This window comes from Clostridium sp., from assembly GCF_036569345.1.
In the GTDB taxonomy this organism is placed as follows: Bacteria; Bacillota; Clostridia; order Clostridiales; family Clostridiaceae; genus Clostridium_AD.
Genome location: NZ_DATCQT010000018.1, coordinates 57,672 through 115,342 on the forward strand (window position 1 = coordinate 57,672; position 57,671 = coordinate 115,342).

Sequence of the window (57,671 nt, forward strand, 5' to 3'; positions counted from 1 at the left end):
TAAGATATTGAACCCTTAATACCTTAATATCATCTACTAATGTTTTTTCATTTAAATTGAAATCGTTTTTCAACATTTCAGCTAGGCTTACATTCATTAGTATTCCTCCTGATAAGACATTTTATAGTTTATCTATCTCGCGGATAAGTTCTTCCACTAAATTTTCTTCCTTAACGGTTTTAATTATTTCACCTTTTTTAAATATAAGGCCGACTCCTTTGCCTCCAGCAATGCCAATATCAGCTTCTCTTGCTTCACCGGGTCCATTTACAACGCAGCCCATTATTGCAATCTTTATATTTTTATTGTAATTTTTTAATCTTTCTTCTACTTCATTTGCAATTTTAATAAGATTTATTTGGGTTCTTCCACAGGTTGGGCATGATACGAATTTAATTCCATCATTTATATAATCTAGAGCTTTTAAAATTTCTATGCCAACTTTAACCTCGTCTATTACATCCCCAGTAAGTGATACCCTTATAGTATCTCCAATGCCCTGCGCTAAAAGCGCTCCAATACCTATACTTGATTTTATTGTTCCTCGCCATGTAGTTCCAGCCTCAGTAACACCAAGGTGCAACGGATAATTCACTTTATCTGATAATAATTTATAACTTTCAATCATCATAGGTACATCTGAGGATTTTATTGAAATAACTATATCATAAAAATCTAAATTTTCTAGTATTTTAACATGTCTTAATGCACTTTCAACTAACGCCTGTGCACATACATGACCATATTTTTGAAGAATGTCTTTTTCCAGTGATCCTGAATTCACACCGATTCTAATTGGTATACCCTTTTCCTTAGCTGCATCTGCAACTAATTTTATTTTATCAACGCTTCCAATATTGCCTGGATTAATTCTTAATTTAGATATTCCATTCTCAATAGATTTTAAAGCTAGCCTATAATCAAAATGAATATCAGCAACTATTGGTATGTGAATACTTTTCATGATATTTTTAATAGCCTCTGCTGCTTCCATATCTGGCACAGCGCATCGTACAATGTCACACCCTGCCTCTTCTAGAAGAAGAATTTGATTTACCGTAGCTTCTACATCTCTTGTATCTGTATTAGTCATTGATTGCACTGCTATCTCTGAATCTCCACCTATATATACATTTCCAATTTTAATTCTTTTCGTTTGTTTCTCGCGCTTAGACTTCATGTTCTTCATCTCCTAGAATTTCATTGGACTAACTATATCCTTAACGACTACTAACACCATTAATGCCATTAAAAACATAAATCCAATATAATTTACAAATCCAACTTTCTTATCATCTAATTTCTTACCTGATATTATTTCAAATAACAATATAAAAATCCATCCTCCATCTAGAGCTGGGAAAGGTATTATATTCAATATTCCTAATTGTACACTTAACATTGCTGTTAACATCATTAAATTTATTATTCCAGTTTGTGCAGCCATTGTTGAAATTCTAATTATGCTTATTGGTCCACCTACATCATTAATAGATTGTTGGCCCTTAAATAAGCTCCCCAAAAACCCGAAAATTAGTTTTGATGTACTAATAGTTTGATTAAATCCATAACTTACGACTTCACCAAAGTTCATTTTTTCTTGTTTACCACCAATTCCTATCATAAATCTATTTTCTTCCACATTTTTAATGGGCTTCAAGGAAAATGTTTTCACCTTTGAATTTCTCACTATTTCAATATTTATATTTTCACCTTCAGACATACCAATTTCATTTATAAATTGCTCCCATTTGTCTATACTAACTTTATTGACCTTAATAATCTTGTCTCCAACTTGCAATCCAGCCTTCATAGCTGCACCATTAGGAACTACTCCCCCTATTATTGGTACTATTTTCCCTGTCGCAGCGCCTATAATAGCAAATAAAACCACTGCTAATATTATATTCATAATTGCACCAGCAGAAACTATGCTTAATTTTTGAACTGCAGTTTTATTATTAAAAGCTCTTGGATCATTACTTCCTTCATCTTCACCTTCCATTTTAACATAACCACCAATGGGAAATGCCTTAATCAAATACTCTGTTTCTTTTCCTTTTATTCCAAAAAGTTTTGGACCCATTCCGAGTGAAAATTCATGTACTTTTACCCCATTTAGCTTAGCTAGCATAAAATGACCTAATTCATGTATTATAATCAAAAGACTAAATGCTAATATAGCCATAATAAAATATGGTATGTTTCCTAAAATACTTGTAATACTACCCACAACAATTCCCCTCTCTATTCTTTATCATAATTATTTCTTACGTATTCCCGTACCATAAGGTCAACTTTTAAAATTTCTTCAAGATTCGGATTAATATTATGTTCAAATTTATTCATGCATTTTTCTATAATGTCTTCTATCTGAAGATACTTAATTTTATAATCTAAAAATAGTTCAACAGCTACTTCATTAGCCGCATTCATAATAGCTGGCATATTTCCATCCATTTTGCCCGCTTTAAAGGCCAATTTAAGACATTTGAAAGTATCCATATCTGGTTTTTCAAAAGTTAAATTACCCATGTTATAAAAATCTAGTTTTGCAATGACAGTATTTTTTCTTTCAGGGTAGTTTATAGCGTATTGAATAGGTAGTCTCATATCAGTGGAACTCAATTGTGCTATTACACTTCCATCTTTGTACTCTACCATAGAATGTATTATACTTTGAGGATGAACTACCACTTGTATGTTCTCATAATCTACATCAAATAACCAGTGTGCCTCTATAACCTCAAGCCCCTTATTCATAAGTGTTGAAGAATCAATTGAAATCTTTCTGCCCATATTCCATTTAGGGTGTTTAAGAGCCTCTTCAGGTTTTATTTTTACCAATTCCTGTTTACTTTTGCCCCTAAATGGGCCACCTGATGCAGTTAATATTATTTTATTAACTGTTTCTAACCTATTGCCCTGTAGACATTGAAAAATAGCACCGTGCTCTGAATCAACCGGCAAAATGTTTACATTGTTTTTTTTAGCAGCATCAATAACTAATTTACCTGCTACAACTAGTGTTTCTTTATTTGCTAAAGCAATATCTTTTCCAGCGTTAATAGCTTTCATAGTGGGTACTAAACCAATCATCCCTACAACCGATGTTACTACAATGTCAACTTCTGGTAAAGTACTTATATAATTTAATCCATCCAACCCATGTAATATTATAGTTGATTTTTTATTTAACCTGCAATATTCTTTAAGCTTAAGTGATGCCACTTCATCCATCATCGCAACATATTTAGGTTTAAATTCCTCTATGATAGGTATAATTTTTTCAAAGTTAGTATTCGCAGAAATTCCAACGATAATAAAATTGTTAATATCTGATCTAATAACATCTAGCGTTTGAGTTCCAATGGATCCCGTAACGCCTAAAATAGTAAGCTTCTTCATGTAAATCTCTCCATTCATGTAAATCTGTTGTTTATACCTTATATATTAGTAAATTCTGTAATACTTCAAATTTTCCCCTGTTATGAATTATAGCCAAGAAATCAACGGAAATAAGATCAATACTGAGTTATACCACCACTATCATAGTTTATAATGTAGTAACCAAAATCTTGATGATCTTACCAATTAACATATAACAGACCCCATATTTTTAAAATAATTAATCCTTGTATAGCATATAATATAACATATTTATATACTAAAATAAAGCATTTAGTAATATTTTCTATTTTGTAAATAAATATCTGATTTGTAGTATTTACCGTTCATTTTCTATGAATTTTAGTATTTATTATATTGTATTCATTAAATATCAAAAATATTAATATAGAATATAATTGAATATTACAATAAAATGTTTTAGGCAATAAGAAAATCATATATTGTCTTAAATGCCAACTCCCTACGAATTGTTTCTTTGCATTTTGTTCAATATATGATTATCTTAAGAGTCAAAAGATAAGATTAAATTTATTCTGCCTTCAACAGGCCCCTAATTATAATCCTATCACGAATGTAATATAATAAAATGCTACAACAGACACAAATAGAATACTATCAAATCTGTCCAAAATGCCGCCGTGGCCTGGAATAAGACTGCTATAGTCCTTGGCCCCTACAAATCTTTTTATTGATGATGCTATTAAATCTCCAAATTGCCCAAAAACACCACAAAGTACACCAATTGCAGCGTAATGATATAGTTGAATGGTAACCCCACATTTCGAAATAGCATAGCCATAAATTATACATCCTATAGTGCTTCCTAGGAGTCCTCCTATTGAGCCCTCAATAGTTTTATTGGGACTAACTTTAGGGCATAGCTTATGTTTTCCGCCCCTACCTAAGAACCTTCCAGAATAGTAAGCTGAAGTGTCACAGCCCCAAGAACAAATAAATATAATCCATACTAGATATTGACCATATAATTTATTATTTATAAAAACTATAAAACTAAAAAATACTGCCACATACAAAAAACCAAAAATAGTGAGAGCAACATCTACAAAATTATAATTTGTATAGACCACAGGAATACATAATAATAAGAAAATAATTGCTATTAAAATATATATATTAAAGCTGGATATAAAATTATTGCTCATATTTAAGTAATAAACTATGCATAATATATATCCTACAAACCCAATTGGCTTATAATGTTTTTTTCTAGAAACTTTATAGAACTCATACATTCCCAAAAGTGAAAGTACCATTACACTATATTTTAAGTATACTCCACCTAAAAATAAAAATATTATAAACGGCGCTAGAACAAGTGCTCCTATATATCTATTATTCATAATTTCTCACCTATTTAACCTTTCCAAATCTTCTATCTCTTTTTTGATAATTAAGTATTGCAGCTCTCAGCTCTTCCTCATGAAAATCTGGCCAATTAATATCTGAAAACCAAAGTTCTGAGTATGCGCTCTGCCATAGTAAAAAATTACTTAATCTTAATTCCCCACTTGGTCTTATTATAAGGTCTGGATCTGGCATTCCGCTTGTATACATATATCTTGAAAGTAAATCTTCATTTATTTCATCTTTAGATATTTTTTCACTCATTAAATCTAGTGAAATCTCTTTTACAGCATCTAATATCTCGTTTCTTCCACCATAATTTAGAGCTAAATTTAAAATCAATCCTTTATTATTTTTTGTTTTTTCATAAGCATGATTTAATTCTGCTTTGCATATCAAAGGTAATTCTGATATGTTCCCAATGGAATTAATAACAACATTATTAGCGTTTAATTCCTCGAATTCATTTTTTAGGTACTCTACTAATAATTTCATTAAAGAATCAACCTCTTTTAAAGGTCTATTCCAATTTTCAGTTGAAAATGCATAAAGTGTTAAATATTCAACTCCTAAATTATTGCATTCTTTAACTATTTTTCTAATAGCCTCAACTCCAGCCTTATGCCCAAGTGCTCTCGGTAAATTACGTTTTTTAGCCCATCTACCATTTCCATCCATTATAATTGCAATATGCTTAGGTATTTTTGACATATCTAACTCTACTTTATTATTAGTATTTTTTTTCTTTTTCAAAAAAGCGAATAATTTTTTCAATAAAATTCCCTCCTTTTTAGTTGTTATAGTATAATTTTAAATAGAACCTGCATTTATGCAGGTTCTATTTAAAATTATATACTAAACTGACATTATTTCTTTTTCTTTATTATCTATTAATTGATCTACTTCTTTAATAAATTTATCTGTTTCTTTTTGAATGATATCTTCCGATTTTTTAACTTCATCTTCAGTAATTTCACTGTTTTTTTTCAAAGCCTTTATTTTATCATTTGCATCTCGCCTAATAGATCTAACAGCAACTTTAGCTTCTTCACCAGTTTTCTTAACAATTTTAAGTAAATTTTTTCTTGTTTCCTCAGTAAGTTCAGGAATAATTAATCTAATTGCGGATCCATCATTTGATGGGTTTAATCCTAAATCAGATTTCAATATAGCTTTTTCTATCTCTTTCATAGTTGCTTTATCCCATGGTTGAATTAGAAGTACCCTAGCTTCTGGTGATGATACGTTTGCTACTTGACTTACTGGAACAAGACTTCCATAAGACTCAACACGAATTCTATCTAGCATTGAAGCATTTGCCCTACCTGCTTTAAGACTTCCAAGCTCATGTTTTAAAACAGCAATAGATTTTTTCATTTTTTCATCAGCAAGACTAATAATTTGTTTAATCATAGAATTCCCTCCATTTTATACTGATTCCTTAGTACAATCAGATACTAAAGTACCAATTTTTTCTCCTAAAATTGCTTTTTTTATGTTTTCAGGATTATCTAATCCAAAAACTAATATTGGTATATTATTATCCATACATAATGATGTAGCTGTAGAATCCATAACTTGTAGCCCTTTTTCAAGAACATTAAGATAAGTAAGACTATCAAACTTCTTAGCATCATCATATAAATGTGGATCTTTATCGTAAACTCCATCAACTTTTTTAGCAAGTAGAATTACTTCAGCTTCTATTTCTGCCGCTCTAAGTGCTGCTGCTGTATCTGTTGAAAAATATGGATTTCCTGTGCCAGCTGCGAATATAACAACTCTGCCTTTTTCTAAATGCCTCATAGCTTTTCTTCTTATAAATGGTTCTGCTACTGCCTTCATTTCAATGGCAGTTTGCACCCTAGTATTTACACCTATATTCTCCAAAGAATCTTGAAGTGCTAATGCATTAATACATGTTGCCATCATTCCCATATAATCTGCAGTAGTCCTATCCATACCGTCCCCACTTCTACCACGCCATATATTCCCAGCACCAACAACTATTCCTATTTCAACACCTAATCTAACTAACTCTTTTATCTGAAGTGCTATAACATTAGTGATTTCAAAATCTATTCCAAAACCCTTTTCACCAGCTAAAGCTTCTCCAGAAATTTTAAGCATAATTCTTTTATATTTAGCAACCTCCATAAACATTATACCTCCTGATTTAAAGTATTACTATTTTAAAGTATTACTTTTTTTAAACATTACTTTTTTAAAACTTTGCTTATTTTAAAAAAGAGAACACTTAGTGTTCCCTTTAATTATTATTTACCTTCTACTTGTCTTTTAACTTCTTCAGCAAAATTTTCCACTTTCTTTTCTATGCCTTCTCCTCTTTCAAATCTAACAAATCTTGTTACCTTTATGTCAGCACCAAGTTTCTTAGATTCTTCTTGAAGATATTTTGTAATAGTATAGTCAGCATTTTTAACCCAAACTTGTTCAAGCAAACAAACTTCTTTATAATACTTATTTACTCTACCCATTACCATTTTTTCAACAATTTTTTCTGGTTTTCCTTCGTTTAAAGCCTGCACTCTATATATTTCTTTTTCTTTTTCTAAAGTTTCAGTATCAACACATGTGTTGTCTAAGAATAAAGGACTAGCAGCTGCAATTTGCATTGCAACATCTTTAGCAATCTTAGCTAACGCATCATCTTGTTTTTCACATGAAAGTTCTACTAAAACGCCTATTCTTCCACCACCATGAATATAGCTTTGAACTATACCATTTTCAATAGAAAACTTTTGAAATCTTCTTACAGACATATTCTCGCCTAGTTTTGCTATTAAAGCTGTAACTGCATCAGTAATAGTTATTGCTCCATCAGCTATGTATTTTTCAGAAGTTAATCCTTCAATAGTAGTTGAGTTAGTTTGTGCTGCTTGCATTGCTACATTTTTTGTTAAAGTAATAAACTCTTCATTATCAGCAACGAAGTCTGTTTCACAATTAACCTCTACAACAGATCCAACTTTCATATCTTCTGAAATATATGTGAATACTAATCCTTCTGCAGCTATTCTTCCAGCTTTTTTTGCAGCTGCTGCCAAACCTTTTTCTCTTAAAAGTTCAACTGCTTTGTCCAAGTTACCATCCGTTTCAGTTAGAGCTCTTTTGCAATCCATCATTCCAGCCCCAGTTTTTTCTCTTAACTCTTTAACCATGCTTGCACTAATCATTATTATTTCCTCCTATTCCTATCTAATTTAAAAGGTAAATGAAAGACTTAACCTCCACCTACCCCTCAACTGTTCTCTCAATAATTATCATATTAGATATATATAGTTACTATTATTCAGCTAATTGTTCGCCCTGTCTTCCTTCTATAATAGCATCAGCTAATCTTTCAGTTATTAATTTAACTGCTCTTATAGCATCATCGTTACCTGGAATTACATAATCAACTTCATCTGGATCACAGTTTGTGTCAACTATAGCAATTACAGGAATTCCAAGTATTTTAGCTTCAGATATTGCATTCTTTTCTTTTCTTGGATCTACTATAAATAAAGCTCCAATTTTGCTTGCATCCATACTTCTAATTCCGCCTAAGTTCTTTTCTAGTTTCTCTCTTTCATTTAAAAGGTGACTAACTTCTTTTTTAGGAAGAACTTCAAAAGTCCCATCTTCTTCCATTTTATATAATGTTTCTAATCTTGCTATTCTTGTTTTAATTGTTTTAAAGTTTGTTAACATTCCGCCTAACCATCTATTATTTACAAAATGCATACCGGCTCTTATAGATTCAAATTTAATAGCTTCTTGAGCTTGTTTTTTTGTTCCTACAAATAGAACATCCTTGCCTTCTTCAGATACAGATTTAATAAAATCATATGCCTCATCAATTTTTCTAACTGTTTTTTGTAAATCGATAATGTATATACCATTTCTTTCTGTAAATATGTATTGTGCCATTTTTGGATTCCATCTTCTAGTTTGATGACCGAAATGAACACCTGCTTCTAATAATTGCTTCATTGAAATAACTGCCATTAATAATAACCTCCTTGGTTTTTACCTCCATTACCATCATCTTATTGAAGCCCAATTTTTGGGACCCTTCCATAATTAAGTAATGTGTGTATTTTCTCACCTGTGTAGTATAGCACAAGGTACCGATGTATTCAACATAAATATTAATAAAATTAAAAATAAATTAAGACAGGACATTAATGTCCTGTCTTAATTTATTTTATTTTTTTCAGCTCGTCAATTAGTTTCTCATTTAATATTTTAATATGAGTGCCCTTCATTCCAAGGGATCTCGATTCTATTACTCCTGCACTCTCAAATTTTCTGAGTGCATTAACTATAACGGATCTAGTTATTCCAACTTTATCTGCTATTCTTGATGCTACGAGCAATCCTTCAATACCATCTAATTCATTAAAAATATGTTGTACAGCTTCGAGTTCTGAATAAGATAATGTTCCAATAGCAAGTTGCACTACTGCTTTTTTCCTTGCTTCTTCTTCTATTAGGTCATTTTTAGCTCTTAATATTTCAAGTCCAACAATAGTCGCACTATATTCAACTAATACTAAATCATCATCTGTAAATTCTTTATCAAATCTTGCAAGTAAAAGGGTACCTAGTCTTTCTCTATTTCCATTTATCGGAACTATAGTTGACATTTTATGCTCTATTGCACACTCTTTATTATCTTCGAATACACAAGCATTTTCATTTGTAAGATTAGATTTTGTTTCATTGATATTAAGCAAATTGTTATTGTAATTTTCTGGAAATCTCATGTTTTTTAAAATCTCATCTTTTACAATATCACATTCGAACCCACTTGATAAATTATAACCCAATATTTTTCCTTTTCTACTAACAATATATACATTACATTGTAATACATCACTTAGTAAATTACAAATATCATCAAAAACCACTGGTTCTGTTCCTGATTTCTGTAATATTTTATTTAACATTCTTGTTTTATCTAATAGTGACACGATATTCCTCCTCATTATATGTTATAAAATAGAACCTATATTAATTAAGCAATTTGAAATGCTGTTATCCTTTAAAATAGGTGCAATTCAAAATATTTCAAATTTTTAGAATTATTCTTTCCCAAATTAATAATATCACAACATTCATGCCATATCAACAGTATCCCCATAAATTTCGACATTATATTTATAAAATTTAGTGAATTTTTAGTTAAATACACTAATTTTACTTTTCTTCATTAATTGCTTCGTTATTTTCTTCCGCTTTATATTCTTTGTGTTTACATTCAACGTTCGAACATTCCATATAGTCACCTTTAGTTTTACTATACCTTTTAACCATATATGTATTACACTCTGGGCATTTTATTTCAGTAGGCTCATGCCAACTTACAAAATCACACTGTGGGTAATTACTGCATCCAAAAAATTTAGTACCCTTTTTACTTCTTCGTTCTAAAATTGTTCCACCACATTTAGGGCAAGGTACATCTAATTCTTTAGTAATTGCCTTAGTATTTTTACACTCTGGATATCCGGGACATGCCAGAAAATCACCAAATCTTCCATGTTTTATCACCATAAACTTACCACATTTATCACATACTACTTCTGTTACTTCATCTTCGATTGTTATTTTAGCTATATCTTTCTCAGCAATTTCAATATCTTCTTTCAAAGGGGTAAAAAAGTTATTAACTATATTCTGCCATTTTTCTTGTCCTTCTTCTATATAATCTAAATTATTCTCCATTTGCGCTGTAAATTCAATATCAACTATCTGTTTAAAATATTCGCTTAATATATTATTTACAATATTACCAAGTTCTGTTACTTCTAAGGCCTTTTGATCTTTTTCTACATATTTTCTATTGAGAAGAGTTGTTATAATTGGTGCATAAGTACTTGGTCTACCTATACCGTTTTCTTCTAATGTTTTTACAAGAGAAGCCTCAGAAAATTTAGCAGGTGGCTGAGTAAAATGCTGCTTTCCTTCTATTTTTTCACGCTTTAAAATATCACCTTCAAGAAGTTCTGGAAATTTCAAAGTATTTTCCTCGTCATCTATTTCTCCATCATAAATTTTTCTAAATCCATCGAAGGTTACTTTAGATCCGGAGGCTTTTAGAATATACTCTCCATTCTCAACATCTATAGATATAGTATCAAGCAAACAGGATTCCATCTGACTTGCTAAATATCTGTTCCAAATTAATGTGTATAGTTTATATTGTGGAGCTTTAAGAGTCTTTTTTGCTATTTCTGGTGTTATCTCAACATTTGATGGCCTAATAGCTTCATGCCCATCTTGGATGTTTTTTTTACTTTTAAATATTCTTGGGGTACTAGGATAGTATTTCTCCCCATATATACTCTGAATGAATTCTTTTGCACTTATTTGAGCTTCTTCCGCTATTCTGGTAGAATCAGTTCTCATATATGTAATTAACCCGACTGTTCCATGTCCTTCTATCTCCATGCCTTCATATAATTGTTGTGCTATAGACATAGTTCTCTTAGTTGCGAAATTAAGTTTTCTATAAGCATCTTGTTGAAGCGTGCTTGTTATGAATGGTGGTAGCGGATTTTTACTCTTAGAGGATTTCTTTATTTTGCTTACAATAAATTCTTTCTCATTAAGTAAATTAATAATATTATCACTTTCTTCTTTAGAATTCATTTCAATTTTAATTCCGCCCTTTGAAGTTAATTTTAGATTTAACTTCTGTGATTCTCCTTCTTTAAATAGTTCACATTCTATAGTCCAATATTCCTTAGTTATGAATTTTTCTATTTCCTTTTGTCTATCACAAATTATTTTAAGTGTAACTGATTGAACTCTTCCTGCACTAAGACCCCACTTTACCTTTCTCCAAAGTATAGGGCTAATTTCATATCCAACTAATCTATCAAGTATACGCCTTGCTTGTTGGGCATCCACAAGGGTTCCATTTATTACCCTTGGAGATTTTATGGCGTTCTTGACTGCTGTTTTTGTTATTTCATTAAATTCTATTCTACACTTATCTTTTTCATCTATTTTTAGTGCTTTTGCCAAATGCCAAGCTATAGCTTCGCCTTCCCTATCAGGATCTGTTGCGAGATAAATTTTATCACTTTTTTTTGCTGCTTTTCTTAATTTATCAAGAAGTTCTCCCTTACCACGGATAGTTATATATTTAGGCTGATAATTATTTTCAATATCGACCCCTAATTGACTTTTCGGCAAATCTCTAACATGTCCCATAGACGCTTCTACTATATAATTGCTACCTAAATATTTTTTTATGGTTTTAGCTTTTGCTGGTGACTCAACTATAACAAGTTTCTGTCCCATCTTATCCCCTCCATCAATGTATTCTAATATAGTTAATATATTTTCACTTATATTTTGTCATTTACTCTTACATAATAATTTCCTGCTAGACATAATACTTCATTTTTAATCTGCATTTCAAATAATACCTCATATAATTGTTTTATGTCAATGTTAGTTATTCTAATAATATCGTTAATATGTAGTGGACTATCATTTATAATGTCATATATTTCTCTATTAATTAGGTTATTATAAGATCTTATTTTGGTTTTTTTTTGATTTTTTACTTCTATTCCCATTAAATTAAATATATCATCTGTACATGTAAGAGGGAATGCTCCATCTTTAATTAATTTATTTGTCCCTTTACTCTCAAATGAAAATATTGACCCTGGAACAGCCATAACATCTTTTCCTTGTTCAAGTGCTAAATTTGCTGTAATTAATGATCCACTTTTTTCTCCTGCCTCTACTACAATAATAATATCACTGAGAGCACTTATTATTCTATTCCTCTGAGGAAAATTATACACATATGGCTGTGTTCCTGGTAAAAATTCCGAAATAACACAACCTTTTTCGACTATTTTATTGAAAATTTTTAAATTTTCTTTAGGATATACTATATCAAGTCCTGAGCCTAAAACTGCACAAGTATACCCATTACTTTCCAAACAGCTCTCATGGGCAAAAGTATCAATGCCCTTAGCCATTCCACTAATAACATTAATATTATTAGCACATAAATCTGAACATATAATTTTAGTTACATCCTTACCATAATTTGAATACTTTCTTGATCCTACTATAGAAATACTATATCCCTCATTTAATGGTAATATGTTTCCTTTATAAAAAAGGATATATGGTGCATCATCATAATTTTTTAGTTTTCTTGGATATTCATCTTCAAAATATGAAATTGATTTTATTTCATTAGACTCCATATTTCTTTTGACATTATCCATTTCATTTTTATCCCAAGCATTGGTCAAAACGTCAATTAGGTTATTTTTAAAATATTCTGTTTTTTTATTATGTACTCCATAATACCATATTTGTTGCGTAGTATGGAAATCATTTATTAATTTTAATTTATTTTTAGGTGATAATTTAACTAAAGAAAACCATATATCATAGTCATTCATTCTTTTTACTACCTCCTCTGTTTAATTTTTTCAGATATTTATCTTTAAACTATTCTCTCATCAATAAATTTTCTATATTGCATAGCTTCAATAATATGTTTATCTAATATATTTTCACTTCCATCTAAATCAGCTATAGTTCTTGATACCTTAAGAATCCTAGAATAAGCTCTTGTGCTTAATGTGAATTTATTATACATGAGTTCCATAATTCTACTAGCTTTTTTGTCTAAATGACAGTAGCTTTTTATTAGCTTCTGACTCATCTCCGCATTACAATGAATTTCCTCTATTTTAAAGCGCTCCTCTTGAATCTTCCTTGCTGCTTCTACTCTTTTTTTAATAATATTTGATTTCTCACTATTTTTTCCGCTAACTATTTTATTATATGGCAGAAAATTCACCGCTGTAAATATGTCAATTCGATCGAGTAATGGTCCGCTAAGCTTACTCAAATACCTTCGCCTTTCATATTCACTACATCTACATTGCTTCTCGTAAGACCCATAGTAGCCGCAAGGACAAGGATTCAATGCACTTACAAACATAAAATTTGATGGGTATTCCACAGTTCCATTTATTCTTGAAATACTAATTTTTCTTTCCTCTAAAGGCTGTCTTAATATTTCTAATACATTTTTCTTAAATTCTAATATCTCATCTAAAAACAATACACCCTTATGTGCCAAAGAGATTTCTCCAGGTATTATTTTATTTCCTCCACCAACCAATGCAATCCGTGATATAGTATGGTGAGGACTCCTAAACGGTCTTTGCAGAATAATTCCACCATTATCTCCAAGCTTTCCAGAGACACTATAAATTTTGGTAACCTCAAGTGATTCCTCTTGACTTAAAGAGGGTAATATAGTAGGGATTCTCTTAGCCATCATTGATTTACCCGAACCAGGAGGTCCATACATAAGCAAATTGTGACCTCCAGCAGCTGCTACTTCAATAGCTCGTTTTGAACTCTCTTGTCCCATAACATCTTCATAATCTAACTTTTCATTGATTAATATTTCTTCATTGTTACTCCGCTGATAAGGCAATAAATCCTTATAATTCAAAAAATCCACTACTTGCTTTAGATTATCTAAAGGAAATATCTTTGCAGATTTAACAAGACTACATTCTTTTGCATTGTACGTCGGAACTATAAACTTTTCTATATTATTTTCTAATCCTTCCATTACAACAGGTAAAGACCCTCTCACTTTCTTAAGTTGACCAGATAAAGATAATTCTCCTATGAAAAGATAATCATTAATATCATTAACATTTATTTGTTTTGTTGCAAGTAAGATGCCTATAGCTATTGGTAAATCGAAAAGAGATCCTTCTTTTTTTAAATCCGCTGGTGCCAAATTAATTGTTATTCTATTTACTGGATAATCAAAGCCTGAGTTTAGTATTGCTGAACGTACACGTTCTTTTGATTCTTTAACTGAAATATCTGCAAGGCCTACTATATTTAGTGCGGGTAATCCACGAGTAATATCAATTTCAACGGTAACTAAAATCCCTTTTATTCCTGTAAATGCAGCAGACATAATTTGTATTGCCATATTATCACCTTTACCCTTATTATTTCTTATTGTATAATTATTGACATAATTACCAACAAAATAACTTTCAATGAAATTTATTTTTTAGTACTTTCAATTTCTCTAAGTGTATCTTTGATTTCATCAACCTATGGTGTTTTGTTCCTCGGGAAAATAGTTATCAAACTCGTTAATCTTTATCATGGAATTTAGTTCATTAAATCTTTTTTTCAAACAAAAAAACACAGGCATAATAACTTTACCTGTGTACGGAGTTTATTATTCTTATGATTATTCAAATGCACATTTTATAATACTTAATGGTAATGAAAACAATTCAGAAAACTCTCTTTCATAGGCCATATTTATTGAATTAAGGCTGCTATTAAAAAAGCTCACGCTAATCGTTCAAAATGAGTTATTGTTTATATGCACAAATTGATTTGCACTAAAAAACAGTAAAAGGATTTCAAAACAGAGAAATTCCTTTTACCATATCTAGGTTAAAACTATCAAGTAAAGAAGAGTATAAATCAATGGATTCTATTATTCTCTTCCTATTGTACCCATTTAACTTTAATAATATTTTGATAAGATGATAATAGTGGTATACTAAAACCATATGCTTTAATTTCATATTTTCTATTAATTCTCAATCCCCAATACACATCTTCAGAATGAATTTTAAATTCTAGTAAACTGTTAGTATTTTTAAATACCTTTATATTACCATCTTCCATTTGTGCATAAATTAAATACGTATTAATTTTATCACGAATTACTACTTGCTTATTTGCAATGGTAACTATATAAGTATTTCTAAAAAAATGGGGAAGAAACGTAATTACACCTAATATTACAAAGATGCTAATTATTACTTTTACTAACTTAATATTTAAAAAAATTTTATTTCTAAATTTATAAGAAATATTTTTTTTCATAAAATCTCCTTTTTTTAATAAATCCATTTACTTTAATTTTTACTCCTTTTTCTATACATTAGAACATAATACATGTAAATACTCTCTAAATTAATTATTTATATTAATTTTAAAACATCTTATTATGACCTTAAAATATTTTTAATAACTAACCACACATTTATCCACCTTTGATTTTGTTACCAAACGAGTGTCTCAAACCCCATTTTTTAATAATATATAAGAATAGGCTCTAGCATAGGAGATACTTTATTGTTCTTTCTATTATTTATTTTTATGGAGCTCTATTAAAACCTCATAAAATTCCTGAATATTATTAATATAATCCTCAATACTATAATTCATTATTAAATGTTTGTAAGCATTCTCTATGATTTTACTTATTTCTCTTTTATTTTCATAAATATACTCCATTGATTTAAGTAATAGCTGAGGCTCTCTTTCCTCTATTAATATTCCATTATAATTATTCACTATTAATTCAGGTATTCCACCAACGGACATAGAAATAACAATTTTTTTCATAGCCATAGCTTCTAATATAGTTAACGGAAGCCCTTCTCTTTTAGAAGGCAATATAAAGCAATCAAATATATTAAGCCAATTGTAAACATCCCTTCTATTTCCCATAAAATAAATTTTTGTTGATATATTATACTTTATTACCAAATTCATCAATTTTTCTTTTTCTTTACCCTCACCTACTATAATTAAAATTGAATTATTATTTTTTTTTGAAACAAATTGAAGCTGTCTATAAGTAAATCTATACCTTTTAAATCAGTTAATCTTCCAATATATCCAAAAATATATTTACCCTTAGGTATATTATTCAAAGATTTAAAATCTTCACTAAATATAATATTGGCTTTGTTTATTTGTCCCAAGTCGAAACTATTTGGTAACGCAATTACTTTATCTTTATCGCATTTGCTATTATAGTTGCAATAAAGTTCTCTAACGTTTTTTGAACAAACTAGAGACAAATCATATTTGTCTCTAAATATTCTATCGATAATCTTTAATATAGAATTATTTTTTAACCAATCATATTCTCCATGAATATGAGATATCAAAATGATATTCATTGTGACACTTGCTAGTTTTGCAGCTATAGATGCACGTACATCATGTGCATGTATTAAACTTATATTCTCATTTTTTATTAGTTTTCTTAATTTTAAAATTTCTATAATATTTAAGTTACTAATATCAATTTTAAAGGATTCTATGGATTCTTCCTGGAAACAACTCTTCAGTTCATCTCCTGCACATACTGTTACTGCTTGAAAAATACCTTTATCTAAATTAGTGCATATATCTAATGCCAATCTTCCCGTGCCATTTAGTGTTTTAGTTGATAATAGATGTAATACTTTATAGACCATTTCAAAACCATCCTTACTAAGAATTTTTTATTCATATATATCTAACTTTGTCTTTAAATTTAAAATCTAATATAATATAATATTATTTAATGTTATATGTTTGATAGATTTTGTATAATCATTTAATTCAATTGCTAAATAACCATTTATATTATTATATACAACATCTTTATTACCTGTTACATTTGAAACTATAACTGATTTACCTAAATACATTCTCTCAAGGAGTGAAATAGATAACCCTTCCCAAAGAGATGTAACTGTAAATATATATACACCTAGCAGCTCTTTTATAACTTCTTTTCTATCCAATGTTGTAATAAATTAAAGGGTCTAAGGTATATTAATAATTAAAACTGGAAATAATATACTTAAAATCAAATTATCAACGTTATCAGTTCTAATTAACATTTTCAAATAATTAAATAATCCAATTTAAAAAATCAACTACTTGCTTAAAATTATCTAAAGGAAATATTTTTGAAGATTTAACAAAACTATTTCCTTATTTATAGAATTTATGGAAGGATGTCTTGAATGAAGAATTTTAATAAAGATATCGGTGCACTCGGTGAGGATATGTCAGAAATTTTTTTAAAAAATTTAGGATATACGATTTTAGACAAAAATTTCAGATGCAAATGTGGTGAAATAGATATAATTACGATGTTTAAAGGTTATATTTGTTTTATAGAGGTGAAAACTAGATATGGCATTAAGTTTGGATTGCCAGCTGAGTCAGTTACCTTATCTAAACAACATAAAATTTATAAAACAGCTCAGGTTTATATACTAAAGAAAAATATTATATACTTCGATTTTAGATTTGATGTTATAGAAATCCTGCTAAATAATGATAATAATGACTTTTTAATTAATCATATAGAGAATGCTTTTCAATTATAGTTTCTTTGTATCAAAAAAGTAAAATTTACAAATGTACTTAAGGCCATAAGTATATTTGTAAATTTTTTTAATTATTATTTTAATCTAAAATATTTTTCAAAAAACTTTTTCTATGTATTGGAGTAGTACCATATTTTTTTATTGCAAGCACATGTTCCTGAGTTCCATACCCAACATTCTTATTAAATCCATAGTTTGGATATGTATTATGATACTCTAACATAAGTTCATCTCTATACACCTTAGCAATTATAGAGGCGCAAGCTATGCTTATGCTTAATGTATCTCCCTTTATTACAAACTCATTTAAATTTGGAAAGTTCTTTATTTTATAACCATCAGATAATACTAGATCTGGTTTAATATCAAGTCCTGTGCAGCAATCTAAAAACACTTGATTATTGCACCAGCCAATCCCTTTATCATCAATTTGTTCATTATCTATAGCAATTATTTTATATGATAAGGCTTTTTCTTTAATAATAAAAGATAGCTCTTTTCTTACTGCTATTGATAATTTTTTAGAATCGTTAGCTCTTAAGATTAAGTCTTTATTCTCATTTGATTTTAAATCTAATATTACAGCCGCAGCAACTATTGGTCCAGCTAAAGGCCCTCTTCCAACTTCATCTACCCCAGCTATATATTTATAGTTTCCAAAATTTCTATCAAAATCGTACATCTTTTTTACTCTTTGAATTTCCTTTTCATTTATCTCTAATGTTTTACATATTTTACTACCTAACTTTTGAACAGTTTTCCTATTATCTTGTAGGAGCATATTTAACATGCTTCCTTTGCTACTAATATAGAAAACGTTTTCAATATTTTCTATACTATTAATGTATGTATATATTTCTTTATAAGTTAATTTTGAAAAATCAGTATTAAATTCCATAGTATTTTCTCCTTAATGCTTTCTAAATTATCTTAATTAGGCATCTTAAAAAATAATCCACTCTTTATCCAATTATTTTTTAAGATACCTTATATAGAAAATTAAACCTCATCTACTCTTTCTAGAGATATAGACCCTAGTTTCCCACCTCTAAATTCGTCTAAAAGCATAACTGCCACCCTATTGTAGTCAATATTACCCCTAGAAATTACAGATCCCCTTTTTTTAGCTATATTGTCTAGATTGTCTAAAGGATTTTCCATGATTTCTGAAAGTTTATATCTTTCCATTAGCCTTTGCCCATTATTAATTTGAAGTCTTTCTATTAATTTAAGTGCTAATTCCTCTATATCTATAACTTCATCTTTTATAGCTCCTGTAAAGGCTAAATTAAGTCCAACTGCCTCATCCTCAAATCTAGGCCACAACACACCTGGGGTATCCATAAGTTCTATCCCTAAGCTAGTTTTTATCCATTGCTTGGTTTTAGTAACCCCTGGCCTATCTCCAGTTTTAGCAATGTTGTTTTTCCCCAATTTATTTATAAAAGAAGATTTACCAACATTGGGTATACCAACTACCATAACTCTTGTAACTATATTAACTAACCCTTTTTTTCTTTGCCTATCATGTTTCTCTTTTAATAACTCATCAAGTGTGATTTTTATTCCTTTTAGCCCTTGACCTGTAATACAATTAACAGCTAGGGGCCTTACATTTTCAGTTGTAAGTTTTTCTATCCATTGTTTAGTCACTTTATCCTCTGCTAAATCACTTTTATTGAGCAAGATAACTCTAGGCTTATCTTTGCATATTTCATCAATTTGTGGATTTGCACTTGATTTAACTATCCTTGCATCTCTAATTTCTATTACAGCATCAACAAGCTTTAAACTCTCTTGAATTTGTCTTCTAGTCTTTGCCATATGACCTGGAAACCAATTTATGGTCATTCCCATATTTATCTAATCCTTCCCATTTTATTGAATGGATAAAGCCTTATAATTGCTTTTCCCTCCAAAAGATTGAGTTTTACAAACCCGATGTCACTACTGCGACTATCTTTACTAAAGTTTCTATTATCCCCAAGAACAAATATTGAATCTTGCGGCACTACAGTTTCATCATAATCTTTCATGAAATTTTCATTTTTATAAAACTCATTAATAACTGTGCCATTTATGTATAATACATTATTACTGATTTCAACCTTGTCTCCAGCAACTGCTATAACTCTTTTTATTAATCTTTGACTTATGTCCGCAGGGTACTTTATTACTACAATATCATTTCTCTTAACAGATGTTATTAGCTTTGATACCTTTTCAAGTATTAATTTATCATTGTTTTGCAATGTAGGTACCATAGATTCACCACTTACTATTACTATTTGGAATATATAATTTATCATAAATACAGCAATTATAAGAGAAATTGCTATAGATTTTGCTACTTCAAAAAATTTTCTTTTCATGTAAACACCTACTTAAAAATCTACTAAAGTTTAACTATTATTAAAAGTAAAAAGGGACTTTTCAGCCCCAATTTTATCTCATTCTTTCTCTAACCTTAGCAGCTTTACCAACTCTATCTCTTAAGTAAAATAGTTTAGCTCTTCTAACTTTACCTAGTCTTACAACTTCAATTTTATCTATTACTGGAGCATTTACTGGAAATGTTTTTTCAACACCAACACCAGATGCTACTCTTCTTACTGTGAAAGTTTCTCTTAAACCGCCATTTTGTCTTTTAAGAACGGTTCCTTCGAATACTTGGACTCTCTCCTTGTTACCTTCACTGATTTTGATGTGAACCTTAACAGTATCACCTACATTAAATACTGGTAAGTCAGTTCTAATTTGTTCTGATTCTATTGCTCTTATAATTTCTAACATGTGCATTCCCTCCTAATATTTTATTGTGACGTTCATACTCATTATAAAATGGCAGAGGACCGCCCGTACTAGCACAAACTATATTTTATCATAAAATTGTATATATATCAACATAAAAATATCTTTTATGCTTTTACTCAAGATATGTTAACTTCAAATGAATTTTAACCAATATCATATTCAGTATTTGCATTCCTTAATAATTTTTTATCTTCCTTCGTGAGAATAAGTTTTTGAAATAAATCCGGCCTTTTCTCTCTAGTTATTAAAAGTGATTGAAGTCTTCTCCACTTTCGTATATTTTCATGATGTCCTGAAATCAACACCTCTGGAACGTTTTTGCCCTCAAAACATTCTGGTCTTGTATAATGAGGATATTCCAGTACTCCATCATAAAAAGATTCTTCAGTGAAACTTTCTGCACATGATAATACACCTGGAATTAACCTGCAAATACTATCCACTATGGGAATACAGGCCATTTCTCCACCTGTTAAAACATAATCACCTAAGGAAATTTCCATATCAATATAATCATAAGTTCTCTCATCAATGCCTTCATAATGACCACATACAAATATTAATTCTTTTTCCTCACATAGCTTTTTTGCAATATCTTGAGTAAAAGTCTTACCTCGTGGACCCAAAAATACTACCTTTCCACCATTATGCAATTTAGCATCCTTAATACAATCTACTAGTGGTTGAGTTTGCATTACCATACCCGCCCCTCCACCATAAGGAGAATCGTCTACTTTTTTATGTTTACTTAAAGAAAAATCGCGAATATTGTGTGATGAAATGCTTAATATATTTTTCTCTATTGCTTTTCCAATCATACTATAATTGAAAACATCAAACATTTCGGGAAATAGAGTTAATATATCTATTTTCATTCTTGCCATTCTTTTACTGGCTTAATTATTATTATATGTTTATCAATATCTATGCTTATTACAATATCCTTAAGTACTGGTATAAGCAATTCTTCTTTTCCCTTTACCCAGTATACATCATTACCAGGTGTACTAAGAACATCAAATACTTTTCCAAGTTCTTCTCCAGCCTCATCATAAACGACACAATCAATCAAATCTGCCACGTAATAACTGCCCTCTGTCAATTTAACTGCATCTTCACGGCTAACCATCAGGTACTTATTTCTATATAAATCTGCTTGTTCTATGCTGTCTATACCTTCAATTTTGAGTATAACTTTATCTGTTTGAAGTTTACATCCTTCAATTTTCCTAAGTTCGCCATCAATGTATACGCTTTTTAATTTTTTAAATCTTTCAAGTGAATCAGATAATGAAAAAACTTTAACTTCACCTTTTAACCCGTGTGTTTTACCAATCTGACCAACACTCATAAAATCCTTCATTTAAAATCCTCCTTCCAAATTTACTTATATTAATATGTAGCATTAAAAATATAATTAAAATAAGAGTTAGGCAGAACCTAACTCTTACTTTATTTCAACAACTACTTTTTTATTTTCTTTAACAGCAGCTGCCTTTACAACAGTTCGAATAGCTTTAGCTATTCTCCCTTGTTTTCCTATAACTTTTCCCATATCCTCATGTGCTACTGATAATTCAAGAAGTACCGTATGCTCATGTGCTACTTCGTTTACTACCACCATTTCTGGTCTATCAACTAAATATTTTGCCAATACTTCAAGTAACTGTTTCATGGAAAACTCCTCCATTCATTACTTACAAATTTTTCTAGTTGACTGCTATTTTACTAAGTAACCTTTTAACTGTATCAGATGGTTGTGCACCATTCTTCATCCACTTAGTTGCTTTTTCAACATCAATTTTAATAGTAGTTGGTTCTGTTGTTGGGTTGTAGTATCCTATTTCTTCAATAAATTTTCCATCTCTTGGAGATCTTGAATCTGCAACTACCACTCTATAAAATGGAGCATGTTTAGCACCCATTCTTTTTAATCTTATTTTAACTGCCACGTATATCACCTCCTTAAATCTAAATTTACTAATTACTCAAGTTTTTATTAAAAAGGCATTTTACCAAACATACCTTTTTTACCAGGTTTTTGGAATCCTTTTGCTTGCTTCATGAATTTTTTCATCATTTCAAAATCTTTTAACAACTTATTTACTTGTTGTACTAGGGTTCCTGATCCATTTGCAATTCTCTTTTTCCTAGAAGAAGAGCTACTAACCAAATTAGGATGTTTTCTTTCTGATAAAGTCATTGATCTTATGATAGCTTCAACTTTTCCCATTTCTTTTTCACTTTGAGAAAGATCTACACCCTGCAGTTCTTTTTTATTTGCTCCTGGCATCATTTCAATTAATTTATTCAATGGTCCAAGTTTTTTCATTTGTTGCATAGATGCTAAAAAATCATCTAAATTGAACTCTTGTGAAAGCATTCTACTCCCAAGTTCCTTTGCTTCATTTTCATCTATAGACTGCTGTGCTTTTTCTATTAATGTAAGCACATCACCCATACCAAGTATTCTTGATGCCATTCTATCTGGATAGAAAACTTCCAAATCATTCATTTTTTCTCCGGACCCAACAAACTTAATAGGTTTTCCGGTCATTGCTTTAATAGATAGTGCGGCACCACCTCTTGTATCACCATCTAATTTGGTCAAAATCACTCCAGTAATATCTAATTGTGAATTAAAACTCTCCGCTACATTAACTGCATCTTGCCCTGTCATAGAATCTACAATTAGCATTATTTCACTTGGCTTCACAATTGCTTTTATGTCTTGAAGCTCATTCATTAAGTTTTCATCTATATGAAGTCGCCCTGCTGTATCTAGTATAACCACATTGTTACCATTATCCTTAGCAAAGGCTAATGATTCTTTTGCTATTTCAACTGGACTCACCTTGTCTCCCATAGTAAATATTGGGACATCTATTTGTTTTCCAACTACCTGCAATTGTTTAATTGCAGCTGGCCTATATACATCACAGGCAACTAATAGTGGTTTTTTATTTTTTCTTTTCAATGAAAGAGCAAGTTTTCCACCCATTGTGGTTTTACCAGCACCTTGAAGTCCTACTAGCATTATAACCGTTAATCCATTTATAGAAAACTCTAATTTGCTTTCTGAATTACCCATTAAATTAGTTAACTCATCATTAACAATTTTAATAACCTGTTGACCAGGTGTTAAGCTTTGTAATACTCCATTGCCTAAACACTTTTCACTAACATTTTTCACAAAATCTTTTACTACTTTATAATTAACATCTGCTTCAAGTAATGCTAATTTTACTTCTCTCATAGCATCTTTAATATCTTTTTCGGAAAGCTTACCCTTACCTTTTAATTTTTTTATGGTATCCTGTAACTTAGAAGATAACCCTTCAAATGCCATAATAAACCTCCTAAATATTTTCAATAAGCTGGGTCTTTATATCACATATAATCTGATTATTTTTTTCATCTTTTATATCAATCTGTAAATTTTCTAATTTTGATAGAATGTTTTTTAAGTTTTCTTTCAGTTTATGATTTTTATTAAGTAATTTCAATTTTTCCTCATACACTAAAAGTACATTATCGGATCTTTTAATGGTATCATGAATAGCTTGCCTACTAGTATTATTTATCTCAGCTATTTCAGATAAAGACAAATCATTATTAAAATACAAATCCATTATATCCCTTTGCTTTTCAGTAAGCAATTCACCATAAAAATCCAATAGTAGGGAAATCTCAAATCTTTTTTCCATTTCATCACCGACTCACAAATAATATAATATCAGAGTTTAAATAGAGTGTCAAGTAGTTTTACTTAACAGGCCATTTTTTTTATATAAAGAGTTACCTATATTTATATTTTAAAATAAAGCTTCTACAAAATCTTTTGAATTAAACACTTGTAAATCATCAATACCTTCACCAACACCTATATATTTAACCGGTATATCAAGTTGCCTTTTTATTGATATTACAACACCACCTTTAGCCGTACCATCTAATTTAGTTAGTATTATACCGTCTATTGGGCATACCTCCATAAATTGTTTAGCTTGTTGTACTCCGTTTTGACCTGTTGTGGCATCAAGTACTAATAATGTTTCCATATGAGCCTCACTATACTCCCGCTTAATCACCCTATTTATTTTTGCTAATTCATCCATAAGATTTTTTTTATTATGAAGTCTACCTGCTGTATCACATATTAGAACATCAATTTTTCTTGCTTTAGCTGCTTGAACAGCATCAAAAACTACGGCAGCAGGATCAGACCCCTCTTGGTGTTTTATTAATGGCACACCTGCCCTAGTACTCCAAACTTCTAACTGGTCAATTGCTGCTGCTCTGAATGTATCTGCCGCAGCAATAAGAACTTTATACTTTTCAGCTTTTAAACTTGTAGCCATTTTACCAATGGAAGTAGTTTTTCCAACTCCATTAACGCCAATCACCAAAATTACCTTGGGCAACTCCACAGTCTTTATAGGATTTTCGTCGTTTCCTAATATATCAATTAAAACTTCTTTTAAACACGGTTTAATTTCTTCTGGTTCTTTTATTTTATATTCTTTCACCTTTTTTTTGAGTTCCTCTATAACATAAATTGAAGTCTCCACACCTATATCTGAGGTGATTAATATTTCTTCTAATTCTTCGTACAATTCATCATCAATTGTAATGGCTAAGTTTAGTACTTGACTAACTTTTTCAGTGATGCTATTTCTTGTTTTTGTTAGCCCATCTTTTAATTTATCAAAAAATCCTCCAAACATTTCTAATCCTCCTCATTTGCCTTCTATGGAAAATCGTTACATCTTTTTACTTATTAAAATCTACAGATACTATTTTTGACACTCCCTTTTCCTCCATTGTAACGCCGTACAATACATCTCCAACTTCCATAGTTCCTTTTCTGTGAGTTATTATAATAAACTGAACATTATCCGAAAATCTCTTTAAAAACTCCGCATATCTAGCTACATTTGCATCGTCAAGCGCTGCCTCTATTTCATCCAAAATACAAAATGGAGTTGGCTTCATTTTTAGTATAGCAAATAATAACGCAATAGCAGATAAAACTTTTTCTCCACCAGACATTAAATTTATATTTTGCAGCTTTTTCCCTGGTGGCTGTACATTAATATCAATTTTTGATGTAAGTTCATCACCTTCTGTAAGTATTAAATCCGCACTTCCACCCTTAAACAATTCCACAAAGGTTTCATTGAAATTTTGCCTTAATACAACAAAGTTTTCTGCGAATATTTTTTTCATTTTTTCAGTCATTTCACTTATTACAGTTAATAATTCATTTTTAGCTAACACCAAGTCATCCTTTTGACTATCCATAAAAGTAAATTTATCTTTGACTTCCTTATACTCTTCAATAGCACTTACATTGATATTTCCAAGCATTGATATAGATTCTTTTAGTATTAATATTTCTCTTTTTGTCTTATCAATGTCTTTAATCTTATCACTGTCTTCAATTTTATTTTTAACTTTTAATTCTTTTTCAAATTGCAAAGCTTCTGCATATGTTAGTTCAAAGTCTTCATTCAATTTATTGTAATAAGTATCCTTTTCCATCTCTACCTTCGTGCAAGCTAATTCACATTTATGTTGCTCTTTTTCAATTTTTCCAAGCATTATCGAACCATTATCTAACTGTTCCACACTTATTTTTATATGCTCTTTAATTTTAATTCTTTGAATTTCATTATCCTCAAGTTTTCTTTCCGTTTTTTCTAATATGATCTTTATTTCATTTACTTTTTCATTAGCACTTTGAATTGCACATTCACTTGTGATCTTATTTTTTATTGCTTCTTCAATTTCTCTAGAAAATATGTTTATCTTTTCATTATACACAAGTGTTTCATTATTTAGTCTTTGAATTTCTAATCGTTTGTTATTTATTGTTTCATCAATTTGGGCTTTTTTTATCTTAGTAACATTAATTAAATCTTTTATATTCTCAATTTCTTGCAATTTATCTTTTAATTTGAAATCAACATTACTAATATTTATCTGTATTTTACTTTTTTCAAGTATAAGCTTTTCAACAGCTATATTTTTTTCTTTAATTTCATTATTACCCTTTTGAACATTATTCTCTTCTAAGCATTTTTCAGCGTCTAACGTAATAATATTACCCTTTAGTCTATCTGCTTCATCTTCTATAGAATTTATTTTAGTTTCTATTTTTGCGACTTCAATATTTCCAAGTTGAACCTCCCCCTTGAAATGTAAGTTTTCTTCATCAAGTCTTAGAATTTCAGTTCTACTCTTTTGTATTTTTTCTAAGTATATAATCAATTCATTTTTTAACGTATGTAAATACTCAGCTAGTTCTTTAATTTCTCTTTTTCGCCCAATTACACTTGAAGTCTTTGAATATATACTTCCACCAGTCAATGACCCACCTACGTTTATTACCTCACCAGTTAGTGTAACAATCTTAAATCTATAATTATTCTTTTTAGATATTCGAAGTGCTGAATCCATATCACTACATATAATTGTCCTTCCTAAAATAAATGCTACAACTTCACTAAACTTCTCATTATAACCTATTAATTCGCTTGCTATCCCTAAAAATCCAAAACTCTTCTTAGTTTCATTATCAAGAACAAGTTTCTTTCCCTTAATAATGTTTAATGGTAAAAAGGTTGCACGTCCAAGATTATTTGCTTTCAAATAATTAATCAACATTTTCGCAACAATTTCATTTTCAGTTATTATGTGAGATATGGAGGCTCCCAGGGCAATTTCTATGGCTATTTCTAAATTCTTTTCAACCTTTATAATTTCTCCAAGTACACAACATTCAAGAATATTACCTACTTTGCCTTCATTCACATGTTGCATTAAATTTTTTACAGACTTATTATAACCTTCATGCTTTTTTTCTAAAGTTGTTAGAACGTTAAAATTAGCTTCAGTTTTATTAATATTAAAATTACAATTCTTCATAGTTTTTTCATCAAGGGTTAAAATATTTTGAATTCTTAAGGTTTCCTTCTTGTTCTCATTAAATTTATTTTCATAAAGGACTATTTTATCTTTGGATTTTTCCATTTGGCTTTCAAACATTATTTTTGTAGTTGCATTAGTTTTTGATAAATTAAAGAAGTTTTCAATAGTATTTTTCAAAGCAACTACTCTTGTTTTAGACATGTCTATATTATTATTCAAAATCAACAAACGATTTGTAACCTCAGTAGTATTATCAATATTTACTTGTTCTTCTTGTTTAAAAGTTTTAGCCTCGACGCTCTCTTTTTTTATATTTTCTTGAATATTATTAATTTTCATCTCTTTTAATTGAATTTTTTCTACTATTTCTATTTGAGTATTTTTTATAATATTTAAAGAATCGTCTGATTCTTTCACTTTTTCTTTAAATTCCAATATATTTTTATTAATCAAATGACTCTCATTTGAGGTTTTAGTAATAATTTTCTCTAAATTTTCTATTCTCTCATTTAGAATGTTTATTTCAGAATTACTATTTTGATGAATTAGCTTATTATTATAGTATAATTGTTTTTCTTCCTGACTTTTATTTTCAAATTTTTCAAATTCACTATTCCAGTATTCAGTATCATTTTTGAACTGATTTTTTCCGTTTGTAATACTTATAACTTCGACCTTTAATTTATCACGTTCCTCATTTAATCTTTTAATCTTTTCTTCAACTTTATTAATAGAATCAACAATTATGCTAACTTCTTTGCTTTTCAATTCTTCAAAAAACTTCAAGAATTTTTTTGCCTTTTCACTTTCATTCATCAATGGTTCTAATCTTTCTTCATATGTGCTTAAAATATCTTTTATTCTAATTAAATTCTGATCTGTATTATCCAATTTCTTTTCTGATTCTTCTTTTCTACTCTTAAACTTAACAATTCCTGCAGCCTCTTCAAACAATTTTCTTCTTTCTTCAGTTTTACCACTCAAAATAGCATCAATCTTGCCTTGACCTATAATTGAATATCCTTCTTTTCCTATACCAGTATCCATAAATAGTTGTTGAACATCTTTTAATCTACAGGATGTATTATTTATCAAATATTCACTTTCCCCAGAGCGATATAATCTTCTCGATATCGTTACATTAGAATAATCTATATCCAGTTCGTTATCAGTATTATCCAAAGTAAGTGAAACTTGAGCCAGGCCAACTGGTTTCCTAAACTGTGTACCGGCAAATATAACATCCTCCATTTTATCTCCTCTTAGATTCCGTGCACTTTGTTCTCCAAGCACCCATCTAACAGCATCAGATATATTACTTTTGCCACTACCATTAGGTCCAACTACTGCTGTAATACCCTTCTTAAATGTTAACTCTGTTTTATCTGCAAATGATTTAAATCCTCTTATTTCAATAGATTTTAAGAACATTGAAACACTCTCCTATTTAACTAAATAACATTGGTAATACAAAACTTAAAGTGAAAATTACAATAATACCATAAATCAATATCTTCGTATATTTATCTCTTTTTTTTCTATTCATACTTCACCTCATATTTTTATTTTCATAATTTTTTTTAATATAAAAAAGTATATATTACGATAATTTAGTTTAATGTAATATATACTATATTAACGTTCTAAGGATAGAAATTATATATCTACTTTTAAACCCTATTCTATATAATAGATTAAAATCCTTTTTTATACTTTTCTGATACATATTCATATATGGTCATGATAATACATTTCTCTTCTATACATATACTAACACTTCCACGAATAATGGTAATATCTTGACATACCTCTATTGAGATTGGCTTTATTTGTTTTTTCATGTCATTAAAAAAGCTTTTACCATTTGCATAAAGTTTTGAGATATCTTTTGGGTTTATTTTCACTATAACTTTATTAGCAAAAGAAGGTTCCTTTAAATTATTTGTGATAACCTCATGTAATAAATCATTATATATACTACCCTCAACGAGTTCCCTAAATGCAGGATGAAATGGTCCCGCAACAAGATCGTTACCTTCTGATATTTCCTCCGTGGGCTGTAATCCTATCCTGATCACATTTATTTGATTTACAATCATCATAATGTAAATAATTTTACTTATATTCACTGCTTCACTTAATGAATAGGGTTTGAATTTTTGCTCTTTATACATTTTTTCCATTTGTGTATCTTTAATTACAAGAGCTGGATATATTCGACAAATATCAGGTTTAAGAGCAATAGACCTTTTAGATGTCTCAATATCCTTATCTATATTGTCACCAGGGAGACCTATCATTATTTGATGCCCTAAGGTAAAACCATACTTCTTTATAAGTATGGAAGCAGACTCTACATCACGTGCTGTATGCCCTCTTCCAGATTTCAATAATACCTGTGCATCCATTGATTGTACTCCAAGTTCTATAATATCTACAGAGTATTTTTTCAGATTGCTTAACACACTATCGTTTATATAATCTGGTCTTGTAGATAATCTAATGAACTTTATTTTATTATTGTCTTTAAATTTCTTTGCAACTGTAAGAAGTTCAATCTGTTTTTCTGTTTTTATAGCTGTGAAGGTTCCTCCAAAAAATGATACTTCAATAATAGCATCATCTTGATTTATTGTTTTAAGATATTCATTTACTGTTCGCTCAACATACATGGCATCAACTTTTGACTTTGTACCAGTTATGCTATTTTGATTACAGAATACACACTCATGTGGGCAACCTTCATGTGGAACGAATATAGGAATAATGTAATGCAAATTACTCATGCATAACCTCCTGGTTATGAATAACCTCCTGATTATCCATAACTTCTTTGGCTGCATTTTGTTCTGCTTCTTTTTTACTAAATCCTTGCCCTGATCCTTTTATACAATCATTTATTAATAAATCAACAAAAAATTTTCTTTTATGTGGTGGCCCTTCAAATTTTACAAGCTCATAGTTAATATTGACTTGTCCATTTTGCTGAAATATTTCCTGAAGTTTTGTTTTATAATCCAAAACTATCTCATTACTAATTGCTTTCTCTATAATTGCTTTAAAGTTATTAAGTATAAATAACTTAGAGTATTCTATTCCTTTATCTAAATATATAGCCGCAATTATGGCTTCAACACAATCAGCCAATATTGAAACTCTATTTCTACCACCAGTTATTTCTTCACCCTTGCTCATATTCATATATATTCCGAGTTTCCAACCAATTGCAATTTCACAAAGTGAATTTTCACAAACAATTAGTGACCTAATTTTAGTTAGATATCCTTCAGGCTTTTCTGTAAAACGCAGGTATAAGTATTCAGATATTACAAGTTGTAATACTGAATCACCTAAGAACTCAAGTCTTTCATTGAACTCAACTTTCTTTTTCTGATTTGCATAGGAGCTATGGGTTATAGCAGTTTTTAATAGCTCTTTCTTACTAAAATCCAATTCCAGTTCCTTTTCAAGATCCTGTAATTTTATATTGCTTTTCATAATCATTACTCCTTTTCGGAAGTTTATTCAATATTTTTTATCTTCATTTTTAAAATTCTTCAAGTTTATTATTCAATTTACTTTTGCATCACAAATAAAATAACGTATGTATTTATTATTTTTTAAATATACTTTAATAGTAAATTCAAAAATAAGCTTGAAAAAAGCTAAAGGCCCGCATAATTGCGGAGCCATATGTTATTCTTCGGAGTGGACTTTAATATACTCTACTATATCGGAAACAGTCACAATCTTTTCAACATCTTCATCAGGAATTTCTATATCGTATTGTTCTTCAAGTGCCATGATTAACTCTACAATATCAAGAGAATCGGCTCCTAAATCATTCATAAAAGATGATTCCATTTTTATCTCTTCTTCGTCTATACTTAACTGTGATGCGATGCACGCTCTAATTTTTTCAAACATAATATCTTTTCACCTCCTTAACTTTCTATAAAATTTATACCAATAATTATTTGTTATATTTATAAACTATACAATATATTATATAATTTTAATAGGTTTTTATTAACTAATCAACGATTAATCTTCATATTTTATTTTAACATTGAACTTCATGATATTAAAAAGCTACTAGTGTCAATATTATAAATTATTATTTATGTTTTTTTCCTTCTCTGATAGTTTTTCAATTTCCAATTTTAATTTATTTACAACATCATTATCATAAAATATTTTAGCTTGTTTAATTGCATTTTTAAAAGCTTTACCATCTGAGCTTCCATGAGCTTTAATACAAATTCCATTCACTCCTAGGAAAGCAGCTCCTCCGTATTCTTTATAATCAAAATCCTTCTTAAACTTTTTAAAAACTGGTTTTAATAATATTCCCCCAAGCTTAGTTCTTACTGATCCCATTATACCCGTTTTTAATATATCAAATATATTAGCAACTGTACCTTCATATAATTTCAAAATTACATTCCCTGTGAAACCATCACAAACTAAAACATTAACGTCACCCGTAGGAATTTCTCTAGCTTCCACATTACCTACAAAATTTAAATTTGCTTCCTTTAGCAATTTATGAGCTGATTTTGAAAGTTCATTACCTTTTTCTTCTTCAGTTCCTATGTTTACAAGACCCACCGATGGATTAGATATTTTTAGAATATTTTCAAAATATGTTTTCCCCATAAGTCCAAATTGCACTAAATAATGAGGTTTGCATTCTGCATTTGCTCCACAGTCAATTATCATAAATGGCCTTTTACTACCTGGCATTACTGGTGCTAGCGCTGGTCTATCTATGCCTTTTATTCTTCCTATTATAAGCGTACATCCTGCTAAAAAAGCTCCAGTACTTCCAGCTGAAATAATAGCATCTGCATCTCCATTTTTCACAAGATTTAATGCTTTTACTAAACTTGAATCCTTTTTTCGCTTAATAGCCATTACTGGATGCTCATTTGTACTTATAATTTCTCGAGCATCAACAATCTTTATTTTTTTACAATCATAAGTATACTTTTTTAGTTCTTCTACAATTTCTTCTTCATGACCAGTTATTACTATATCTATACCATATTCTTTTATTGCTGCAACACAACCTTCAACCACAGCATTTGGAGAAAAATCGCCACCCATTCCATCCACAACTACTACCATTATAAACCCTCACTTTGAATGTGCCTTATACATATTTAGTAATATTTATTTGTATAATTATATTATATACTATATTGAATAAATATTTCTAGTATTCATAATACTAAATACAAATATAATTTTTTTTAATTTATTTAAAAAAATAAAAAGAAAGTCTTTCGACTTTCTTTTTATTTTGCTTCCATAACAACTACTTCTCTATTTTTGTAATATCCACAGTTTTTACATACTCTATGAGCAAGCTTCATGTCGTGGCACTGAGGGCACTCAACTATTCCTGGTAAACCAAGTTTAAATGTCTGCGCTCTTCGAGAATCTCTTCTACCTTTTGAAAATTTTCTAGCAGGATTTCCCATTGTAACACCTCCTTAATCAGTTGAAAACAAATTTTTTAATTTTGCCAACCTTGGATCAACATCATCAAATTCACATTTACATGTGCCATGATTTAAATTAATTCCACACTGATGGCATAAGCCTTTACAACCTTTATTACAAAGTTTTTTTATAGGCAGAATAGAAATGATATTATTTTCTACAATTTCATTTAGATCTAATTTATCATCTTCAATAAAAATAATATCCTCTTCTTCACTCTTTAGAGTTTTCGATAGTCTTTCATTTAATTCAATATGTATTGAATAAGAAAAGGTCTCAAGACACCTAGAACAAGCAAGTAATAGTTCAGTATCAATACATCCAGTCAAATCTATTTCATCACCATCTGGCTTTAAAATCAAATCTAACTTAACCGGCTTAGAAAACCCTATAAATTCATTATCATAGAAAAACTTTTCTTTTTCTAAATCTAACTGAATTTTCTTTCTTGTTTTTTTATTACTAAATAATTCTGAAATATCTATTAACATACTATCCACTCTGAATAACTAAATATAATTTAGTTTTTCTCATATAAAGAAAATCTTTATACCTTGTATAAAAAATATACAGCTCGAGCAAAGCCTCTGCGTCCCTCCTAACTAAATTGTTTTTTACTTACATCAAACACAGTTTATTATATAAACAATACAGTAAAAAGTCAAGAATTATTTATCATAAAAATTAGCATTAATTTTATTATATTAAATTTAATGTATCTCTTGCAATTACTAATTCCTCATTTGTTGGTATAACAAATATTTTAGTTTTAGAATTATCAATGCTAACTTCTGCTTCTTTTCCGCGAACATTATTCTTTGACTTATCTATAACTGCTCCTAAGAATTCTAATCCAGTACATATCTGTACCCTAGTTTCTGGAGAGTTTTCGCCAAGTCCAGCAGTAAATATAATTGCATCTACTCCACCCATTACTGCAGCATAAGAACCTATAAATTTCTTAACTTTATAGCAAAATATATCAATTGCTAACTGTGCTCTATGGTTCCCATCTTTATGTGCAGCTGTTTCTAAATCTCTGAAGTCACTACTTACTCCTGATATTCCGAGTACGCCTGATTTCTTATTCATTACATCATTTGTTTCATCAATTGTTAAGTTTAATTCTTTCATTATATATGTTATTATAGCTGGATCAATGCTTCCGCACCTAGTTCCCATAGCTATTCCTTCAAGTGGGGTGAACCCCATACTTGTTTCTATTGATTTACCATTTTGAATGGCCGCAATACTTGCTCCGTTACCTAAATGACAAGTAATTAATTTTAAATCTTTTATATCTTTACCCATTAATTCTGCTGCTCTATCTGAAACATATCTGTGAGATGTTCCGTGGAATCCATATTTTCTAACACCATTGTTAGTGTATAAATCATATGGAAGTGGATATATGTATGCAACTTCTGGCATTGTTTGATGGAATGAAGTATCAAACACTGCTACCATAGGAGCATTTGGCATCAATTCTTTACAAGCATTTATCCCAATTATATTAGCTGGATTGTGAAGAGGTGCGAGTTTTACAAATTCTTCTAAGCTTTTCATTACATCATCATTAATTAAAACTGATTTTGCATATTTTTCTCCACCATGGACTACTCTATGCCCCACAGCATCTATTTCTGATAAATTTTTAATAACACCATGCTGGGCATCTACAAGTGCTCCAATTACCAATCTAATAGCATCTGTATGGTCTTTCATTGACTCATTAATAATATATTTTTCACCATTAACCTTTTGTGTTAATATTGATCCTTCCATTCCTATTCTCTCTACTAGTCCAAGTGCTAGGCATTCTTCATTCTCCATATTTATCAGTTGATACTTAAGTGATGAACTTCCACAGTTTATAACTAAAACTCTCATTAAATTTGCCTCCCGAGTCGTATATTTTTAAATGTTTGTCATATATAAAATTATTTATTAGCTTGAGATTGCACTGCAGTTACCGCAACAACATTAACTATATCATCCACGTTGCATCCTCTTGATAAATCATTTATAGGTTTTGCAAATCCTTGGCATATTGGTCCAATAGCCTTTGCTTTAGCAAATCTTTGCACTAATTTGTATCCAATGTTTCCTGATTGAATATCTGGAAATATTAAGACATTTGCATGTCCAGCTACATTACTGTCTGGTGCTTTTAGATTTGCTACGCTACTAACAATAGCTGCATCTAACTGAAGTTCCCCATCGATTTGTAAATCCGGTCTAGCATTTCTTGCAATTTCAGTAGCTTTTACTACTTTATCTACAAATTCATGTTTTGCACTACCTCTTGTTGAAAAAGATAACATCGCTACCTTTGGTTCAAAATCACATAATGCTTTTGCATTATCGGCAGTACTGATAGCTATATCTGCGAGTTCTTCTGCATTAGGGTTTATATTAACAGCAGAATCTCCAAATAAAAGTAGTCCGTTTTCTCCATATTCATTGTCAGGCAATTCCATTATAAAAAAACTTGAAACAATCTTCATTCCTGGTGCAGTTTTAATGATTTGCATTCCAGGTCTAAGTAAATCCCCTGTATAATGTACTGCTCCTGAGACCATTCCATCGACTTCTCCCATTTTAAGCATCATAGTTGCAAAATACACACAATCTTTAACTGTCTCTTCCGCTTTTTCTATTGTCATTCCTTTCTTTTTTCTTAGTTCATAAAATTCCTTAGCATAAATCTCAGCTTTTTCAGAAGTTTTTGGGTCTACAATTTCTATTCCTTCAAGATTAACTCCGAATTTACCTGCTTTCGCCTTGATTACAGCTACATCTCCTATTAATATTACCTCGGCTAATCCTTTATTCTTGATAATTTCACTTGCTTTAATAGTTCTTTCCTCTTCACCTTCTGGAAGTACTATTCTTTTTTTATCTGCTTGCGCTTTTCTACATATTTTTTCTATAAATGTCATTCTTATGTCTCCTCTCAGTTATTATTAACTTATGACCATTAATAACATACAAATATAATATACACCATTTCTCTTACACATTTCAACATAAAATGGTAAAATCAATTATATATATCTTTTTAATTTTCATTATTTTTGCCTTTAAACAAAATATATATACTTTTATTTATTCATTTTCTATTATATAATATAAATAAATATAAGTTTTATATTAGCTTTAATGAGGTGATTTAATGAATACTTCTGGAATAATTGTTGAATATAATCCATTACATAATGGTCATGTATATCATATTAATAAAACCAAAGAGCTTACAAATTGTGATGTTTTAATTTGTGTTATGAGTGGAAATTTTACTCAACGTGGAATTCCATCGCTTATAGATAAATGGACAAAAACTAAAATGGCTCTAAATAATGGAGTAGATTTAGTAATAGAACTTCCAACCATTTACAGTGTGTCCTCAGCAGAATTTTTTGCGTCTGGCGCATTAAGTCTTTTAAATAGCTTAGGCATAGTGGATAATATTTGCTTTGGTAGTGAACATGGAGTTATTGATGACATATATAATATTTCGAATATATTACTTAAGGAGCCTATTGAATTTAAAACACTATTAAAAACTTATTTATCCAAAGGTATTGTGTACCCCTTGGCAAGGTCTAATGCACTTTATGACTATTTAATAAATTCAAACATGAGAACTTCAAACTTATTGTCAGGTAATTTTTTAAATTCCTCTAATAATATATTAGGTATAGAGTATTGTAAAAGCTTAATAAAATTAGGAAGTTCTATTACACCTTACACCATAAAAAGAGAGGGTGGGCATTATAACAGTAATATTATGCAGAATGAGTTTTCAAGTGCTACTGCTATAAGAAAATTTATTAAAGAAAATGGTTCTTTAACAAAACTTAATGGTCATATTCCAATTTCAGTATTATCTGAACTTGAAAACTTACAAACTAAAAATTATAAATTTACATTTGAAGAATCCATGTTCCCATACATTAAACATAAATCTGCTACATCAAAAAACTCTCTAGTAAATTTACCAGATGTATCTGAAGGACTTGATAACAGGATTATTAGATCATTACAAAATAATTTAAACTACTCAAGTACACTTGAAGATATAAAAACCAAAAGGTACACTTATACCCGGTTAAGTAGAATATTATGTCAATATTTTATAGGGTTTGATAACTATGACACCAAAAAATTAAGATCAATTCCTTGTCCTTACGCTCGGATTTTGGGATTTAATTCAAATGGAAAATCAATTCTTAAATCTATGAAATCAAACAGTAGTATTCCACTTTATACTAAAATGCCTAAAGACTTGAGTGAAATACTACAACTAGATATCCAGTCTACAAGGGCTTACAACATTTTAAATAACAGTATTGGACCTAATAGTGATTATTTGATATCCCCTATCATTCTAAGTTAAAAATAAATGCTACTATCTTTTATAGATAGTAGCATTTATTATATTTAAAATTAATGTTTCCAATACATAAGTTTATTAGAGTTTAAATATATTTAATAAAGTAATACTTTAAAAGGGGTTTAGCATTGAAATTACTGTTAATTATATTATTAATTTTAATAATACTATTATTGTTTAAACTATTTAGAAATTTAAAAATAAATCTAATAATAACATTAATTTGTTCGTTTATTATTATTCAGATAATATTAGCACCAAATATATGTATACAGTACGCAATATCTGGTGCAAAATTGTTTTTTAATGCAATTTTCCCTTCGCTTTTTCCATTTTTAGTTATAATTAATATTATAATAAGTTATGATGGCATTCGCATTTATTCTAAATTATTGGGAAATCTAATTTGCAAACCATTAAAACTACCAAAAGAATGTAATTTTGCGCTTTTAGTTAGTGTTTTATGTGGTTATCCTTTAGGCGCAAGGTATACTTGTGATTTGTACGAGAAAAATATAATTGATTTAGTGACTTGTGAAAGATTACTAAACATCGCCTCTAATGCAAGTCCCTTATTTATTATGGGTGCAGTAGGTACTTCTATGATGTTAAGTCCTAAAATTGGTTATATATTATTACTATCTAATATTCTATCATGTTTATTTATGGGACTTATACTTCCCTCAAAAAAACCTTATTTTAAAATTAAAAATCGAAGTAGCAATTTTTCGAAAATAGATTCAACGTATTTAAATATTGGTATGATACTTAAAAGTAGTATTGAAGATGCTATTAAAAATTCCTTAAATATAGGTGGTTTTATAGTAGTATTCTCTGTACTAACAGGAATGATTAAAGACAATGTTTTATTCCACATTGCCCTCAATAGATTTTCTTTAATTATTGGATTCTCTGGCGACTTTATAGAAGGTTTATTACTCGGTATGCTAGAAATGACTAATGGATGTTATTTAATATCGTCAAGTAATTCAAGTCTATATGTAAAACTTCCAGTTCTAAGTTTTTTAATTGCTTTTAGTGGTTTGTCCATTATTTCTCAAGTTTATAGCTATACCTCTAAATATGATGTCTCAATAAAAAAATATATAACTCGAAAATTCATTCAAGCTATAATTTCTTCAATTTTAACATTAATTTTATACTTCATTTTTCTACATACTTCATCTATTTTTACATTTAATAACATGGGTATATACAAAAGCAGTAATTTATGCTTACTAATATTAATAATTTTATTTTTTCCAATAGTACTTATAAATATAATTAAACTATTTCATTCCTCTTAATTCTTTTACATTTTCTCTTATTGAAGTTGTTGTATCTGTAACTTCTCCCTGCAGAGATATTAAAAATTCTTGAACATCACCTTTAATCTTATGAAGCATTTTCTGCCCTTTTAACTCAATTTCTTTATCCAATTGAGATAGTATTTCATCCGCATAGTCTTTAGCTCCAAGTCTCATGATTTTACCATCTCTTTGAGCTGATGCTATAATTTCTTCTGACCTTGTCTGTGCTTCTTTAACTAGGTCTTGCTTTTCTACTCTTCTTCTTATTTTATCAATAGTCTCTTCCTCAAAAATCTTAGCCTGTTTCTTCGCATCAACAAGAATTCGTTCTTTTTCATCGCAAATCCACTGGGCTTTCTTAAACTCATCTGGCAAATGATTTATTATTTGATCTACTATATCTAATATCTCTTTTTTATTTATAACCGACTTACCAGTAACAGGTATTTTAGATGAACTTTCTATAATTCCTTGGAGATATTCTAATAGTTTTATAACATCCATATTTCCCCCCTATTTAAAATTAATTTTCTTAATAATATCTGGAATGATTTCCTCAGGTACTAACCCTTTAATACATCCTCCAAGCATAGCAACCTGTTTAACTGAAGAAGAACTTATATAACAATAATCTGTTTTTGTCATCATAAACACGGTTTCCTTACCTGGATCCAATTTATTATTCATTGATGCCATTTGAAACTCATACTCAAAATCTGAAACACTTCTGAGTCCTTTCACTATGACATTTACACCCTCTTTATTCATTAGATGAACAAGTAAACCACTAAATTTTTTCACTTTCACATTAGGTAAATTTTTTACTACATTTTTTATTTGTTCCACTCTCTCGTCTACAGTAAATAGACACTTTTTCTCAGGGTTAACAACTACTCCTACGATTAATTCTTCAAAAACTCTAGACGCCCTCTTAATAATGTCTAAATGTCCATTTGTTATTGGATCAAAACTTCCAGGGCAAATTGCTTTTTTCATGTTATGCCTCCATGTTTCCTCTGGGTTAGCTAATTTTTCTTAATTACTAGCTCCCTTATATTCGTAAAACAATACAGTAGTGTTACCATATTTTCTTGATCTTACAAGATGAATAATAGAATTCCCGTCATATATTTCTTCTGAAGAATCTATTTTACAAACAATTAATCCATCTTTCTTTAATAGACTATTTGTTGTTATAATCTCAATAGCGGGTGGAATCATGTCCTTGGCATATGGTGGATCTATAAAAATTAAATCAAATACAACTTTTTCATCCGCAAATTGTTGCATATATTTATATGTATCACCTTTTAAACATTTACATTTATCATTAAACTTTAAATTATCGACATTTTTTTGCAACATCTCAAAGGTAGTATCGCCCATATCTATTAAATAACAAATCGCCGCTCCTCTGCTTGCTGCCTCAAGTCCCAAGCTTCCAGTACCTGAAAACATATCAACCACTACGGCATGTGGCAATTTATTTTGGATTATACTAAATATAGATTCTTTAACTCTATCTAATGTGGGCCTCGTTCCCATCCCCACAGGTGACAATAACTTTCTTCCTCTTGCACTTCCTGCAATAATTCTCATATGTTTATTCCTCCATCTAAGCAAGTTTCGATAATATTTTATCATATATATATAATATATACAAAACTATTTTTTCCTTAATTGAAACAAATATAGCTAGAACTTTTCTCAATTTTTTCTATTATTTCATTCTTTAGCTTCACGTCTTCGATATTATTACTTTGTATTAACCTTTTCGCTTCATTATTTGCAAGTTTTAAAATATCAAAATCTTCAATTACATCTGCTAAAATTAAACCTGATTCACCATGCTGGTGTGTACCAAACAATTCTCCCGCACCCCTGGTTTTTAAATCTTCTTCAGCAATAAAAAAGCCATCATTACTTTTTATCATTATTTGAATCCTTTTTCTCACTATATTGTTTGTGATATTAGCAAGTAGTATACAATAGGACTTATGTACTCCTCTTCCTACCCTTCCTCTGAGTTGATGGAGTTGTGCAAGGCCAAATCTTTCTGAGTTTTCGATTATCATAACTGTAGCATTGGGTACATTTACACCAACTTCAATTACTGTGGTAGAAATTAACGCCTTAATTTCACCTGTTTTAAATTTATCCATAATTTCATTTTTAAGTTTACTCGGCATTTTACCATATACCATCCCTATTTCTATAGAACTAAACTGTTCCTTTTTTAATTTTTCATAAAGAGTCTGGACTGAACTTAACTTCATTTCTTCATTTTCTTCAACAAGTGGACAAACCACGTATACTTGTCTTCCCTTTTTAATTTGGTTTAGAGCAAATTCGTACACTTTTCCACTAGTTTTCATACTCTCATAGGATGTATCAATGTTTTGCCTTCCTGGTGGCAATTCATCTATAATGGATACATCTAAATCACCATATAAATATAAAGATAGTGTTCTCGGAATGGGAGTAGCTGTCATTACAAGAATATCTATATTTTTACCTTTATTCGAAAATTTATTTCTCTGCGATACCCCAAACCGATGTTGCTCATCGGTAACAATCATGCCTAAGTTCTTAAATCCCACATTATCTTCAATAAGCGCATGAGTTCCAACAATAATATCTATTGTTCCATTTTTTAATTCCTGTTTAATCAATTCTTTATTTTTATTCGTTGTACTTCCACTTAATATTTGTATTTTTAATGAAAAATCTTTTAATACATTTTGAATTTCTTCATAATGTTGTTTTGCTAGGATTTCAGTTGGAGCCATCATAGCCGCTTGGTACCCGTTTTTCACAACATTAAACATAGTAATAATAGCCACTATAGTTTTACCACTTCCAACATCCCCTTGTAAAAGTCGATTCATACCTACATCTTTCTTTTGATCTATTAGAATTTCTCGCACAACCTTACTTTGTGCCTTTGTAAGCTCATATGGAAGCGCATTTTTAAGTGTTGTAAGTTCTGGAGCTATTTTAAATTGAATGCCACTATTACGTGATTTTATAAACTCTTTTAACATTAATATCTTTAATGAATACGTAAATAATTCTTGGAATTTAAGTCTCCTTCTTGACTCATTAAGGAGTTCTATACTTTTAGGACTATGTATATTACGAGTAGCATCATCTAAAGAACAAAAAGAATATTTTTCCACAAGCCATTTTGGAAAATTATCTGTTATTTCAATATTACAAAGTACATCAGATATAATTTTATTAAAAAAATTATTAGTAATATTATTTTTAAGTGGATACTTGGCAATCATTGTATTTGTATCCATTGATGTATTTTTTACAATTTTAGGATTCATAATTGTGATTTCTTCCTTGAATTTGTTAACTTTTCCTGTAATAATATAATTACTTGAAATTTTAAAACTATTTTTTGCATATCTTTGATTAAACCATTTACCTTTAAATCTGTTATCCCCTTGGCAAAAAACTACAGTAGAAAGAGTTTTATTATTTTTTAATCTAGCATCTTTTAATATATTTAACACATTGCACTCTACAATGACTTTTTCACCCTCTACGCAATCTAAAATGCTCACCTTTGCGAATACATTCTCATAATCTCGTGGGAAATATAATAATAGATCTAAAATGCTAAAAATCCCACATTTATTTAAATTTTCTGCCATTTTAGGTCCAACGCCCTTTATATATTTTATATCGCTATAAGTATTCACAAACACCACTCCAAAATAATATTTTAATAATAGCCCTGTTTGTTTTAGATTAAAATAGATAATTAAAACTTATAACTCTGATATAAGAAAAAAAGCCCTAAGGCTTTTATTCAACTGACGCAATAAAATAATATAATGGTTGTTTACCATTATAATATTGAATGTCTATATCTGGATATTTAAGCTCTAAAGCAGAGATAAACTCCTCAACATCGCTTGTTATGCAATCTTCACCATAGAAAATTGTAATAAGCTCGCTATCCTTTGTAATCATACTATCTATTATATCCGAGCAAACTTTGTAAATATCTGTTCCAACTTCTTTAATGTTTTGCTCAATAAGCCCTAAGATGTTTCCTTCTTTAATTACTTTACCATCTGTTTCAGTGTCTTTAACTGCATAGGTTACAGATGCTGTTGCAACATTCTTTATTGCTTCTTTTAATGTGTTTTCGTTTTCTTCTACACTAACTTCCGCATTGAAAAGTGTCACGGCAGTAATCCCTTGTGGAATAGTTCTAGAAGGAATAACAATTACATTTTTGTCTGACAGTTCAACTGCTTGCAACGCTGCCATAAGTATGTTCTTATTGTTGGGCAATACGAATATGTTTTCTGCGTTGATTTTATTAATACTCTCTAATATATCTTGTGTGCTCGGATTCATGGTTTGCCCACCTTGTATTACCACATCCACACCTAAATCCTCAAAAATGTTTTTAATACCTTCTCCAAGTGCAACAGATACAAATCCATATTTTTTATTTTCTATAATATCTTCTTTTACGGTTTCTCTGTTTTCCTCATTGGATATTCCTAATAAATTTTTGTGTTGCTCTCTCATGTTTTCAATTTTCACCTTAAAAAGTTCACCAAGGGTTATTACTTTTGAAAGTACAAGACCTGGATCATTTGTATGTATATGAATTTTAAGAAACTCATCTTGCGAAACTACAACCATTGAGTCTCCAATTTTCTCTAAATATTTTTTTAGTTTATTAGTATCAACATTCTTCGCAATAACTAACAATTCTGTACAGTATCCAAACTTTATATCTACAGGTATAGCTGCGCCTGCAGATGATATTGGTTCTGATTTAGTACTCTGATCATCCGATTTAATTGTTGCTTTCATATTATTACTTAATGCTTCATACATTCCTTTAAACAGTATTAGAAGTCCCATGCCACCTGCATCAACTACTTTTGCTTCTTTTAGTGCTGGAAGCATATCTGGAGTTTTATCGAGCATAATTTCACTTTGCTTGCAAACTTCCTCCATCAGTGCAACTACATTTTCCTGCTCGCAATTGACTGCACTTTCACCAGCTGTTTTAATAATAGTTAAAATAGTTCCTTCAGTAGGTCTCATAACAGCCTTATATGCAAATTTGGCACCTTCTAAAATACTTTTAGCAAATTCCTGAGTCGTAGCTTCGCCTTTGCCTTCTAGTCCTTTTGAAATGCCCCTAAATATTTGTGATAGTATAACTCCAGAATTACCTCTTGCACCCATCAGCGCGCCCCTAGCAAGCTTTTGTGCTATCTCACTAATAGACTCTGTTGACATACTATCAATTTCTCTCACTGCCGATTTAAATGTCATTGACATATTAGTGCCTGTATCTCCATCTGGAACTGGAAATACATTTAGTGAATTCACATATTCTTTTTCATCTTCTAGTCTATTGGATGCATTTATTACCATATTTCTAAAATGCTGTCCGTTAATTTTTAAGTACTTCACTGTATATCCCCCCCTAAACCCTTACACCTTGGACGTTTACAGTAATTTCTGCAACCTTTAGTCCTGTATAGTTTTCAACATTATATCTTGTCTTTTGAATTATATTATTTGCTATTACAGATATTTTTGTGCCATATTCAACTATTATATATAATTCAATAAAGAGTTTATTTTCCTTAGAATTAATTTTAACTCCTTTGTTTAAACCATCGCTCTTAATTAATTGCCAAAATCCGTCCTTGGCATCTTTAAGTGCCATTCCCACAACTCCATAACACTCTGTTGTAGAAATTCCAACTATATTAGCTAATGCTTCCTCTGAATAATATATAATACCATTCTCGCTTGTAATATTACCTTTCATTTTAATTCCTCCTTATACCACTATATAGATTATTTTAATCTATATCACCAATTTATTCAACAAAATTAATTTTATAATTACCTTTATTACTAATAATTCCTCATTTCACTTGCAAGAGTAGTTATATCTATGTTACAATAATGCGTGTTTCAATTGAGAAGATTTTATTCTTCATAGTCTTAAGGAGGTGTTTTCATTGTCAAGAAAATGCGAAATATGCAATAAAGGTGTAGTTTCAGGAAGCCAATATAGTCATTCACACCGTGAATCAAAGAGAAAATGGGCTCCGAATATTCAAAAGGTTAAAGCTATAGTTAGCGGAACGCCTAAATCTATACATGTATGTACTAGATGTCTTCGTTCAGGTAAAGTACAACGTGCTATATAAGTAAGAAATAAAGATGCAGCCTAGTAGCTGCATTTTTTATTTATTTCTACACCTATAAATTCCTAATATTCCTTGAAATCATTAAAAACTTCTATGTTATTTTCGTAAAAAAAATCTAATTATTCGAGACATAAATCTCGGTAATTTAATAGCCATAATTTTCATCTCTTCTGCCTCCTAAAAAATATATTTAAAAATTCTAATAAAACTAACAATGATTGTTATGATCCATTATACTGAATCCGAAATAAACAATTCCTCCTCCCACAACAACTATCCACCACCAAAATGGAACTATTACTACTGTTATAATTCCAATGCCTAGGCATACAATTATTACTCCAAATTGCTTTTGTATATACCTAAAATACCTTCTCATAAGTCGTTCCCCTCTCAAAGTATTTCAATATCATTATATGATTTACATTCAATAATGTTACTAAAAATAAAGAACTATTTTTTTATTGAGGTCATCAATAAAAAAATAGTTCTTTTATGAATATTAATCTGATGCTAATATTATCATCAGCGTTCCAGATTCAAATGTAATCTCAACGAGTGGCGTCGCAAACTCATTTGAAGTAGTTATACCTTGGCCAATCTTTAAATTGTAATTATTTAAAGAATATTTTGCACCCTCAATAGTTAATCCTTTTACTTCATCACCATATGATTGTAATGAAAAAATCTCACCGATAACGCCATTTAATGAAGTGGAGGAATTGATTAACCTAATATTGTTATTTGCATCCTTGATACATGCATTAACACCATTTTCCAAACAAATATTAATCATTCCAATACTAGAAAGCAAATGATCAACCCTGCTTCCAGTGCATCCTAATAATACTATTTCACTTGGTTTCATATCTATCGCTTTTCTAACTGCAATTTCGGTATCCGTAAAATCCTTTTCTGCTGGATAAATATCTATTTCACAATTGTTTTCTTTGAAATATTCCAATACCTTTTTATCAATGGAATCAAAATCACCTACAAGTAAATGAGGTTTTATATTATATTTATATAAGCAATTACCCCCACTATCCACTCCAATTAAAAATGAATCCCTAGTAATTTCATCATTAAGTAATTCCTTTGAGGGTGGATTTCCTCCTGATATTATTACCACTTTCATTTAAAGACCAACCCTTAAACTTTTTATATTTTTTTCTATTTCACCATTCTTAAATATAGCTGATCCAGCCACAATAACATTAGCGCCACTATTCACAACTTTTCTAATATTAACCTCATCAATACCACCATCTACCTGAATCATAATTTCTTTATTATACTTATCTGCAAGAGTTCTAACTTCTTTAATTTTGTCCAAACTATATTCAATAAATTTTTGGCCCCCAAACCCAGGGTTTACTGACATAATTAGTATCATATCAAGATTACTTACTAGATGTTTAATGGAGTCTACAGGTGTAGCGGGATTTAATGCAACCCCAACTTTTACACCTAGACTTTTGATGAAATTAACAGTCCTATCAATATGCCTATCAGTTTCATAATGAACAGTTATAATATCCGCTCCAGCTTTTGCAAAGTCTTCTACATATCTTGAGGGCTCCTCTATCATAAGATGAACATCAAATGGCAATTTTGTTAATTTCCTAATACTATTAATGATTGGAATACCGAAAGAAATATTTGGTACAAACATGCCATCCATTACATCAATATGAATCATATCAGCACCGCACGTTTCTAATTCCTTAATATGTTCTCCTAGTCTTGAAAAATCCGCTGACAATATAGATGGTGATATTTTTATCATTTTTTATTCCCCCTAGCAATAATTTCTTCTAGTGTTTTTATATAAAATTTATATCTATCCTTGTATATTTCATTAGCTTCTACCGCCTGCTTAACTCCACAGTTAGGTTCTTTATTGTGCATACAATTAGAAAACCTACATTCACATCTATGTTTTTCAAATTCCGGGAAACAATATTGTAGTTGTTCTTTCTCTATAAAGTCTAAACTTAATGAAGAAAATCCTGGAGTATCCAGCAGAAATCCTTCTTCATATTCAATAAGTTCACTGTGCCGAGTTGTGTGCTTACCTTTCTGAGATTTTTTACTTATGTCTCCAGTTTTCATAGCTTCTCTTCCAAGTAAACTATTAAGTATAGTTGACTTTCCAACTCCAGATGGTCCACAAAAAACAGTAATATTATCTTTTATTCTTGTCTTAAGCTCCACTAGGCCTTGACCCTCTTTTGCTTTTAGAAATACCAAATCACAGCCAACGCTTTTTAATTCTTTAATAAGCTCTTCATCTACTTCAGAAACTAAATCTAGCTTATTTAAACAAAGAACTATATTTAACCTATAATGTTCACAAAGGACTAGAAATTTATTTAGGAGTTCCATATTTAAATCAGGTTTTTTAAAGGCAAAAACTACAAAAGCTTGAGTAACATTAGCAACTACTGGTCGTATCATCTCTGTATCTCTTGCAAAAATTTTTTCTATCACGCCTTTGGTAATATCTGATTCTAATGTTATCTCCACTTTATCACCAATAACAGGGGAAAGCCCAGTATACCTAAACTTCCCTCTTGCCTTACATTCTATGACTTTGTCCCCAACTTTCACAAAATATAGTCCACCTATACCTTTTATAATTACTCCTTGCATATATCCTTCACCATTTACCTTTAACATTATTTTATATGTTATAATTATTTGTTTTTAAATCTTTATTGTGCTGGTGGTACAACTGCGGTAGAAGCCTTACTAGTTAAGGTTATAGTATCCCCCACATTGGCCTTTGTTCCTGGGGTTTTATCTTGTGTTTGAACGATATCCTCATCATTTCCAGGAGCATTTAAACTTATATTAGAGTTTGCAGCTAAATCTTTTGCTTGCTTAACAGTTTTCCCCCTAAAGTCTGGAACATTAAATTGCTCTTTTACAGGCTCCTTGTACTTGTAATAGCTAACGCCTACAGAATTGCCTTGATTAACAGCTGTATTTACATCAGTAGTTTGACTGAAAATTTTACCATCCTGTGATTTATCATTGGTTGATACTTCTGTTTTATTACCTAAAAGTAAATTCGCATTTTGCAATATTACTTGTGCTTCATTTATAGTCAAGCCATTTAGATTTGGCACCTTCGTTTCTTTAACTTCTACTCCCTTACTTATTACCAAGTTTACTTTATCACCTTTTTTAACTAAACTATCTTGACCTGGATCTTGACTTATTACTATACCACTAGCAATGGAATCACTAAACGCCTCAGTAACATTACCGAGTACCAACCCATTTTGCTGGATAATAGATTTGGCCGAAATTTGATCAAACCCCTCAACTGACGGAACTTTTAAACTCTCTAGTCCCTTGCTCACTCTAACTCTAACTTCAGAATTAGCTTTCACTTCTGTTCCTTCATCAGGAAAACATACTATGACTGTGCCTACTGGTTCCTCACTATTTACTTGTCCAACCTCTACAAAATTTAACCCCTGCGCTTTAACTAATTTTTCTGCTGCTACCTTATCAATTCCTATAATTTTAGGCACCAATATCTGAGTTGTAGCTTTGGTATTTCCAAGATTGTTTTTATAAATGAGACCTAACACACTCAATAAAGCAATCAATAAGATTATTGCAACAGATACTATTATCTTTGTTTTATTTTTCTTATTGATTTTATTTTTTGGTTCTTTTGCCACTTCTTCTTTTTCATAGTCATCTACATTTACAGCTTCCATAACTCTAGTGTATTCATTTTCCATGGTATTTGTTGCAATAGCATAAGAACTATTATTTTGTATCCTCTGCAAATCTAAAAACATCTCTTTTGCAGTCTGATACCTCTTTATTGGTTCTTTCTCCATTGCTTTTAATATTAATTTGTTTAAATTATCAGGAACATTGGCATTTATTTGATTAGGTGGCACAACAGGTTCTTGTATATGTTTTAAGGCCACCGATACGGGGCTTTCTGCGTCGTATGGAACTCTCCCTGTAACCATCTCATAAAGTACTATTCCAAAAGAATAAATGTCAGTTCTACAATCTACAAAACTTGCTTTTGCTTGTTCTGGTGAAAAATAATGAGCTGAACCCATCACTGTGCTAGTGTTAGTTATAGTTACTGAACTTGCAGCTTTTGCAATACCAAAATCCGTAACTTTAACTGTTCCATCTTCAGTCACTAAAATATTATGAGGTTTTATATCCCTATGTATAATGTTATTCTTATGAGCACACTCAAGTGCTTTTGCAATTTGCATACCATAGTCTATAACCTGACTGAAATCCATACTACCATTTTCCACTATAATTTCCTTTAATGTTTTTCCTTTTATATATTCCATTACGATATAATTTATATCTCCCTCGTGACCAACATCATAAATATTAACTATATTATTTGATGAAAGACTAGCTACGGATGAAGCTTCTTTTTTGAATTTGTCCATAAAATCTATATTATTTGAAAATTCTTCTTTTAATATTTTTACAGCAACATAACGATTGAGTAAACGGCATTTAGCTTTATAAACTATTGCCATTCCACCTTCTCCAATTTTTTCAAGGAGTTCGTATCTACTCCCGAGTACCGTTCCTATCATCTCTGCACGCTCCTTCAAATACGATAACTGATATGTTATCGCGGCCACCCTTAGATTTGCTTAGTTCCACTAACATTTTACAGCTTGAATCATTGTCATTTTCAATAATAATATCATACATTTCAGAATAAGTCACATCATTAGTAAGACCGTCTGTGCACAGGATACATTTGATTATATTAGTCAAATCCACATCGAATAAATCAACTTCTACTACCTCATTTGTTCCAAGTGCCCTTGTAATAATATTTTTATTTGGATGATTTCTAGCTTTTTCTTCAGTTATAGAACCATTATCTAAAAGCTGCTGCACTAGAGAATGGTCCCTTGTAACTTTTAATAATTTATTATTATTATCTATAATATAGCAACTACTATCGCCTACATTTGCAACAACCATTTGATTTTGTTTTCTTAAACAAATGGTTATAGTTGTGCCCATTCCCTTAAGTGAATCACTCTGGCTCGCCAAATCATAAATTTCCTTATTTGCACATTTTATTCCTTCTGAAAGCACTTCTTTTAAATCTAAACCCTGGTTATTTTCCTTTATATATTCCATTATAACCTTAATTGCAAGCTCACTAGCAACCTCTCCTGCATTATGCCCCCCCATACCATCTGCTACAGCATAAATGTCAAAATCACTGGATTCAAAATAACCTACAGAGTCTTCATTTGTTTTTCTAATATTTCCAACATCTGATAAAACCCCAAGCATTGTTACGCCCCCTTATTTAAGTTTTTCACTTTTAATATAGCTTCTTCTAAGTTGTCCACATGCCGCGTTAATATCTAGTCCCATTTCGCGCCTTATTGTTACCTGAATATTGTTAGTTTCAAGTACTCTCCTAAATTCATCAACATCATTATTTGGAGATCTTTTTAATTCATTCTCTTTTATCTCATTAATTGGAATTAAGTTAACATGACATAACATGCCCTTTAATAATTCACTTAATTTTTCTGCATCTTGCGTACTATCATTAAGACCCTTCACAAGAGCGTATTCAAATGTTATTCTCCTATTAGTTTTATTTGTGTAGTAATTAGCAATATCTATAATCTCTGTAATTGAATATTTATTTGCAATCGGCATACTTTTCATTCTAATTTCATCCGTAGGTGCATGAAGTGAAATTGCTAATGTTGTTTGCAAGTTAATATCAGCAAATTCTTTGATTTTTGGTACAATACCACAGGTAGAAATAGTTATATGTCTTTGGCCAATATTTAACCCATTCTCTGCATTCACAACATCAAGAAATTTCATCACATTACAAAAATTATCAAATGGCTCCCCACTACCCATAAGTACTACATTAGAAATTCTTTCCCCAATTAAATTCTGTGCTTTCATTATTTGAGACAACATTTCCCCTGTGGTTAAATTTCTAATCAATCCTCCAATGGTAGATGCACAAAATTTACACCCCATCCTACATCCAACTTGAGTTGATATACAAATAGAATTTCCATGTTTATATTTCATAATAACACATTCAATTAAATTACCGTCTTCCAGTGCAAAGAGGTATTTTCTTGTATCGTTTTGTTTTGAAGTATATTCTGAAATTAACTCAGGTATTCCTATGTAAAAATTACTTTGCAACTTCTCTTTTACTCCACGAGGGATATTGCTCATATTTTCAAAATCCCAAATATCCTTATAAATCCAGTCTGATACTTGTTTAGCTCTAAATTCACTTTCTCCGTTCGTTTTCATCCATTGTTTTAGTTCTAATAAATTAAGATCCAATATATTTATCATTTTACACACCTACTATCATTTTATACATATTCTAAGACTTTATAATTTTGGCTATAAAAAATCCATCCATGTACTCATTAGGAAATATAGTAACATATCCTTTATCACTATAGTTAATATTATCAAACTTTCCATAAAATAATGGTTCAACCTTAAACTCAGAATGTTCCTCTATAAACCAGTCTATATTACCTTCATTTTCTTCCTTGTTAAGGGTGCAAGTTGAATATACAAGCACTCCACCTTTTTTTAAATATTTCGAAGCATTAACCATTATTTGCCTTTGTGTTTCTATTATATTTTTTATATTGCTTATGTGTTTACTCCACTTGATCTCAGGTTTTTTTCTAATAATTCCAAGCCCAGAACAAGGTACATCTATAAGTACTCTATCAGCACACTCAAATAAATTCGGATCATAAAGAGTAGCATCATGAGCCTCACAAGTTGTATTTGTAATTCCTATTCTCTTTAAATTTTCTTTAATAAGCGATAATTTATTTTCATGTATATCAAAAGCAGAAACGTGTCCCGTATTTCCCATAATTTCTGCAATGTGTGTTGTCTTTCCCCCTGGTGCACTACAAAGATCCAAGACTTCTAAATTTGGTGTTAGGTCCATAGAAATTGCTGCGAACATTGCAGATTCATCTTGAACCGTAATGTCTCCTTCATTAAATAAAAGATTATTCTCTATGTTTTTCCCCTTAATAATTCGTATTGCTACAGGGCTTGCATATCCTTTTTCTATATTATATCCATTTTCTATAAGTTTTTCCCATATTTCTTTATAAGTTAATTTTAGAAGATTTACTCTAACTGTAACATCAGGCTTATAATTCAATCCTTTAAGAATTTTTTCAGCGCTTTCATATCCATATTGCTTTATAAATAGTTTAACTAAAGCCTTAGTGAATGAATACTCAAAACACAGTCTTTCAATATCATCTTTTTCATTATAATACTTAGCCTCACTATCTCTAAGATAGCTCCTAAGTACACCGTTAACAAGTTTCGATGCTCCTATATTGCTCATTTTTTTAGTTAAATTTACAGCCTCATTAACTACTGCAAAACTTGGAACCTTATCGAGAAACCTAATCTGATAAACTGATATTCTTAGTATATTTAAAACAAAGCTATCAAGTTTATCTATGCCCTTTTTAATATAATTCATTAATATTTTATCTATTGTATATTTATATTTTAGCGTGCCATAAACTATTTCTGTAACTAGTGCTTTATCTTTATCATTCAACTCCGATTTATTAAGTTCTAGTCCTAAAACAATATTCGAATAAGCATTTTCATTTAATACTTTTTCTATAACTATAATCGCTACAAGTCTACTATTATTCATACTTTTACCTCAATTTTATATTTGATTATTTTAAAACTACACCTTCATCTATCTTATTTCCTATTATATAATCCTTTACTTTTAAAGGCTTCTTCCCCGGAAATTGTATCTCTTCAATAAGTAAAACACCACTACCAGTTGATACCTTTAGTCCCTCTTTGGATACCTCTATAATACTACCAATTTTTTTATCTGATATCTCATTTACTTGACTTGATTTATATATTTTCATTACCCTATTTTCATAGTGAGTATATGCAATTGGCCATGGATTTAGCCCTCTTATGAAATTATGGATATTAGAACTACTTTGCTCCCAATTAATCATAGCCATTTCTTTACCTAACTTTGGTGCATAGGAACTGGACTCATTTTCTTGTTTAACTGGTTCTATGCTATTATCCACTATACCATTTATTGTCTTAACTAAAAGCTGTGCGCCTCTACTCATTAGAATGTCGTGCAATTGTCCTGCTGTAATATCGCAAGATAGTTCCACTTCATCAGTTAGTAGTATATCCCCTGTATCAAGACCAACATCCATAAACATTGTAGTATTGCCACTCTTAATATTACCATCAATTATGGACCAATTTATAGGAGCAGCCCCTCTATATTTGGGTAGTAATGATGCATGTAAATTTATGCATGCATATTTAGGAATATCCAAGACCTCTTTTGGAAGAATTTGACCAAATGCTACTACCACAATGAAGTCCGGTTCTAGATTTTTAATTATCCCTATCATTTCCTCATTGTTTCTAAGTTTTAAAGGCTGATATACCGGTATATTACATGATAAAGCTAAAGATTTAACTGGTGACATAGCTAAATTTTTACCTCTTCCTTTTGGTCTATCTGGCTGAGTAAAAACAGAAATAACTTCAAATTCATTTATGAGCATCTGAAGTGATGGTACTGAAAATTCTGGGGTACCCATGAAAATTATCTTCATATTACTTTTCCTCACCTTCTATTGCTTTATCTATAAATAACACGCCATCTAAATGATCAATTTCATGGCAGAGTGCTCTTGCAAGAAGACCTTCACCCTCAATTACTATCTCCTCGGCCTTTTCATTTAATGCCTTCACTCTTACTTTCTCAGGTCGAGCTACATTTTTTTGTATGCCTGGTAAACTTAAACAACCTTCATTTGATAATTGGGAACCTTGCATTTCTATAATCTCCGGATTAATAATTGCCATAGGCCCATTTCCAATATCAATAACAACTATTCTTTTTAAAATTCCAACCTGAGGTGCCGCAAGACCTATCCCCTTAGAATCATACATAGTTTCCATCATATCTTTAATTAGTAATAAAATTCTTTGGTTTATTTCATCTACTACTCTGCCTTTTTTTCTTAAGATGTCATCTCCATAGGTTCTAATTATTCTTATTGCCATGCCCTAACCTCCTTGTCATTAATCATCACTTTTAGTGCTGTTAAATCATCACTTTTAGTGCTGTTAAATCATCACTTTCAGTGCTGTTACATCATACTGCTTGGATTAATATCTATACTAACCCGTATACTATTATAAATCTTTTTAACTAATTCATAAACTAAATTTTTAATTTCCTCAGCAATTGTTTCTTCAATGTTTCCTTTTATAATAATTTGCCACCTATAAAAATTCTTAATTTTAGATATCCCACAAGGACATGGTCCTAGTAATGTAATTTTATCATTATCTTGGATATTATATTTTAAATTTTCGCCAACATTTTGTATACTTTTTATTAACAAAGTTTCATCTTCGGAACTCATTGTTATGACTAAAATGCTTGTAAAAGGTGGATAGTCCATAGCTTTTCTCATCATTATTTCATTTTTATAAAAGCTATTATAATCATTATTCGCCGCATATTGTATTGTTAAGTTATCTGCACTATATGTTTGAATAACCACTTTTCCTTCTTTACTGCCTCTACCTGCACGTCCTGAGACTTGGGTAAGCAGTTGAAACGTCCGTTCAAACGCCCTGAAATCAGGTAAATTAAGCGATAAATCTGCAGCTATTACTCCCACCAAAGTAACATTTTCAAAATCTAATCCTTTAGCAACCATTTGAGTTCCAATTAAAATATCTGCCTGTTTGTTTTTAAATGTATTATATATATACTCATAAGAATTTTTTTTTCGTGTTGTGTCAAAGTCCATTCTTAGAGTTTTTGCACTTGGAAAAATCCTATTGATTTCTTGTTCAATTTGCTCTGTTCCAACTCCAAAATATTTTACATAACTACTTCCACAACTAGGACACACTTTACTAATTCTTTCTTTCTCTCCACAATAATGGCATGTTAAGTATTCAGATGTATTATGGTAAGTTAATGAAATATCGCATTTTTTGCATTTGAAGACATAACCACATTTTCTACATGAAACAAAGGTTGAGAACCCTCTTCTATTTAAAAACAAAATTACTTGTTCGTTTTTTCTAAGAGAATCAATAATACCTTCATGTAAAGATTTGCTAAATATTGAACGATTATTATTCATAAGTTCTTCACGCATGTCAACGATTTCTACTTTTGGCATGGCTGCACCATCTGCCCTCTCATTAATAGTAATCAATTGTAATTCATTTATAGTAGCTCTATAATAGCTTTCAATAGAGGGTGTGGCTGACCCTAGTATTAATATGCAATCTTCTAGTTCACATTTCATATAAGCTATTTCACGAGCATCAAATTTTGGGTCACTATCAGACTTATAACTTGCCTCATGTTCCTCATCTATAACAATTAACCCTAAATTTTCAAATGGCAAAAATATAGCTGATCTTGCTCCAATGGCAATTTTAACATTTCCGAGTTTCACTCTCATCCATTCGTCATATCGTTCACCATCTGATAGTCTACTATGAAAAACTGCTATATCACGTCCAAATCTACCTTTGAACCTTTCAACCATTTGAGGTGTTAAAGATATTTCAGGTATAAGTATTATAGATTGTTTATTCTCTTTTAACATATAACTTACCAAGTTCATATATATCTCAGTCTTTCCACTACCTGTAACTCCGTGCATCAGAAATTTTTTATGCTTTGAGTTCATTATAATATCCACTGATCTCTGTTGATTCTCATTAAGTATTTTTTCTTCATACCTAGAATAGTCCTTTTGATTATACCTATTAATTATAATTTCTTTTGTCTCTAAAAATCCATGTTTAATCATGGTATTAATTGATGATAAAGATAAATTAAACATTTTACTAAATTCATTTTTATTATATTTCATATTGTGTAATAACACTAATTCATAAATGTTTTTATAAGGTTCATTTGAAAATTTGCCTTCTAAATCCTTGCATATAGTTAATATAAACATCGTCTTCTTCTTTATACCTCTTGTAATACCTCTTGGAATAATAACTTTTATGCATTCTAAATATGTACAAAGATACTTTTTTTTCATAATCTTTATAAGTTCAATATCAGTTATTTTAAGGAGTGGCATTTCATCACAAATACTTGTTATCTCCTTAATATTATTCACATTGTCACATTGCTTATACAATTCTAACACAAAAGCATCAATCGTCCTATTCCCTCTTCCAAATGGCACTTTAACCCTATATCCTAAATAAACGCTGCCTATTAAACTAATAGGTATTTTATATGTGAAAATCTTATCCACTTGAATCGAATCGTTATTCACCACAACTCCAGCATACTGATACACATAATCACCCTTTTAATTTTATAATTTTCTTTAGGGGCATGAAAATAAATAACAAGTCAAAGATACAAAATATACTAGCATACTGACTTGTTATTTACTTGAATGTCCCTCTATAAATAAAAAGCGCATTAGCGCTTTTTATTTATTAAATTAAACAATTCCCTAGCAATTTCTTTCTTAGACATTTTATCTATTGCTATAGGATCATTATCTTTGCTTAAAATAATCACTTTATTATCTTCAGTTCCAAAACCAACATCTGTTTTTGTTATATCATTGGCAACTATGTAATCCAAATTCTTTTTAAGTAGTTTTGCTTTTGCATTTTGGATTAAATCATTACTTTCTGCTGCAAAACCTACTAATATCTGCTTCTTTTTAAGTAATCCTAATTCTTTTAAAATGTCATTGTCACGTACAAAAGCTAAATTCAATTCATTTTCATTTTTTTTAATTTTACTGTTAGAGTATACCTTAGGCTTATAATCAGATACAGCTGCTGCTTTTATAACTATATTACTATCTTCATAATTATTTATTACAGAGGCCCTCATCTCATCATTGGTATTTATTCTTATTACATTTACACCGATGGGAGTTTTTTCATAACATGGACCTGATATTAGAGTTACAGTTGCCCCTCGATCCCTGGCTTCTCTCGCAATAGCATATCCCATTTTGCCAGAAGATCTATTTGTAATAAACCTTACTGGGTCAATGGGTGCAATTGTAGGACCAGCAGTAACTAAAACCTTAGTACCAACCATGTCTTTTATTGGATATAAATTACTCATAATTATTTCAAAAATATCCTCAGTTTGTGCAAGTTTACCTTCCCCTATATCACCACAAGCGAGTCTTCCTGATGTTGGATCAATAAACTCGTACCCAAAATCCTTGAGTTTTTGAATATTACCTTGCAATATTGGATTACTGTACATATTAACATTCATTGCTGGTGCAAAAATCACTGGTGCCTTTGTTGCCATAATAGTAGTAGTTAACATATCATCTGAGATACCATTTGCAACTTTACCAATTATATTAGCAGTTGCTGGTAC

The 57,671-nt window shown here is 30.0% G+C and carries 60 protein-coding genes (2 of these 60 cut by a window edge); 4 read left to right on the top strand and 56 right to left on the bottom strand.

Annotated elements, in window-relative coordinates; all coding sequences use genetic code 11:
* The 18 genes from VIM70_RS01060 to VIM70_RS23355 all read right to left on the bottom strand — a co-directional run.
* Positions 1–76: the 5' portion of a PolC-type DNA polymerase III gene (locus VIM70_RS01060; RefSeq protein ID WP_331943367.1), read on the bottom strand. It extends 4,226 nt beyond the left edge of the window; 76 of the gene's 4,302 nt are visible here — the first part of the coding sequence; its start codon is at positions 74–76; its stop codon lies beyond the left edge, outside the window.
* A gap of 45 nt (positions 77–121) precedes the next feature.
* Positions 122–1,180: a flavodoxin-dependent (E)-4-hydroxy-3-methylbut-2-enyl-diphosphate synthase gene (gene ispG, locus VIM70_RS01065; protein WP_331943236.1), complete on the bottom strand. Its 1,059-nt coding sequence runs from the start codon at positions 1,178–1,180 to the stop codon at positions 122–124.
* Positions 1,181–1,192: 12 nt separating this feature from the next.
* Positions 1,193–2,188: an RIP metalloprotease RseP gene (gene rseP / locus VIM70_RS01070; protein WP_331943369.1), complete on the bottom strand. Its 996-nt coding sequence runs from the start codon at positions 2,186–2,188 to the stop codon at positions 1,193–1,195.
* Between the two features lie 59 nt (positions 2,189–2,247).
* Complete coding sequence (locus tag VIM70_RS01075) at positions 2,248–3,408, bottom strand: 1-deoxy-D-xylulose-5-phosphate reductoisomerase (protein ID WP_331943238.1); 1,161 nt, start codon at positions 3,406–3,408, stop codon at positions 2,248–2,250.
* A 557-nt stretch (positions 3,409–3,965) separates the two neighbouring features.
* Positions 3,966–4,772: a phosphatidate cytidylyltransferase gene (locus VIM70_RS01080; protein ID WP_331943240.1), complete on the bottom strand. Its 807-nt coding sequence runs from the start codon at positions 4,770–4,772 to the stop codon at positions 3,966–3,968.
* Between the two features lie 10 nt (positions 4,773–4,782).
* Positions 4,783–5,487 (bottom strand): isoprenyl transferase, encoded by a 705-nt coding sequence (locus tag VIM70_RS01085; RefSeq protein ID WP_331943371.1) that lies wholly within the window; start codon positions 5,485–5,487, stop codon positions 4,783–4,785.
* 144 nt (positions 5,488–5,631) lie between these two features.
* Positions 5,632–6,189 carry a ribosome recycling factor gene (frr, locus tag VIM70_RS01090; RefSeq protein WP_331943242.1) on the bottom strand — a complete coding sequence of 186 codons (558 nt, stop codon included), beginning with the start codon at positions 6,187–6,189 and terminating at the stop codon, positions 5,632–5,634.
* 15 nt (positions 6,190–6,204) lie between these two features.
* On the bottom strand, positions 6,205–6,933 hold the full coding sequence (pyrH, locus tag VIM70_RS01095; protein WP_331943244.1) for a UMP kinase: 729 nt from the start codon (positions 6,931–6,933) through the stop codon (positions 6,205–6,207).
* A gap of 119 nt (positions 6,934–7,052) precedes the next feature.
* Positions 7,053–7,973, bottom strand: a complete 921-nt coding sequence (gene tsf, locus VIM70_RS01100) for a translation elongation factor Ts (RefSeq protein WP_331943247.1) — start codon at positions 7,971–7,973, stop codon at positions 7,053–7,055.
* Positions 7,974–8,085: 112 nt separating this feature from the next.
* Positions 8,086–8,787: a 30S ribosomal protein S2 gene (gene rpsB, locus VIM70_RS01105; protein ID WP_331943249.1), complete on the bottom strand. Its 702-nt coding sequence runs from the start codon at positions 8,785–8,787 to the stop codon at positions 8,086–8,088.
* Positions 8,788–8,981: 194 nt separating this feature from the next.
* The gene (codY, locus tag VIM70_RS01110) at positions 8,982–9,758 is read right to left on the bottom strand and encodes a GTP-sensing pleiotropic transcriptional regulator CodY (protein WP_331943373.1); all 777 of its coding nucleotides are present in this window, start codon (positions 9,756–9,758) and stop codon (positions 8,982–8,984) included.
* Between the two features lie 223 nt (positions 9,759–9,981).
* Positions 9,982–12,093, bottom strand: coding sequence for a type I DNA topoisomerase (gene topA / locus VIM70_RS01115; protein WP_331943251.1), 2,112 nt, complete (start codon positions 12,091–12,093; stop codon positions 9,982–9,984).
* 47 nt (positions 12,094–12,140) lie between these two features.
* Positions 12,141–13,223 carry a DNA-processing protein DprA gene (gene dprA, locus VIM70_RS01120; RefSeq protein ID WP_331943253.1) on the bottom strand — a complete coding sequence of 361 codons (1,083 nt, stop codon included), beginning with the start codon at positions 13,221–13,223 and terminating at the stop codon, positions 12,141–12,143.
* A 44-nt stretch (positions 13,224–13,267) separates the two neighbouring features.
* On the bottom strand, positions 13,268–14,791 hold the full coding sequence (locus tag VIM70_RS01125; protein ID WP_331943255.1) for a YifB family Mg chelatase-like AAA ATPase: 1,524 nt from the start codon (positions 14,789–14,791) through the stop codon (positions 13,268–13,270).
* A 536-nt stretch (positions 14,792–15,327) separates the two neighbouring features.
* A complete protein-coding gene (locus tag VIM70_RS01130; RefSeq protein WP_331943257.1) occupies positions 15,328–15,711 on the bottom strand; it encodes a DUF3937 family protein in 384 nt (127 codons plus the stop codon).
* Positions 15,712–15,975: 264 nt separating this feature from the next.
* Positions 15,976–16,428, bottom strand: coding sequence for a glycosyltransferase (locus VIM70_RS01135; protein ID WP_331943375.1), 453 nt, complete (start codon positions 16,426–16,428; stop codon positions 15,976–15,978).
* The gene (locus VIM70_RS01140; RefSeq protein WP_331943260.1) at positions 16,422–17,099 is read right to left on the bottom strand and encodes a glycosyltransferase family 4 protein; all 678 of its coding nucleotides are present in this window, start codon (positions 17,097–17,099) and stop codon (positions 16,422–16,424) included. The genes VIM70_RS01135 and VIM70_RS01140 overlap by 7 nt, the downstream gene beginning before the upstream one ends.
* Before the next feature lie 66 nt (positions 17,100–17,165).
* Positions 17,166–17,411 carry a glycosyltransferase gene (locus VIM70_RS23355; protein WP_414648636.1) on the bottom strand — a complete coding sequence of 82 codons (246 nt, stop codon included), beginning with the start codon at positions 17,409–17,411 and terminating at the stop codon, positions 17,166–17,168.
* Between the two features lie 225 nt (positions 17,412–17,636).
* On the opposite strand from VIM70_RS23355, the gene VIM70_RS01145 reads away from it, so the two are divergent.
* On the top strand, positions 17,637–18,005 hold the full coding sequence (locus tag VIM70_RS01145; RefSeq protein WP_331943262.1) for a YraN family protein: 369 nt from the start codon (positions 17,637–17,639) through the stop codon (positions 18,003–18,005).
* A 79-nt stretch (positions 18,006–18,084) separates the two neighbouring features.
* Here the strand turns inward: VIM70_RS01145 and VIM70_RS01150 are convergent, their stop codons facing one another.
* From VIM70_RS01150 to pta, 20 genes are all read right to left on the bottom strand, one after another.
* The gene (locus VIM70_RS01150) at positions 18,085–18,903 is read right to left on the bottom strand and encodes a ribonuclease HII (RefSeq protein ID WP_331943264.1); all 819 of its coding nucleotides are present in this window, start codon (positions 18,901–18,903) and stop codon (positions 18,085–18,087) included.
* A gap of 101 nt (positions 18,904–19,004) precedes the next feature.
* A complete protein-coding gene (gene ylqF, locus VIM70_RS01155) occupies positions 19,005–19,856 on the bottom strand; it encodes a ribosome biogenesis GTPase YlqF (RefSeq protein WP_331943377.1) in 852 nt (283 codons plus the stop codon).
* An 8-nt stretch (positions 19,857–19,864) separates the two neighbouring features.
* Positions 19,865–20,377: a signal peptidase I gene (gene lepB, locus VIM70_RS01160; RefSeq protein WP_331943266.1), complete on the bottom strand. Its 513-nt coding sequence runs from the start codon at positions 20,375–20,377 to the stop codon at positions 19,865–19,867.
* 73 nt (positions 20,378–20,450) lie between these two features.
* Positions 20,451–20,798, bottom strand: a complete 348-nt coding sequence (gene rplS, locus VIM70_RS01165) for a 50S ribosomal protein L19 (RefSeq protein ID WP_331943379.1) — start codon at positions 20,796–20,798, stop codon at positions 20,451–20,453.
* Between the two features lie 164 nt (positions 20,799–20,962).
* Positions 20,963–21,694: a tRNA (guanosine(37)-N1)-methyltransferase TrmD gene (trmD, locus tag VIM70_RS01170; protein WP_331943268.1), complete on the bottom strand. Its 732-nt coding sequence runs from the start codon at positions 21,692–21,694 to the stop codon at positions 20,963–20,965.
* Positions 21,691–22,182, bottom strand: a complete 492-nt coding sequence (gene rimM, locus VIM70_RS01175; protein WP_331943270.1) for a ribosome maturation factor RimM — start codon at positions 22,180–22,182, stop codon at positions 21,691–21,693. Before rimM ends, trmD begins: the two co-directional genes overlap by 4 nt.
* Positions 22,183–22,266: 84 nt before the next feature.
* Entirely contained in the window at positions 22,267–22,494 is a 228-nt protein-coding gene (locus VIM70_RS01180) for a KH domain-containing protein (RefSeq protein ID WP_331943272.1), read from the bottom strand.
* A gap of 34 nt (positions 22,495–22,528) precedes the next feature.
* Positions 22,529–22,771: a 30S ribosomal protein S16 gene (gene rpsP / locus VIM70_RS01185; protein WP_298837484.1), complete on the bottom strand. Its 243-nt coding sequence runs from the start codon at positions 22,769–22,771 to the stop codon at positions 22,529–22,531.
* Between the two features lie 47 nt (positions 22,772–22,818).
* Positions 22,819–24,168: a signal recognition particle protein gene (gene ffh, locus VIM70_RS01190; RefSeq protein ID WP_331943278.1), complete on the bottom strand. Its 1,350-nt coding sequence runs from the start codon at positions 24,166–24,168 to the stop codon at positions 22,819–22,821.
* Positions 24,169–24,178: 10 nt separating this feature from the next.
* A complete protein-coding gene (locus tag VIM70_RS01195; protein WP_331943280.1) occupies positions 24,179–24,526 on the bottom strand; it encodes a putative DNA-binding protein in 348 nt (115 codons plus the stop codon).
* Positions 24,527–24,634: 108 nt separating this feature from the next.
* On the bottom strand, positions 24,635–25,546 hold the full coding sequence (gene ftsY, locus VIM70_RS01200; RefSeq protein ID WP_331943282.1) for a signal recognition particle-docking protein FtsY: 912 nt from the start codon (positions 25,544–25,546) through the stop codon (positions 24,635–24,637).
* 46 nt (positions 25,547–25,592) lie between these two features.
* A complete protein-coding gene (gene smc / locus VIM70_RS01205) occupies positions 25,593–29,183 on the bottom strand; it encodes a chromosome segregation protein SMC (protein ID WP_331943284.1) in 3,591 nt (1,196 codons plus the stop codon).
* A 263-nt stretch (positions 29,184–29,446) separates the two neighbouring features.
* Positions 29,447–30,538 (bottom strand): elongator complex protein 3, encoded by a 1,092-nt coding sequence (locus VIM70_RS01210; RefSeq protein ID WP_331943286.1) that lies wholly within the window; start codon positions 30,536–30,538, stop codon positions 29,447–29,449.
* Positions 30,531–31,250: a ribonuclease III gene (rnc, locus tag VIM70_RS01215; protein WP_331943288.1), complete on the bottom strand. Its 720-nt coding sequence runs from the start codon at positions 31,248–31,250 to the stop codon at positions 30,531–30,533. Before rnc ends, VIM70_RS01210 begins: the two co-directional genes overlap by 8 nt.
* 198 nt (positions 31,251–31,448) lie before the next feature.
* Positions 31,449–31,682, bottom strand: a complete 234-nt coding sequence (gene acpP, locus VIM70_RS01220) for an acyl carrier protein (protein ID WP_331943381.1) — start codon at positions 31,680–31,682, stop codon at positions 31,449–31,451.
* A gap of 177 nt (positions 31,683–31,859) precedes the next feature.
* A complete protein-coding gene (plsX, locus tag VIM70_RS01225) occupies positions 31,860–32,882 on the bottom strand; it encodes a phosphate acyltransferase PlsX (protein WP_331943290.1) in 1,023 nt (340 codons plus the stop codon).
* Positions 32,883–33,052: 170 nt separating this feature from the next.
* A complete protein-coding gene (gene rpmF / locus VIM70_RS01230; protein WP_216305459.1) occupies positions 33,053–33,238 on the bottom strand; it encodes a 50S ribosomal protein L32 in 186 nt (61 codons plus the stop codon).
* Between the two features lie 12 nt (positions 33,239–33,250).
* Positions 33,251–33,751, bottom strand: a complete 501-nt coding sequence (locus tag VIM70_RS01235) for a DUF177 domain-containing protein (protein WP_331943294.1) — start codon at positions 33,749–33,751, stop codon at positions 33,251–33,253.
* A 208-nt stretch (positions 33,752–33,959) separates the two neighbouring features.
* Positions 33,960–35,150: an acetate kinase gene (locus tag VIM70_RS01240; RefSeq protein ID WP_331943296.1), complete on the bottom strand. Its 1,191-nt coding sequence runs from the start codon at positions 35,148–35,150 to the stop codon at positions 33,960–33,962.
* A 50-nt stretch (positions 35,151–35,200) separates the two neighbouring features.
* Entirely contained in the window at positions 35,201–36,202 is a 1,002-nt protein-coding gene (gene pta, locus VIM70_RS01245; protein WP_331943298.1) for a phosphate acetyltransferase, read from the bottom strand.
* A 233-nt stretch (positions 36,203–36,435) separates the two neighbouring features.
* Between pta and VIM70_RS01250 the strand changes: the two genes are divergently transcribed.
* Together VIM70_RS01250 and ylbJ are read left to right on the top strand one after the other, a co-directional pair.
* Positions 36,436–37,659, top strand: coding sequence for a nucleotidyltransferase (locus tag VIM70_RS01250; RefSeq protein ID WP_331943300.1), 1,224 nt, complete (start codon positions 36,436–36,438; stop codon positions 37,657–37,659).
* A gap of 125 nt (positions 37,660–37,784) precedes the next feature.
* Entirely contained in the window at positions 37,785–38,963 is a 1,179-nt protein-coding gene (gene ylbJ, locus VIM70_RS01255; RefSeq protein ID WP_331943302.1) for a sporulation integral membrane protein YlbJ, read from the top strand.
* Here ylbJ and VIM70_RS01260 read toward each other — a convergent pair.
* The 6 genes from VIM70_RS01260 to VIM70_RS01285 all read right to left on the bottom strand — a co-directional run bounded on the left by VIM70_RS01260 (position 38,946) and on the right by VIM70_RS01285 (position 44,790).
* Positions 38,946–39,470: an ATPase gene (locus tag VIM70_RS01260; RefSeq protein ID WP_331943304.1), complete on the bottom strand. Its 525-nt coding sequence runs from the start codon at positions 39,468–39,470 to the stop codon at positions 38,946–38,948. The genes ylbJ and VIM70_RS01260 overlap by 18 nt on opposite strands.
* A gap of 9 nt (positions 39,471–39,479) precedes the next feature.
* Positions 39,480–39,962 (bottom strand): pantetheine-phosphate adenylyltransferase, encoded by a 483-nt coding sequence (gene coaD, locus VIM70_RS01265; protein WP_331943306.1) that lies wholly within the window; start codon positions 39,960–39,962, stop codon positions 39,480–39,482.
* A gap of 39 nt (positions 39,963–40,001) precedes the next feature.
* Positions 40,002–40,565, bottom strand: coding sequence for a 16S rRNA (guanine(966)-N(2))-methyltransferase RsmD (gene rsmD, locus VIM70_RS01270; protein ID WP_331943308.1), 564 nt, complete (start codon positions 40,563–40,565; stop codon positions 40,002–40,004).
* 77 nt (positions 40,566–40,642) lie between these two features.
* Positions 40,643–42,679, bottom strand: coding sequence for an ATP-dependent DNA helicase RecG (gene recG, locus VIM70_RS01275; protein WP_331943310.1), 2,037 nt, complete (start codon positions 42,677–42,679; stop codon positions 40,643–40,645).
* A 106-nt stretch (positions 42,680–42,785) separates the two neighbouring features.
* Positions 42,786–44,426 (bottom strand): DAK2 domain-containing protein, encoded by a 1,641-nt coding sequence (locus tag VIM70_RS01280; protein ID WP_331943312.1) that lies wholly within the window; start codon positions 44,424–44,426, stop codon positions 42,786–42,788.
* Positions 44,427–44,439: 13 nt separating this feature from the next.
* Complete coding sequence (locus VIM70_RS01285) at positions 44,440–44,790, bottom strand: Asp23/Gls24 family envelope stress response protein (protein ID WP_331943314.1); 351 nt, start codon at positions 44,788–44,790, stop codon at positions 44,440–44,442.
* Positions 44,791–44,986: 196 nt separating this feature from the next.
* Here VIM70_RS01285 and rpmB point away from each other — a divergent pair, with 196 nt between their 5' ends.
* Positions 44,987–45,178 (top strand): 50S ribosomal protein L28, encoded by a 192-nt coding sequence (gene rpmB, locus VIM70_RS01290; RefSeq protein ID WP_216149825.1) that lies wholly within the window; start codon positions 44,987–44,989, stop codon positions 45,176–45,178.
* Positions 45,179–45,386: 208 nt separating this feature from the next.
* Here the strand turns inward: rpmB and VIM70_RS01295 are convergent, their stop codons facing one another.
* The 12 genes from VIM70_RS01295 to coaBC all read right to left on the bottom strand — a co-directional run.
* Entirely contained in the window at positions 45,387–45,557 is a 171-nt protein-coding gene (locus VIM70_RS01295) for a hypothetical protein (RefSeq protein ID WP_331943319.1), read from the bottom strand.
* A gap of 123 nt (positions 45,558–45,680) precedes the next feature.
* The gene (locus tag VIM70_RS01300) at positions 45,681–46,316 is read right to left on the bottom strand and encodes a thiamine diphosphokinase (RefSeq protein ID WP_331943321.1); all 636 of its coding nucleotides are present in this window, start codon (positions 46,314–46,316) and stop codon (positions 45,681–45,683) included.
* Positions 46,317–46,967: a ribulose-phosphate 3-epimerase gene (gene rpe, locus VIM70_RS01305; RefSeq protein WP_331943323.1), complete on the bottom strand. Its 651-nt coding sequence runs from the start codon at positions 46,965–46,967 to the stop codon at positions 46,317–46,319.
* Complete coding sequence (gene rsgA, locus VIM70_RS01310) at positions 46,964–47,833, bottom strand: ribosome small subunit-dependent GTPase A (protein WP_331943325.1); 870 nt, start codon at positions 47,831–47,833, stop codon at positions 46,964–46,966. Before rsgA ends, rpe begins: the two co-directional genes overlap by 4 nt.
* A gap of 62 nt (positions 47,834–47,895) precedes the next feature.
* Positions 47,896–49,782: a Stk1 family PASTA domain-containing Ser/Thr kinase gene (gene pknB, locus VIM70_RS01315; protein ID WP_331943327.1), complete on the bottom strand. Its 1,887-nt coding sequence runs from the start codon at positions 49,780–49,782 to the stop codon at positions 47,896–47,898.
* Positions 49,757–50,503, bottom strand: coding sequence for a Stp1/IreP family PP2C-type Ser/Thr phosphatase (locus tag VIM70_RS01320; protein ID WP_331943329.1), 747 nt, complete (start codon positions 50,501–50,503; stop codon positions 49,757–49,759). The genes pknB and VIM70_RS01320 overlap by 26 nt, the downstream gene beginning before the upstream one ends.
* A gap of 12 nt (positions 50,504–50,515) precedes the next feature.
* The gene (rlmN, locus tag VIM70_RS01325) at positions 50,516–51,553 is read right to left on the bottom strand and encodes a 23S rRNA (adenine(2503)-C(2))-methyltransferase RlmN (protein WP_331943331.1); all 1,038 of its coding nucleotides are present in this window, start codon (positions 51,551–51,553) and stop codon (positions 50,516–50,518) included.
* A 31-nt stretch (positions 51,554–51,584) separates the two neighbouring features.
* The gene (rsmB, locus tag VIM70_RS01330) at positions 51,585–52,913 is read right to left on the bottom strand and encodes a 16S rRNA (cytosine(967)-C(5))-methyltransferase RsmB (protein ID WP_331943333.1); all 1,329 of its coding nucleotides are present in this window, start codon (positions 52,911–52,913) and stop codon (positions 51,585–51,587) included.
* Between the two features lie 25 nt (positions 52,914–52,938).
* A complete protein-coding gene (gene fmt, locus VIM70_RS01335) occupies positions 52,939–53,868 on the bottom strand; it encodes a methionyl-tRNA formyltransferase (RefSeq protein ID WP_331943335.1) in 930 nt (309 codons plus the stop codon).
* Position 53,869: 1 nt separating this feature from the next.
* Positions 53,870–54,322 carry a peptide deformylase gene (def, locus tag VIM70_RS01340; protein ID WP_331943337.1) on the bottom strand — a complete coding sequence of 151 codons (453 nt, stop codon included), beginning with the start codon at positions 54,320–54,322 and terminating at the stop codon, positions 53,870–53,872.
* An 86-nt stretch (positions 54,323–54,408) separates the two neighbouring features.
* Entirely contained in the window at positions 54,409–56,610 is a 2,202-nt protein-coding gene (gene priA / locus VIM70_RS01345) for a primosomal protein N' (protein ID WP_331943339.1), read from the bottom strand.
* A 128-nt stretch (positions 56,611–56,738) separates the two neighbouring features.
* On the bottom strand, positions 56,739–57,671 hold the 3' portion of the coding sequence (gene coaBC, locus VIM70_RS01350) for a bifunctional phosphopantothenoylcysteine decarboxylase/phosphopantothenate--cysteine ligase CoaBC (protein WP_331943341.1). Its footprint extends 258 nt past the window's final position; the window shows 933 of its 1,191 coding nt (coding positions 259–1,191); its start codon lies beyond the right edge, outside the window; it ends in the stop codon at positions 56,739–56,741.

Excerpts from the sequence above, each read along its gene's own strand:
- VIM70_RS01260 (WP_331943304.1), bottom strand. The coding sequence starts at position 39,470 with ATGGATGTTATAAAACTATTAGAATATCTCCAAGGAATTATAGAAAGT.
- VIM70_RS01210 (WP_331943286.1), bottom strand. The coding sequence starts at position 30,538 with ATGAGTAATTTGCATTACATTATTCCTATATTCGTTCCACATGAAGGT.
- rsmD (WP_331943308.1), bottom strand. The coding sequence starts at position 40,565 with ATGAGAATTATTGCAGGAAGTGCAAGAGGAAGAAAGTTATTGTCACCT.
- fmt (WP_331943335.1), bottom strand. The coding sequence starts at position 53,868 with ATGAAGATAATTTTCATGGGTACCCCAGAATTTTCAGTACCATCACTT.
- VIM70_RS01085 (WP_331943371.1), bottom strand. The coding sequence starts at position 5,487 with ATGTCAAAAATACCTAAGCATATTGCAATTATAATGGATGGAAATGGT.
- rpe (WP_331943323.1), bottom strand. The coding sequence starts at position 46,967 with ATGATAAAAATATCACCATCTATATTGTCAGCGGATTTTTCAAGACTA.
- pknB (WP_331943327.1), bottom strand. The coding sequence starts at position 49,782 with ATGATAGGAACGGTACTCGGGAGTAGATACGAACTCCTTGAAAAAATT.
- rpmF (WP_216305459.1), bottom strand. The coding sequence starts at position 33,238 with ATGGGAAATCCTGCTAGAAAATTTTCAAAAGGTAGAAGAGATTCTCGA.
- rimM (WP_331943270.1), bottom strand. The coding sequence starts at position 22,182 with ATGAAGGATTTTATGAGTGTTGGTCAGATTGGTAAAACACACGGGTTA.
- smc (WP_331943284.1), bottom strand. The coding sequence starts at position 29,183 with ATGTTCTTAAAATCTATTGAAATAAGAGGATTTAAATCATTTGCAGAT.
- VIM70_RS01195 (WP_331943280.1), bottom strand. The coding sequence starts at position 24,526 with ATGGAAAAAAGATTTGAGATTTCCCTACTATTGGATTTTTATGGTGAA.
- pta (WP_331943298.1), bottom strand. The coding sequence starts at position 36,202 with ATGACATTTATAGAAAAAATATGTAGAAAAGCGCAAGCAGATAAAAAA.
- ftsY (WP_331943282.1), bottom strand. The coding sequence starts at position 25,546 with ATGTTTGGAGGATTTTTTGATAAATTAAAAGATGGGCTAACAAAAACA.
- VIM70_RS01320 (WP_331943329.1), bottom strand. The coding sequence starts at position 50,503 with ATGCTTGGGGTTTTATCAGATGTTGGAAATATTAGAAAAACAAATGAA.
- ylqF (WP_331943377.1), bottom strand. The coding sequence starts at position 19,856 with ATGACCATAAATTGGTTTCCAGGTCATATGGCAAAGACTAGAAGACAA.
- frr (WP_331943242.1), bottom strand. The coding sequence starts at position 6,189 with ATGATTAAACAAATTATTAGTCTTGCTGATGAAAAAATGAAAAAATCT.
- plsX (WP_331943290.1), bottom strand. The coding sequence starts at position 32,882 with ATGGTAGTAGTTGTGGATGGAATGGGTGGCGATTTTTCTCCAAATGCT.
- rplS (WP_331943379.1), bottom strand. The coding sequence starts at position 20,798 with ATGTTAGAAATTATAAGAGCAATAGAATCAGAACAAATTAGAACTGAC.
- VIM70_RS01150 (WP_331943264.1), bottom strand. The coding sequence starts at position 18,903 with ATGGAATTTAATACTGATTTTTCAAAATTAACTTATAAAGAAATATAT.
- dprA (WP_331943253.1), bottom strand. The coding sequence starts at position 13,223 with ATGAATGACTATGATATATGGTTTTCTTTAGTTAAATTATCACCTAAA.
- VIM70_RS01130 (WP_331943257.1), bottom strand. The coding sequence starts at position 15,711 with ATGAAAAAAAATATTTCTTATAAATTTAGAAATAAAATTTTTTTAAAT.
- VIM70_RS01295 (WP_331943319.1), bottom strand. The coding sequence starts at position 45,557 with ATGAGAAGGTATTTTAGGTATATACAAAAGCAATTTGGAGTAATAATT.
- rsgA (WP_331943325.1), bottom strand. The coding sequence starts at position 47,833 with ATGCAAGGAGTAATTATAAAAGGTATAGGTGGACTATATTTTGTGAAA.
- topA (WP_331943251.1), bottom strand. The coding sequence starts at position 12,093 with ATGGGACAGAAACTTGTTATAGTTGAGTCACCAGCAAAAGCTAAAACC.
- VIM70_RS01235 (WP_331943294.1), bottom strand. The coding sequence starts at position 33,751 with ATGTTAATAGATATTTCAGAATTATTTAGTAATAAAAAAACAAGAAAG.
- VIM70_RS01075 (WP_331943238.1), bottom strand. The coding sequence starts at position 3,408 with ATGAAGAAGCTTACTATTTTAGGCGTTACGGGATCCATTGGAACTCAA.
- VIM70_RS01300 (WP_331943321.1), bottom strand. The coding sequence starts at position 46,316 with ATGAAAGTGGTAATAATATCAGGAGGAAATCCACCCTCAAAGGAATTA.
- rsmB (WP_331943333.1), bottom strand. The coding sequence starts at position 52,913 with ATGAATAATAGTAGACTTGTAGCGATTATAGTTATAGAAAAAGTATTA.
- VIM70_RS01240 (WP_331943296.1), bottom strand. The coding sequence starts at position 35,150 with ATGAGAGTTTTAGTTATAAACTGTGGAAGTTCATCACTTAAGTATCAA.
- ispG (WP_331943236.1), bottom strand. The coding sequence starts at position 1,180 with ATGAAGTCTAAGCGCGAGAAACAAACGAAAAGAATTAAAATTGGAAAT.
- VIM70_RS01285 (WP_331943314.1), bottom strand. The coding sequence starts at position 44,790 with ATGAAAGGTAATATTACAAGCGAGAATGGTATTATATATTATTCAGAG.
- VIM70_RS01140 (WP_331943260.1), bottom strand. The coding sequence starts at position 17,099 with ATGGTCTATAAAGTATTACATCTATTATCAACTAAAACACTAAATGGC.
- tsf (WP_331943247.1), bottom strand. The coding sequence starts at position 7,973 with ATGATTAGTGCAAGCATGGTTAAAGAGTTAAGAGAAAAAACTGGGGCT.
- rlmN (WP_331943331.1), bottom strand. The coding sequence starts at position 51,553 with ATGATAAATATATTGGATCTTAATTTATTAGAACTAAAACAATGGATG.
- VIM70_RS01145 (WP_331943262.1), top strand. The coding sequence starts at position 17,637 with ATGAAGAATTTTAATAAAGATATCGGTGCACTCGGTGAGGATATGTCA.
- rnc (WP_331943288.1), bottom strand. The coding sequence starts at position 31,250 with ATGAAAAGCAATATAAAATTACAGGATCTTGAAAAGGAACTGGAATTG.
- pyrH (WP_331943244.1), bottom strand. The coding sequence starts at position 6,933 with ATGGAGGTTGCTAAATATAAAAGAATTATGCTTAAAATTTCTGGAGAA.
- VIM70_RS01080 (WP_331943240.1), bottom strand. The coding sequence starts at position 4,772 with ATGAATAATAGATATATAGGAGCACTTGTTCTAGCGCCGTTTATAATA.
- coaD (WP_331943306.1), bottom strand. The coding sequence starts at position 39,962 with ATGAAAAAAGCAATTTGCCCTGGAAGTTTTGATCCAATAACAAATGGA.
- VIM70_RS01250 (WP_331943300.1), top strand. The coding sequence starts at position 36,436 with ATGAATACTTCTGGAATAATTGTTGAATATAATCCATTACATAATGGT.
- ffh (WP_331943278.1), bottom strand. The coding sequence starts at position 24,168 with ATGGCATTTGAAGGGTTATCTTCTAAGTTACAGGATACCATAAAAAAA.
- VIM70_RS01180 (WP_331943272.1), bottom strand. The coding sequence starts at position 22,494 with ATGAAACAGTTACTTGAAGTATTGGCAAAATATTTAGTTGATAGACCA.
- rpsB (WP_331943249.1), bottom strand. The coding sequence starts at position 8,787 with ATGGCAGTTATTTCAATGAAGCAATTATTAGAAGCAGGTGTTCATTTC.
- lepB (WP_331943266.1), bottom strand. The coding sequence starts at position 20,377 with ATGAAAAGAAAATTTTTTGAAGTAGCAAAATCTATAGCAATTTCTCTT.
- def (WP_331943337.1), bottom strand. The coding sequence starts at position 54,322 with ATGGCAATAAGAATAATTAGAACCTATGGAGATGACATCTTAAGAAAA.
- rseP (WP_331943369.1), bottom strand. The coding sequence starts at position 2,188 with ATGGCTATATTAGCATTTAGTCTTTTGATTATAATACATGAATTAGGT.
- VIM70_RS01125 (WP_331943255.1), bottom strand. The coding sequence starts at position 14,791 with ATGGCAATACAAATTATGTCTGCTGCATTTACAGGAATAAAAGGGATT.
- trmD (WP_331943268.1), bottom strand. The coding sequence starts at position 21,694 with ATGAAAATAGATATATTAACTCTATTTCCCGAAATGTTTGATGTTTTC.